Below are 42,739 nucleotides of genomic sequence, written 5' to 3' on the forward strand. Positions count from 1 at the left end.
AGGGATGAAACTGGCGGAAGAGCTGATTTGTGAAGGAGAGTCGCACAGCGCCGAGTGGTATGAGACGCGCGGTCTGGTGGACAAAGTCTTCCAGCCGGGGGAGAGCTATCGCTGCACGCGCACCTTTATCGATACGCTGCGGCCGAAGCTGAACGGCGTGCGCGCCATGCTGAAAGCACGCCAGCGCGTGCTTCAGCTGTCGCGCGCCGAGCTGATGGATATCACTGAGGACTGGGTTGATTTCGCCTTTACGCTGGAACCGAAAGACATCGCCTATATGGAGCGTCTGGTGCAACTACAGAACCGACACAGCGCATCACTGCGTAAAGCCGGATAGTAAACCAGAACGCTAAACGCGGGCAGGATGCTTAGCCAGCCAATGCCCGAACTGTTCTGCGGGCATTGGTTTTGCATAAAAATAACCCTGACGCCCATCCACGCCGTTCTGGAGGACAAATTCTTCTTCGGCTTTGGTCTCGATGCCTTCGGCGATCACCTGCAACGCCAGCGCTTTAGCGACGGCGACGATGGCTCTGACCAGCGACTGCGAAACCGGTTGCTCGTTGATATTGCGAATAAAACTTTGATCAAGCTTGATGGCGTTAATGGGAACGCGCGCCAGCTGAGACAAAGAGGAGTATCCTGTGCCGAAATCGTCAAGATGCACCTGGGCGCCCAGCTCCTGAAACTGCTTCATCAGGGTCAGCGCCTGCGCTTCGTTTTCAATCAGACAGCTTTCGGTCAGCTCAATATCGACAGGGCACTCCGTCAGCCCGCTGTCCATCAGCGCCAGCTTGAGATCGCTGTAAATACTCTGGTCAATCAGCTGCCGCGCCGAAACGTTGACCGCCACGCGCAGGTTGATACCCTGTTCGCGCCAGACCAGAATCTGACGCAGTACCGTCAGCATTACCCAGCGTCCGAGCGGTACAATCAGGCCGGACTCTTCGGCATAGGGGATAAAATCGGCGGGCGACACCATGCCACGCTCCGGCGAGTTCCAGCGCACCAGCGCTTCCGCGCTGCGCACGCTGCCGTCGCTGTCTATTTTCGGCTGGTAGAACACCGTCAGGTGATCCTGCTCCAGCGCCTTGCGCAGGTTGGTGTCGAGCCAGAGATATTCAAACACGCGCTGATTCATTTCGGCGGCGAAGACGCAAAACTTACCGCGTCCGTTTTCTTTCGCGTGGTACATCGCCGTATCGGCGTTGCGTATCAGGCTTTCGCGGTCGTCGCCGTGCAGCGGGGCCAGCGCGATACCCACGGAACAGCCGCTGTAAACCTCAATCAGCCCAATGCGGAAGGGCTGGCGCAGGCGCTCCAGAATGCGCGACGCCATCGCCTCCAGCTCCGCCTGGCTGGTATGCTCCGCCAGCACGACAAACTCATCGCCGCCGAGGCGCGCCAGCGTCTGGTCTTTACCCAGGCAGCTCAGGATAGCCAGCGACACCGCCTGCAACAGCTGATCGCCGAACATATGGCCATAGGCGTCGTTAACTTTCTTGAAATTATCCAGATCGAGATAGACCACGCCAGTCTCATCGCCTTTCGCCAGCTCCAGCGCCAGGCTGATCTGCTGATGAATTGCGTTACGATTAGGCAAACCGGTGACGGTATCGGTATTAGCCATCACGCGCAGACGCTCCTGAGCGCGTCGCTCCTCGGTTATGTCCGTTCCTGAACAGATGAGGAAAATTTCATTTTTCCCGCTGCCGCTGTGCACGAACTTATTACGAAACAGAAAGAGTCGCTGGCCCTTACGCGTCTTGACCCAGCGTTCCACCTCATAGGAGTTGCCGTCACGGAAGAAACCGGCAATGTTGCGACGCGAGGCGGCCGCCTCCTGTTTGGTCATAAACAGCTGAAAAACGTTACGACCAATCACTTCATGCTCATTCAGGCCGGTGTACTCTTCGCTGAGACGGTTGAATCGCTGAATATTGCCGCGCTGGTCAAGGATGACGATAACGGAGTTGGCTTCAGACACGACCTGCTCGGCAAAAGAGAGACCCTGCGTCAGGTCGCGCGCCACGGCGGAGGTGTCGCCCCATGCCGATGCCGTGCCCGCCCAGCTCTGCTGATTGACTTTACGTCCGACAAAGTGCATCGGGACCGGCGTGCCGTGCAGCGACAGCGTCAGGTTGACGCTGGAAGTGATGACGGGCATCGCGCGTAGCAGACTGGCCTGCGCAGGCGTCAGCGCCACGGCGATATTCGTATGCGCATTCTCGTCTTCGGCAAAATGCAAAGCATCGCTGTCGGTAGTCAGCCGCCAGTGAGGGCTGGTAGTGCCAAACAAGGTATACAGCAACGTTTGCCCTTGCTCATCGGTCATTAAAGGTCCTCCGGGGGAGTGCTCTGCAAGAGTTATCTCATTATTTTATCAACAGTATTCGGCATCTCCCCTTAGCACAAGATGCCAGCCGAATATATTTTACAGTCTGAGAAAGAATGGCACAAAAAGGCCCCGCGTCGCGGGGCCGATTTTGTTGCTTAACAAGGACATTTCCCCAGCTTGCCTGCCTGACTGGGGAACCGCGCATCAAGGCAGTAACGGTGAAATTCCCGCTCGCTCATCGGCGTAACCGCCGGGTGGTGAAGCCGCATATGCTGAAGATAATTTTGATAATCCTGAACCCCGACCATCAGACGGAAGCTCTGCTTAAGGCCACGCCACAGCTGCCGCCAGTTAAATCCAGGCACGGGCGCGGCCAGCGGCTGGCAGCGGATAATCTGGCCCAGCAGCGCCGGGCGGGCGGAACGGCGAATAGCATCAGACACGATGAACCCCCTTACGCAGCGATACCTCAGCTTCACGGGTGGTCGGCTCGTTGCTTTGCAGCGCGCGGCGAATAACAAAGAACGCGGCCACCAGCATGGTGACAGCCACCAGCATAAAGAAACCACAGAGCACGGCATTGATTTGATTACTGAACACAATGGTCTGCATATCCGCCACGCTTTTCGCCGGCGCGATAATCACGCCTTCGTCAATGCCTTTGCGGAAGCGGTTGGCCTGCGCCAGGAAGCCAATGGCGGGTTTTTCATGGAAAATCTTCTGCCAGCCCGCCGTCATGGAGGTGATAAACAGCCAGATCGTCGGCAGAATGGTCACCCAGGCATAGCGCTGCTTTTTCATTTTGAACAGCACCACGGTGCCCAGGATCAGCGCCATAGAGGCAAGCATCTGGTTGCCGATGCCGAACAGCGGCCACAGGGTATTAATCCCGCCCAGCGGATCGACCACCCCCTGATATACAAAAAAGCCCCAGCCGGCGACCGCAACCGCAGTGCCCGCCATATTGCCCACCCAGGAGCGGTTATTCGCCAGCGAAGGAACCACGGTACCAACCAGGTCCTGCACCATGAAACGACAGGCGCGCGTGCCGGCGTCTACGGCGGTAAGAATAAACAGCGCTTCGAACAGAATGGCGAAGTGATACCAGAACGCCATCATCGCGCGGCTGTTAAACACGTCAGTGATAATATGCGCCATCCCCACGGCAAAGGTCGGCGCACCGCCGGCGCGCGACAGCACCGAAGCTTCGCCGACGTCACGCGCGATGCCACTCAGCATTTCGGGCGTGACCACAAAGCCCCAGCCGTTAATCACCTGCGAGGCGTTTTCCACCGTGGTGCCAATCAGCGCCGCAGGGGCGTTCATGGCGAAGTAAACGCCGGGCTCGATCACGGATGCGCAAATAAGCGCCATAATAGCGACGAAAGACTCCATCAGCATCGCGCCATAGCCGATAAAGCGAATATGGCTTTCGCGCTCGACCAGCTTCGGCGTGGTGCCGCTGGAGACCAGCGCGTGAAAGCCGGAGATCGCGCCGCAGGCGATAGTGATAAACAGGAACGGGAACAGCTGGCCGGAGAACACCGGGCCGCTGCCGTCGATAAAGCGCGTCACGGCGGGCATCTTCATCTCCGGCATGGCAAACACAATGCCGATCGCCAGACCGACGATGACGCCGATTTTTAAAAAGGTCGAGAGATAGTCGCGCGGCGCCAGCAGCAGCCAGACAGGCAGCACAGAGGCGACAAAGCCGTAAATCACCAGCACCCAGGTGAGCGAGGTGCCTTTGAGGGTAAAGAAGGGACCCCAAAACGGATCCTGCGCCACGTTGCCGCCGTAGATAATCGCCGCCATCATCAGCACAAAGCCAATCAGCGACACCTCCGCGATTTTACCCGGACGGATAAAGCGCATATAGACGCCCATCAGCAGCGCAATCGGAATGGTCGCGGCGATGGTAAACAGACCCCAGGGCGAATTTGCCAGCGCCTTCACCACCACCAGCGCCAGCGCGGAGAGAATAATGATCATCACGCCGAGGGCGCCAAGCATGGTGATTACCCCGGCAAACGCGCCCAGCTCCTGACGCGCCATTTCGCCCAGCGAGCGGCCGTCGCGTCGGGTCGAGATAAACAGCACCAGAAAGTCCTGCACCGCGCCCGCCAGCATTACCCCTACCAGAATCCAGATAGTGCCGGGCAGAAAACCCATCTGCGCTGCCAGAATTGGTCCTACCAGCGGTCCTGCGCCGGCGATGGCGGCAAAATGGTGGCCAAACAGCACCCACTTATTGGTCGGGACATAATCCAGGCCATCGTTATAGCGTTCGGCTGGCGTGCGTCGACGATCGTCAAGCTCGAAGATATTGCGGGCAATAAACAGGCTGTAAAAACGGTAGGCGATGCTATAGCAGGCGACAGCGGCCACCACCAGCCAGACCGCGTTAACGTGCTCGCCGCGATTTAATGCCAGCATGGCGAATGCGCCCGCGCCAACCAACGCCACGGCTAACCAGATAAGGCTGGTTTTGACGTTTTTCATGACCTTACTCCTTGATATGAACCGAAAGGGACGTTCAAAGACAACGAGTTAAAGGTAATGTAATGGAATGTAAGTGAAAGTTAATCAGTCAAGAAGTGTGAAGCGGGGAACAAATTTAACATTTGTCTAAAGGCAGGGAAAAAAGTGCGGGATAACAGAGGTTATCCCGCGGCTTTTCATGCTCAGGCCGCCGGGCGAGCCACGACGCTGCGCGTTTCCATGCGGACTTCGGCAATGGTCACGTCAATAACGTCGGTCACGCGCCAGACAATCTCGCCTTTGATCTGCACGGTGCCGTTCTCCTGGCTGCACACCAGTTCGTCACGCACAGCGTGGATAAAGGGCGCGGGAATAAAGGCCACCGCGCCGTTCTCCAGCAGACGCACGCGCATACCGCCGCGTGAGACGTCGATAATCTCGGCGCTGAACTTACGATCGGTTCCGGCGTGCGGAGCCAGCCAGCGGGCATAGAGCCAGTCGCCGACATCGCGCTCCGCCATACGGTTAAGGCGACGACGCTCGCTCATAATAGTGGTCAGCGCGTCATCCGGGCGAGCGGCCTGTTCGCCACGAATAATGGCTTTCAGCAGGCGATGGTTAATCATATCGCCCGATTTACGAATCGGCGACGTCCAGGTGGCGTAGGCTTCCAGACCCAGGCCGAAGTGCGGACCCGGCTCGGTGCTGATTTCCGCGAAGGACTGAAAACGACGAATGCGGCTGTCGAGGAACTGCGTCGGCTGGGCGTCCAGCTCGCGGCGCAGCTGGCGGAAGCCTTCCAGCGTGGTGATGGCATTCGCGTCGACGGCGACGCCGTGGTTCGCCAGCACCGCCGCAGCCTGTTCGGCATTGGTGGCGTCGAAGCCGGTATGCACGTTGTACACGCCAAAGCCCAGCTTTTCGCGCAGCACCTTACCGGCGCAGATGTTGGCGAGGATCATCGCCTCTTCGACCATGCGGTTAGCGATACGGCGCGGCTCGGCGATAATATCCAGCACTTCGCCTTTTTCGCCGAGAACAAAGCGGTAGTCCGGACGATCTTTAAACACCAGCGCATGCTGCTGACGCCATTCGCTGCGCGCCAGACAGATACGGTGCAGCAAGCGGATTTGCTGCGCAATGGCGTCGCTCTGCGGCTGCCATTCGCCAGTGTTTTCCAGCCAGTCAGAGACCTCATCGTAAACCAGTTTGGCTTTCGATTCGATCCAGGCGGCGGCGAAGTGGACGTCGTTGCTGAGCGAGCCGTCCTGCGCAACGTCGACGCGGCAGATCAGCGCGGGGCGACGCACGTTGGGGCGCAGCGAACAGACGTCGTCTGACAGCTCGCGCGGCAGCATCGGGATATTAAAGCCCGGCAGATAGTTGGTGAAGGCGCGCTGCGCGGCCAGCTTGTCCAGCTCGCTGCCTTCAGGAACATAAGCGGTAGGATCGGCGATAGCAATCGTCAGGCGAAGCGTGCCGTCGGCGTTCTCTTCGACAAAGAGCGCATCGTCCATATCTTCGGTGCTGGCGCTGTCGATGGTGACGAAGTCGAGCGCGGTAAGGTCTTCACGCGTCAGCTGTTCGTCCTGCATCTCGCCAAAGCTTACCTGTGGCGCTTCGCGCTCCAGGTTATGGCGCGACAGCGTGACCCACCACGGGGCCAGATGGTCGTCGGCCTTAACGATAAATTCAGTCAGTTCGGCATAGAAACCGCGATCGCCTTTCAGCGGATGGCGACGCATTTCCGCCACGGCCCAGTCGCCTGCCTGAAAATCATGGCTCAGACCACGTACCGGACGGCAGGGGATGGCGTCTTTTAACAGCGGATGGTCCGGGACAATAGAGAGACGATCGTCTTTCTTCTGCACGCGGCCGACAAAACGGCTGAGAAAAGGCTCGATCAGCGTTTCAGGTTCGGCGCTTTCACGATCTTTATCGCTGTGGATAATGGCGGAGATGCGATCGCCATGCATCACTTTCTTCATCTGCGGCGGCGGAATGAAATAGCTTTTCTGCGCATCGACTTCAAGAAAGCCGAAACCTTTTTCGGTGCCTTTGACAACACCTTCAGCGCGAGGAGTCTGCGCGTGAAGCTTTTCTTTAAGCTGCGCGAGCAGCGGATTATCCTGGAACATAATTTGTATAGTTTCGTGGCCTAAGAGCGGCTGCTAGTTTTACGCGAATCAGGGGCGCGCGGCAAGGCTAAAAGGGGGAAAAAAGCCGGATTAACCGGCTTTTAGCAGTAGAAGGTTTGACCTTATGCGATACGCTGCGTAGGCAGAGAAACCGACAGCTCCAGCTTAACCGGAACGGATTTCGAGGTCGGCGTGCCGCTGCCGTCGCCGAAGCTGTTGAGCGGAACCAGCGGGTTGGTTTCCGGATAATAGGCCGCGAGGTTGCCGCGCGGAATATTATAGGGCACCAGCTTGAACCCGCTGACGCGACGCGAAATGCCGTCGTTCCACAGGGTCTCAATGTCTACCTGCTGACCTTCGGTAAAGCCGAGCGCCTGCATGTCTTCCGGGTTGATAAACACCACTTCGCGCTGACCGTAAACGCCGCGATAGCGGTCATCAAGGCCGTAAATCGTGGTGTTGTACTGGTCGTGCGAACGCAGGGTTTGCAGCGTGAACGGCACCTCCGCCACGTCCTGCGGGAACAGGGAAACCGGCAGCGCCGCGCTGCTGAACTCCGCTTTCTGCGACGGGGTATTGAAGCGCAGCTCTGCTGCGGCATTACCGAGGTAGAATCCGCCCGGTTCGTCGCACTTGCGGTTGAAATCCGCAAAGCCTGGAATAGTTGCGGCGATATGGTTGCGGATCAGATTATAGTCGGCAGCCAGATCCAGCCACTGCACCTTCTTATCGCCCAGCACGGCATGCGCGATACCGGCCACGATGGCGGTTTCAGAGCGCTGGGTATCCGCCAGCGGGATGCCGATGCCTTCTGAGGCATGCACCATGCTGAAGGAGTCTTCCACAGTGATGAACTGGTTGCCGCTTGCCTGGAGGTCGCGCTCGGTACGACCCAGGGTCGGCAGGATCAGGCTTTCCGCGCCCGGCACCAGATGGCTGCGGTTCAGTTTGGTGCTGATATGCACGGTCAGACCGCAGCGCTGCAATGCCTCTTCGGTGCGCGGTGAGTCCGGCGCCGCGGCGGCCAGGTTGCCGCCCAGCGCGATCAGCACTTTGATTTCGTCGCGCAGCATGGCGTTCAGGGCTTCAACGGTGTTATGGCCGTGCTCGCGCGGCGGCTCGAAGCCGAAGTGGCTGCCCAGCGCGTCAAGAAACGCCTTGCTGGGTTTCTCGTCGATACCCATGGTGCGGTTGCCCTGCACGTTACTGTGGCCGCGCACCGGACAGAGACCCGCGCCTTTTTTGCCCAGCTGACCAAACAGCAGTTGCAGGTTAACAATCTCACGAACCGTATCCACCGAGTGCTTATGCTGCGTAATGCCCATCGCCCAGGTGATAATCACGCGGTCGGCGCTCTGATAGATCGCCGCCGCTTCGCGGATTTGCGCTTCGCTCAGACCAGACTGCTGCACAATCTGCATCCAGTCGGTGCTGTCTACCGCATCCAGGTAGGCTTCGATGCCATGCGTGGTCGCGTTGATAAAGGCTTCGTCAAAAAGACCTTTCTCACCAGCGGCAAGGCGCGCGCGGTGGGTTTCCAGCAGCGCTTTCACCATGCCGCGCACCGCCGCCATATCGCCGCCGAGATTCGGCTGGTAATAGGCGGAGCTGATGGTGCCTGCCATCGAGGTAACGACTTCCAGCGGCTTCTGCGGGTCGGCAAAGCGTTCAAGCCCGCGCTCGCGCAGGGTATTAAAGGAGACGATTTTCGCGCCGTGGTCGGCAGCGTGGCGCAGGCTGTGCAGCATACGCGGATGGTTGGTGCCGGGGTTCTGACCGAAAACAAAAATGGCGTCGGCATGGTCGAAGTCGTCGAGGCGAATGGTGCCTTTGCCGACGCCGATGCTGCGCTTCAGGCCGGTGCCGCTCGCTTCATGACACATATTCGAGCAGTCAGGGAAGTTATTGGTGCCCACCAGGCGTCCGAACAGCTGATAAAGCCATGAGGCTTCGTTGCTGGCGCGGCCGGAGGTGTAAAGCTCCATCTGATTCGGGTTATCCATCGCCTTAATATGCTGAGCGATCAGGGCAAAGGCGTCGTCCCAGCTCACCGGCTCATAGTGATCGGTTTCGGCGTTATAGCGCAGCGGATGGGTAAGGCGGCCCTGGTATTCGAGGAAATAGTCGCTCTGGGCGTACAGCTTAGTGACGCTGTGCTGGGCGAAGAAGTCAGTATCCACTACGCGGCGGGTGGCTTCCCAGGTAACCGCTTTAGCGCCGTTTTCACAGAAACTAAAAGTACTTTTGTTATCGTCGCCCCAGGCGCAGCCGGGACAGTCGAAGCCGCGAGCTTTGTTCATGCGCATCAGATTGCGCATATTTTTTAGCGCGGCTTTGCTGTCGAAGACGAAACGGGTTGTGGCTTCCAGCGAACCCCAGCCGCCCGCAGCAGCGCGGTAAGGCTTAATTTTACGTTTGAATTTCATGGTGAGTGCAGGCTTATGTTTTTGTAGGAAGTTTGTTATCAGGATATATCCTGACGGTGAGAGAAGTGTGCGACTGCAATCATAAGTTGTCTAATTGATTGACTTAATGGTGCGATAGCTGGCGTTTATCGCGCTGATGGCAAAATTGTGATGCTGTTCAAAATTTACTCGTTATTAACCTGGCGATAACGGGAGTTACGGGCGCAACGGGTCAATACTTGCTCATTCTTCACTGAAAGGGCGCACACCATGAAACAGCTCACCAGCCAGATCCATGCGTTTGGTAAAGCCTTAATGATGCCGATCTCGGTTATTGCGGCGGCAGGGATTTTTCTCGGACTGGCTGCCGCCATGCAGAACCCGGCGATTACCGGCGAGGCGTTCGCCCAGATGCAGGTGCCGCAGCTGATTATCGGTTTCATTCGTAAAGTGGCTGGCGCGCTGTTCGCCAATCTGCCGGTGTTTTTCGCTGTCGCCAGCGCGATTGGTCTGGCTAAGGCGGAAAAGCCCACTGCAGCCTTTGCCGCCGTGATCGGCTATATCGGCATGAATGTCGGCATCAGCGCCACGCTGGCGGCAAAAGGTCTGACGGCAGCGACCACAACGCCGGAGGCATTGCAGCAGGCGGGTCTGGATCAGACAGCCGCCATGATGACGTCAGCGGAATACATCGAGATGCTGGGCATCTTTACCTACAATATGAGCGTGCTGGGCGGGGTGATCGCCGGGCTGCTGACGGTAGTATTGCACAATCGCTTCTATACCCAACAGCTGCCGACCGCCATCAGCTTCTTTGGCGGACGTCGCTTTGTGCCCATCGTCACCATTATCTTTTTGCCGCTGGTGGGCGTGCTGCTGGCGCTGATCTGGCCGACGCTAGGAGAGGGCATCGCCTGGGTAGGGCAGATGATTGGTAAAAGCGGGCAGTACGGCGCTTTTCTGCTCGGCACTGCGGAACGCATCCTGATCCCCACAGGGCTGCATCATATCCTTAATGAAACGGTGCGCTTTACGCCCATTGGCGGCATTGCCACCGTGGACGGACAGACGCTGGTGGGCGCGCTCAATATCTTCAACGCCTCGCTGACGCACCCCGGCTCGGTGCCGGACGAGGTGCTGCGCAACGCCACCCAGTTCCTGGCGCAGGGTAAAATCCCGGTGATGATGTTTGGCCTGCCCGCCGCCGCGCTGGCGATCTACCATACTGCGCGGCCTGAGCATAAACAGCGCGTGAAGGCGCTGATGATGGCGGGCGCGCTCACGTCCTTTACTACCGGCATTACCGAACCGCTGGAGTTCTGCTTTATCTTTGTTTCCCCGGTGCTCTATCTGCTGCACGCGCTGCTTACCGGTCTCTCTTTTATGCTGATGTCGATGCTGCACCTGATGATTGGCAACGTGCAGGGCGGCATTATCGATCTGGTGGTGTTCGGCGTTCTGGGCGGCAGCAAAACGCACTGGTGGTGGACGCTGGCGCTGGGCGCTATCTACGCGCCGCTCTACTACTATGCGTTTCGCTTCATCATCACCCGCATGGGCGTCGAGACGCCGGGGCGCGAATCGGAAGAGGAGAAGCCGCAGCAGGTGGCCGCCAGCGAGCGCACCAGCGTCATCATCAGCGGTCTCGGCGGACAGTCCAATATTGAAGATGTGGACTGCTGCTTTACCCGCCTGCGCGTGCGGGTAAAAGATATGAAGGAAGTAGTGGACCAGACGCTGCTCACCACTGGCGCGAACGGTGTAAATCGCGTCAGCGAACATGATATTCAGGTGATTTACGGGCCGCAGGTCGAAAAAATAGCCAGTGAGGTGAAAACCGCGCTCGGCGTAGCCTGAACAGTTTACGTCTACACTTACTACAACTGGAAGCGAACAAGGAGACGGAAATGTTTAAACATAAAACCAATGAAGAACGTAAACAGGAAGGGGACGTGAGCAAGAGCGCCCCAGAGAGCACGCCACACGTCCATAATGCCTATGAGGAGGACGATCATCCGGCGACCGACGCACCCGCTGAGCATGGCGAGATTCCGCGTACCCGCGACGATCATAATGACGACAAAAAGGATCCCTACGAAGATCGGGAAAAGAAATAGCAGAACGGCGCGTTCCCGCCTTACGCATCCGGTAAGGTGGGAATCAGGCAGTTATCCCTGAAGGGAGAATTGCCAGGAACCCATTGCTTTACGTTCCAGCACCATAATCTTTTCTTTGCCGTCAATCACCACGAAATATTGTTCCCTGACCTTCAGACGCTTAGGAAAGTTTTCATTGCCCTGATAGCGAACCGTGATTTTATTTCCAGACATCTCTACGTCTGCGCTGACATCGAACTGCGGAAGATAAATTTTGTTTTTCACTTGCTTTTTCCTCTTACAATCAGTCTCATACTCTTAGCCTGGTTCAAAACGTCGTAAAGAGTGTAACAGCAAACCTGAACAGAGGCTGCGGCAAAACTTTTTGCGCTCCGTTTACTTCTTTGCTTTCTTATTCAGTAACCTGAAAAAGTTATAACAATATTCTCTTTTACTCTCTTGCAATTGCGGCTCATGCATGCGTTAATGAATTCCCGGTCTGATAAGCAGACAACCTCATCTTTCGTTCCTGTTGTATCTCTCATTTACGTAAGTGCCGCTCTTAAGCCTTCCTCTTTGAGTTTTATCTTAATTGTACTGATGTGTCTCTCCATTCAGCTACTATTGTTAACAGGCTTAAAGCAAAGGGAACCTATGCCTAATAAAATATTCGGCATGGTTAAAGGGGTTAACGCCTAAAGAGGCTTCGGCTTTATTTCTCCCGAAGATGGCAGTAAAGATGTGTTTGTGCACTTCTCTGCGATTAAGGGCAACGATTTCTGCTCTCTCGATGAGGGGCAGAAAGTAGAATTTACTGCGCAGGGTGAGCCAAAAGGCCGTTCAGCTGCAAACGTCACAGGACGCTAAAAATTATCTCAGTCATTATGTTTCTCCGCTGCCCGCACTGTCAGGGCTCGCAATATCGCCGCTCTGTTTTTGACGTTAATGTCAAAAACCCGCTTGGCGCAAAATGTATTTTTTGTAAATCGGCTATGATTCAAATAAATCCACAATCTATCGCTGCCTGATTTTATTTTTTCATCCGGTTACTACTCTTATTCAAGGCCACCTTTGGGTGGCCTTTTCGCCTTTTAACCGGGTAACCTGCCTGCCGCTCTAAAAGCGGGAGGGCGGGCGAAGGGTATAAACAACCTCTGCCCGCAACGTTGCAAAGTGGACGTGATCTGCCTGGCAAAGTAGAAGGCAAGGGGACAGACGTTGCAGGTACATGGTTAATGGGGTCTGGTAAAGATTTGGGAGTGCCAGTACCCACCCGAATCGCTGAAAAATTGGTTGGAAGAGAGTTTCGAAACTATAAAGCGTTCCGAAATGCTTTCTGGAAAGAAGTCGTGGCCGATCCAGAACTGGCAAACCAGTTCAAAAAAAGGAATAAGACGCGAATGAAGCAAGGCTTGTCACCAGCAGTGCCAAAAGACGAAGAAGTTGGTGAACGTATTTCTTTTGAAATTCATCATATTGAACTTATCTCTGAGGGCGGCGAGGTATACGATATTGATAATCTTCGTATCGTGACACCAAAGCGCCATATCGAAATTCATTCAAAAAAATAGGATAAGAGTATGGAAGTTAAACAGAAGTTTGAAGATTATACGGAAGCCGAGTTTATCCAGCTTGTAAGTGAAATCTGTAGCGCTGAGGGAGGCGAAGCTTATCAGGATAAACTGGTGGCTAATTTCAATTTAGTAAGTGAGCATCCAAAAGGCTCAGACCTAATCTTTTACGACGACGACGAGGACGCAACTCCCGAGGAGATTGTCGCCACTGTTAAAGCATGGCGCGAAGCTAACGGTAAAAGTGGCTTTAAGTCATAAATGAAAAGCCTCCTTAGGGAGGCTTTTTAATGGAGTGGATATGCCAGACACCTACCGCATCACAGTAACAACAAAATCAGGTGAAACGCATGTAGGCCTGATGAACCGGTCACAGCCTGAGATTGTAAATGACTTCATCGGAGTGGCGAAAGAAGACGGCGCCTGGATATACCTTGCGCCGGATGACGTGCTGAAGATGGAATATGTGCCTGAACCCGACGTAGAAAAGCAAACGAGCAAAGAAAAAGCAGAGTATGGAAAAAATATGACGATATAAGATTGGTAGGCCCTCGAATCGGCCTACCAGGCTGGATTGCTTTGTCTCATTAGGCTATTCGATTTCCTGTCGTTGCTGGTAATGGAATAATCGCCTCCCGGAACGTTTTTTCCCGGGCAAACCCTGCCACTAGAGGTGGCATTTGTTGAGGTATTCATGAGCGGGGCAGGCAATATTTAGTAAGTGCATATCTGCAACGTGAGTTGTTGTTGCGTTGGAGATATTTCGAAAACAGGCGCGCTGGCAAACCTTTGATCCAGCTTTCTGAATGAATCAGCATCTGGTAAAGACAAGCATCCAAAGGCAGACTTCAATCTTGAAGGTTTCGTTGGGTAATCTCTCTGTCTAATCAACTCAAGTATTAGCTCCATTGGGTGTCCAGCATGGCTGGTCATGGGCAAGGCATCAATCAAATACTGCTTACCATGCCGAAAATAATCACCTGTAAGTAACGCTGACAGATTGGCAGCAAGGGTTTGTTATCGTCGACCGCAACGCCAGGATGAAGCCAGGCGACGAAGTTGCGTTTTAATACGATGGCTATCCAATGGTGGGTAAGCTGTTTGCTTCCGGCCTGATAACCCAGGATGGCGAAACAATCGACGGAGAAAGCCTGTAGGGCATTATCGTGCTGGGTAAAGTTACTGCCATCATTGTCGATGATAATGATGAGTCCAGACCGACAATCTGAGTGGAATGGCTTCCATTCTCATTTCAGGCTTCACGTTGACAAGCCGGCAGTGCTATCTGAAGATTCATAGCGAGTCAGAAGGGCATTTTTTTATTATGTACATCAATTAGTCCATAATTTTTAGAAGTGAATATAATCTCGGATTAAGTTATTGACAGGTAAAGAAAATAGACATTAAACAACTCATCTACCTTTGCAATCTCGAACGCGAGCGCCACTTTGGCCGCGCGGCGGAAGCCAGCTTTGTCAGCCAGCCGACGCTGTCGATGCGCCTGAAAAACCTTGAGCGCGAACTGGGCCTGTCACTGATCAACCGCAGCAACAACTTTGCTGGCTTTACCCCCGAAGGCGAACGCGTGCTGGCGTGGGCGCGCGAGATCGTCTCGGTTTATCAGGGGCTAAAGCTGGAGGTTGAGTCGCTGAAACACGGCGTTAACGGCACGCTGCGCATCGGCGTCATGCCGCAGTGCAGCGTCGCGCTGCCGCAGCTGTTGAAAAAGGTACAGCATCGCTATCCGCAGCTAAATTATCGCATCGCCGCCCTCAGCGCCGATCAGCTGCTGGAGGCGCTTAACAGCCATACCGTAGACGTCGGAATCGGCTTTTTTGAACTGGCGACGCTGCGCGAGCTGCATTTTCAGACGGCCTTTCTGCCTGAACGCGGCGTAGAGGCCATCTTTGATCCGCACCAGTTTCCTGAGCTGGTCAGCGATGAACCCTTTACGTTAAAAGAACTTGCCGCGCTGCCGCTCTGCCTTTCGGAGCCGACGCGCTATTTTCGCCGCTATCTGGATATGGCCTTTCGCGAGGCGTCGCTGACGCCGCAGGTGATGGTGGAGAGCGCCTCGATCCTCGAACTGGTGCAAAGCGCTCAGGTTGGGCTGGGGGTGCTGGTCTCGCCTGTTGGTCATCTGCTGCCGTCAATGCTGCACGGGATGGCGCAGCGGCCGATCGCCATCACCCATATGGCGCGCCAGGCGGCGCTGGTGATTGCCGAGCCGGGCCGCGCCACGCCGCTGTCTCAGCACTTCTTTGACGAGGCGCGCAGCCATCTTGAAAGCTACGGCGCTTCGCCCAGGGCGTAAAACAGTCGGCTGTTCCAGTTAGCGATGGCGACGGCCTGTATCAGGGCAAACAGGGTCTCTTGCTGCCAGCCTTCGGTTACCAGCGGCTGCAAATGCGCGGCGCTGAAGCGCTCCGGCGAACGGGTCAGCTGCGCCGCCAGCGCCACGATGCGTCCCTGAGTGGTCGCGCGATCGGCCACGTCATCGACCGACTCCCGCAGCGCATCCTGTACCTCAACCGGGAAGAACTGAAAGGCCCAGCGGCTGCCCAGCACGCGCGCGCAGGTCGCTTCGGCCAGCGGCATAAAGTCGGCAGGCGCGATGCGCTGCCGCAGGGTTTGCCAGCCGTAAAGCGCGGCGGCATCGTGCGCCAGCAGCCATACCGCATCAGTCAGCTCCGGCCGCGGCTGGCAGAAGGTTACGGCGGCAAGCTGATCGGCGCTGGCGTAGCGTAGCTCCAGCGGCCGGATACCCGGCGTCCACGCTCGCTTATCGCCAAAGCCGTCGCGGCTGGCGTCTGGCGGGGGCGTCACGCCGGGCAGCCAGCGTACCGGCAGCGCCATCAGCGCCTGCAAACCGGCCACGATGCGCGCCTGGTAGCTGACGAAGCCGACGATTTGATTCAGCGTGACGATGTCCGGCTCGGTCAGGCCTACCGCATCCAGCGCCCGAAGCGCCGCCGCGCTGATCAGCTCCGGCTGCATCGCCAGCTGGCGCGCATACTGGGTCAGCTGCGTCAGGCGGTTGTTGCTCTCGCGCGATGAGTCGGGGCCGGGCAGGGGATTGAGGCGCGCCGAGTAGTGGTTGCATAGCCGCTGCACGCCTGCCACCTGCGCCACGGTCAGCGCGGTGCTGAGGCGGTCGTAAAGCGTCAGGGTATGCGTCAGGGTCGCCGTGACGCGGTCGGGAAACAGCAGCTGGCTCAGATCTCTGGATGCCAGCAGCATAGGCTGGCTGGCCTGAAGCAGGGGCTGAAGCGCGCTGGCCTCCTGCTGTAAGCCAAGCAGAAAGCGATCGGGGATAAGGGCTGCTTCGGGAACCAGCGGCTCAGCCTGAACGGCATGCGGGCTGGTCTGGCTTTCGTAAAACCAGTGGTTATGGCCGGGATAGCGGCGTTGTTCCATGGTTATTCCTTTTGCAAATAACTGGCACGTCGCACAGGGCGTGAATCCGAAACCAGGACGTGCGCCTGGGGGCTAACGTATCGTCGCCTGCCTGCCGTGAAGAGCAAAAGATTGATCGGTGATAATTAATAGCGCGAAGCTATAAGGCGGGGAAAGTGAGCAAAAAAAAAGGGCGAGCCAGGCTCGCCCTTAACGCTTATTTCAGTTCAAGTTCGTTCATTGCGGCGATGCTGAAGCCGCCGTCAACGTGAACCACCTCGCCGGTGATGCCGCCGGCCAGGTCAGAACAGAGGAACGCCGCTGAGTTGCCGACGTCTTCGATGGTAACGGTACGGCGAATCGGGGTAACCGCTTCGCAGTGCGCCAGCATCTTACGGAAATCTTTGATGCCTGAAGCCGCCAGAGTACGGATAGGACCGGCAGAAACGGCGTTAACGCGCACGCCTTCCGGACCCATTGCGTTCGCCATATAGCGCACGTTCGCTTCCAGCGACGCTTTAGCCAGACCCATCACGTTGTAGTTCGGGATGGCGCGCTCTGCGCCCAGGTAGGAGAGCGTCAGCAGGGCAGAGCCTGGGTTCAGCATCTCACGGCACTCTTTCGCCATTGCCACAAAGCTATAGGCGCTGATGTCGTGAGCGATTTTAAAGCCTTCGCGGGTAACGGCATTCACATAGTCGCCATCCAGCTGGTCGCCAGGGGCGAAGCCGATGGAGTGAACGAAACCGTCAAATTTTGGCCAGGTTTTTGCCAGCTCAGTAAACAGCGATTTGATGCTCTCGTCTTCGGCCACATCGCACGGCAGAACAATGTCTGAACCCAGTTCTTTAGCAAACTCTTCCACACGACCTTTCAGTTTGTCGTTCTGGTAGGTGAAAGCCAGTTCTGCGCCCTGCTTGTGCATCGCCTGCGCAATTCCGTAGGCAATAGAGAGTTTACTGGCAACGCCAGTAATCAGAATGCGCTTACCGGAAAGAAAACCCATAGCTGTAATCCTTATGGTCATTGTTGTTGGCGGTCGCATTGGTTAAAAAACAGGCGACCGACGTTAATCGACGTGCGGATTCTAGCACGTCTCAGGCAAATGGGGTAAACCAACCTGAATTAGCGTTCGCGCCGCCAGGCTTCCGCCGTCAGCGCTTCGCCAAAGTGGCTGGAAATCAGGCGCTTAGTCAGCTCATGCAGCGGTGAGGCCAGCACATCGGCGGTGCCGCCGCGCTCCACCACTTCCCCCTGGTGCATCACCAGCACCTGATCGCTGATGTGCTTCATCATGCCGAGATGCTGCGTCACATAAATATAGGTGATGCCGTGCTTCTCTTGCAGTTCCAGCAGCAGATTCACCAGCTGCGATCGCATCGTCATATCAAGCGAGGCGAGGGCTTCGTCGGCGACAATGACTTTCGGTTGCAGGATAAGGGCGCGCGCCAGGCCAAGACGCTGCTTCTGTCCCGGCGCCAGCATATGCGGATAGTAACCGGCGTGATCGCGCAGCAGTCCTACCTGACGCAACGTGGCGATAATACGCTTTTCGCGCGCCTCGGCGTCCAGGTCGCTGTTCAGCCGCAGCGGCAGGTCGAGAATTTGACTGACGCGCTGACGCGGATTAAGCGACGTCGACGGGTCCTGAAAGATCATGCGGATACGCTGGCTGCGATAGCCGTAATCGCCGAACTCCAGCGGATGGTCGTTGATCAGGATTTCGCCTTCGCTGGGCGCGACCATGCCGCTCAGCATTTTCGCCAGCGTCGATTTGCCGGAGCCGTTTTCGCCAATAATCGCCAGCGTTTGCTTTTCACGCAGGGTAAAGCTCACGGACTTTACCGCCTCGACGTGCTGACGACGAAACAGCCCGGTGCGATAGCGAAAGGTCTTGCTCAGATTGCGCACTTCCAGCAGCGTTTCCATTTACTGCTCCTTCATATTCAGGGGAAAGTGGCAGGCGAACTGGTGCGTTTTACTGCCGGTCAGGCGCGGCGTTTCCACACATTTGCGCTGAGCATAGGGGCAGCGCGGGCCAAGCCGACAGCCGATTGGCAGACTCTCCAGCGACGGAATGGCGCCGGACAGAGTATTAAGACGGCTTTTATGCGGCAGCGAACGGCCAAAGTCCGGCATCGCGCGGATTAGCGCCTGCGTATAGGGATGATGCGGCGTGGTCATCAGGTCGTCGCTGCTGGCCGTCTCCACCGTCTGACCGCAGTACATGACATTAATACGGTTCGCCCACTGGCTCATGGTGCGCAGATCGTGGCTGATCAGCAGGATGGTCGTATTGTTGTTCTGGTTGAGGCGGCTCAGCAGACGGAAAATTTGCGCCTGGGTGGTCGGCTCCATCGCGTTGGTGGGTTCATCCGCGATCAGCAGGCGCGGCTGGTTAGCCAGCGCGATCGCGATCATCACTTTCTGGCATTCGCCTTCGGTCAGCTCATAGGGGAAGCTGCGCATAATATCTTTGTGATCTTTAATCCCCACGCGGTGCAGCAGCTCAATGGCGCGCGTTTTCCGCCAGAACCAGAAGCGGCCCAGCCAGGGGCCTTTATAGGTCCAGCGCGGGATGGCCTGCATAAGCTGACGCCCGATGCGCTCCGAAGGATCGAGGCAGGACTGCGGCTCCTGAAAGATCATCGAAACATTGCGGCCGACAATGCGGCGACGCTCGCGCGGCGACAGGCGCAGCAGATCGACATCGTCGAACACCATGCGATCGGCGGTGACGCGCCAGTTATCTTTGGTTACGCCGCAGATGGCTTTCGCGACCAGGCTTTTGCCGGAGCCGGACTCGCCGACCAGTCCGCGTACTTCGCCTTCCATCAGCGTCAGGCTGACGCGATCGACGGCTTTCACCGGACCATCGGCGGTCATAAATTCAATGGTCAGATTACGAATATCAAGTAATGGCATTATTCTACTCCCGCCTCGACGGCGCGTCGGATGCCGTCGCCCAGCAGGTTGACAATCAGTACGCTGATCATTAGCGCAACCCCTGGTAGCATCACGGTCCAGGGCGCGACGTAGACCAGTTCCAGCGAATCACCCAGCATCGCGCCCCATTCCGGCGAGGGCAGCTGCGCGCCCAGATCGAGAAAGCCGAGCGCGGCAATATCCAGGATCGCCATCGACAGGGATCGCGTGATCTCGCTGATCAGCATCGGCAACACGTTCGGTAAAATCGCATGCCGTAAAATATCAATATTGCTCGCGCCGTCGAGGCGGGCGGCAATCACATACTCTTTTTCCAGCTCATCGTGCACCGCGCTGTAAATCGCGCGCACCAGCCGCGGCAACAGCGCCAGCCACACGGCCAGCAGGGCGTGCTCCAGACGCGGGCCGAGAAAAGCCACCACGATAATCGCCAGCAGCAGCGAGGGGATGGACAACAGCGTATCCAGCACGTGATTCATCACCGCCGAGCGCAGACCGTGCGTAATGCCCGCCAGCACGCCGAGAACCAGTCCGCACAGCGTAGCGAACAGCGTCACCAGAATGGCGGAGCCGACGGTCGGCGCTACGCCGCTCAGCAGACGGCTCAGCAGGTCGCGGCCCAAATCATCGGTGCCCAGAAAAAAGGAGACGTCGCCATAGCGCGACCACGACGGCGGCAGCAGCTGATAGCCGAGAAACTGTTGATCGATGCCGTAGGGGGCCAGCAACCCGCCAAACAGACAGAGGCACAGCAGCGCGGCGAAACCATATAGCCCGATCATGGCGGTGGTATTGCGATAGAAATGGTGCCAGCTGCGGCGAAATGCGCCAGGCAGGCGTTTCTCGGCGTAGACGTTATCGTAGGGCATAGGTAGTCGCTTGAGAGAGGGTTAAGATGGTTTGCCGTACCTTAAATTTTTCATTCATATCAAATCGTTGCTCAATTCTGTCCCTGTCGTAAATGTTCGCTGCGTAGCAGAGACAACCTGACAGCGGTGACTTACTCGCTGATGCTGTCTGAAGGGAGCCGACAGAGTGAAGAAGGCGCCAGACGAAAGCCTGCGCGCAGTTCGCTATTAAGGATTATCCGCCGATAACCCTCTTACAGGCAAGGGAAGGGCGGCAGCAATTTCAATTACCGATAACAGACGGTCAGGATTTGCGCCGCTATGCGGGATCGCCCAGCGCTCTCATCGCAGAACGTCCCCAGGCCAGCGCGGCAGCCTGAAATGTCCTCTGGTCTGCCCGGTCTCGACCGCTGCTATCCTTCTGGCGCGTTATCTGCCGTCTGGCATAACAGGCGTCGCCGGTCCGCTACACTCTTACCATCACGACTTAACGGAAAGGAGAAACCATGACCGAAAAAGAAAAAACCACGGACGCGCAGCCGACAGCTATCGCTCATCAACAGGTGTTGCAGAGCGGCACAGCCTGGAACGGCCAGCCGTATGAAGCTTATCCGGCTGGCAAACCGCAAATCACGGTGATGCGCATGTCACTGCCCGCCAACAGCGAGCTGCCCTGGCATACTCACCCTATGCCTAATACCGCCTATATCCTCTCCGGCCAGCTGACGATTGAGGACAAACAAAGCGGCGAAATTTACCAGGCGGGCGCGGGGCAGGCGCTAAATGAGACTATTAACAGCGCGCACCGGGGCTACACCACCGACCAGCCAGCGGAGCTGGTGATTTTTTATGCGGGCGTTGAAGGGCAGGAACTTTCACTTCCGCTGCCGGGTGAAGAGGCGGAGTTTTAGCCGACCGCCGCTGTTTACGGCGTAAGGTTGCAGGCGCTTTTGTTCACAGGGCAGCGCGCCCGGCTACAGCAGGCAGATGCCCTCTGTTCCGGCAATACAGTTGCGTCCCGCTTTCTTGGCCGCATAGAGCGCTCTATCGGCGGCCTGCTTCAGCGCATCAGGCTGGTCGCCGGGAAAGGAGGCGCTAATACCGGCGCTCAGGGTAACGATTTTTTCCGCCAGTTCGCTCGCCTCGTGGGGCAGCGCCGCGCGGCGAATCGCCTCCAGCGCCCGGTGAGCCACCTTTTCGGCGTCGCGGGCATGGGTGCCGGGCAGAATAATGGCGAACTCTTCGCCGCCATACCGGGTTACCCGGTCGGTGCTGCGCAGCGAAAGGTGTTTCAGCAGCGCCGCTACCTCCTGTAGGCAGCGGTCGCCGGCAATATGTCCATACTCATCGTTGTAGCGCTTAAAGTAATCCACATCGAACATGATCAGGGAAACGGGCAAGGCGGAGTCGCGCAGACTCTTTTCCAGATAAAAATCGAACTGGCGTCGGTTGCCCAGCCCCGTCAGACCATCCAGCATCGCCAGATCGCTGAGCGTGCCGTTAAGCCGCGTAAGCTCATCCTGCGATCGCATCAGCGCCTGGTGGCTGCGCTGGCTGGCGCGCAGCTGACGCAGCACCAGAAAGCCGAACAGCAGCACCAGCAGCCAGGTGAAAATATTCACGCTGATGCCGGTGATATTGCTCATCCACCAGGCCTGACGCATCGCCCGGGTTTCATAACCCACAGCGACGACCAGCGGATAGCGCTCAAGCCGGGCGTAGCCGAAAAGTCGCTCCTCGCCGTCAAGGCGACTGTGCCAGGTGGCGCTGCCAATGCGTGACTGGCTCAGCAGGTTAGTAAACAGCGGGCTGGAGGAGAGGCTGCGGTTAAGTACGCTGTCAGGAAAAGGGCGGGCATAGAGCAGAATGCCTCTGGTATTCATCAGCGCCAGCAGATCGCCCGCACTCTGTTCGTACCAGCCGTAGTACTGGCGGAAAAAGGCGACTTTGACCGAACCCAGCGCCACGCCGCGAAAATTGCCCTCGGCGTCATTGAGTCGCAGCGAGACCGGGATCACCAGCTCGCCGGTGCTGCGGCTGCGCACAACCTGTCCAATCCGCGCCCCCGCATCGGCGTGATCGCGGTGCCAGATAAAGGATTCGCGATCGGCATTGTTCATCTGCCTGAACGGCTGGTCACGCGACGTCGCCAGCCAGTTTCCCTCTTTATCGTAGACAAACAGCCCCGCCAATTGAGGCAGCGGAAGCGACAGCCCGGCCAGAATGCCGCTTCTGCCGCTGTAGGCTTCAGGGCGGCGAAACACCTCATCCGTCTGGCGGGCAATCTCATCCAGCGCGATGTTGACCTGAAGAAAGGTGTCCTGCGCCTGCCGGGAAAGGGAGAGAGCCTGGTTGCGCGCCCGCACCGAGACATCCTGAAGGCGGTCCTGCCACGACTGCCATAGCGCCCAGCTGCATGCCGTCACGATAAAAACGCTAATAAAAAGCAGAAACAGCAGCACTAAGCGTTCGGTTTTCCTGGTGCGAGCTAGAGGCAAATCTCTCTCCGGTAAAACAGCGGGTTATCAGTAAAAGGTAGCAGTAAAAATCGGACCTGGTGACCGGCGAGCATCCCCCAGGCAGAGGAAGAAGGGCGGGCGGGTCTGACAGCGGCGGCGTGGTCGCTGTCAGGCCCGCCGCAGGTTATTATCCCGCGTTAAAATCCTCCATGTTTTTTAACACTTCAACCGCCTGTGCTATATCTGGGGCCAGCCAGCGATCCTGCTGCCAGTTCGCCACCACCGCGCGTAAGCGGCGTAGCGCCTGACGAGTGCCTGAGGCAAGCGCCGCTTCGCCGTGAAAATCGAGCGCCTGCGCAGCCAGCAAATATTCGATGGCCAGGATATGCCAGACATTCTCCAGCAGCCTGAGCAGTTTGAGCGCTGCGCCGGTGCCGAGACTGAGATGGTCTTCCTGCAAACCGGAGGTGACATAGTTATCCAGCACCGCAGGCTGCGCCAGCTGGCGATTCTCCGCGCAGAGCGACGCCGCGACATACTGGGCGATCATCATGCCGGAGTTAACGCCTGGCTGCGCCACCAGAAAGGGCGGCAGGCCGCTGACCAGCGGATTGACCAGTCGGTCGAGCCGCCGCTCGGCGATGCTGCCGATTTCCGCCAGGGCAATCGCCAGCAGATCCGCCGCCATCGCCACCGACTCACCGTGCGGGTTAGCCTGCGACACCACGCGCCAGTCGCCCGGCGAGCCAAGTACCAGCGGGTTATCGGTGCAGGCGTTCAGTTCGGTCTCGATCTGGCGCGCGGCGTGGGCGAACTGATCGCGGCTGGCGCCGTGCACCTGCGGCATCGAGCGCAGGCTGAGGGCATCCTGGGTGCGTATTCCGACGCTGGCCGCCAGCAGCGGGCTGTCGCTCAGTAGCTGGCGCAGCCGCTGGCCGCTGATTTGCATGCCGGGACTCGCCTTTAGCGCCAGCACTTCGGTGTCAAACGCCGCCAGCTGGCCGCGCAGCGCCTCAAAGCTCATGGCTCCGGTGACGTCAGCCCGGTTAAGAAGACGCGCGGCGTCGTCCAGCGCCAGGCAGGCGAGGCCGGTCATGCAGGGCGTGCCGTTAACCAGACTGAGTCCCTCTTTAGCTCCCGGACGGTACGGGGTCAGGCCAGCCAGCGCCAGCGCCTGCGCGGCTGGCATACGCTGGTGTTGATATTCCACCTCGCCGACGCCAATCAGCGCCAGACCGATGTGCGCCATATGGCTCAGATAGCCGACCGATCCCTGCGACGGCACTTGCGGCGTAATCTGATGATTGAGCAGCGCCAGCATATGCTGCACCAGCGCCACCGATACGCCCGATTTTCCGTGGCTGTAGTTGGCGATCGCCGCGCAGAGAATGGCTCGCGCCTGTTCGCGCGTCAGTAGCGGACCGACGCCGCAGGCATGGCTCAGCAAGGTATTGCGCGACAGCTGGCTGAGCTGTTCGTCCGCCAGCGTGATATTGCACAGAGCGCCCAGGCCGGTGTTGATGCCGTAAGCGATCTGCCCGCTGACGACAATCTCATCGACAATGGCGCGCCCCTGAGCGATACGCTGCCAGGCACTCGTGCTCAGGCTTAACTCTGCATTATGCCGCGCCACCGCGACCAGTTCCTGCCACGTCAGCGGGCCGTCGCCCCATACCACGGTCATGACGGCTGCTCCGCGCCGTGGTGGCTGGAGATAAACTGTTTAAAGCGCGGCGACCCCTGCTGGCCGAACATCGCTTCCGGCTCGCCCTGGCAATCAATGGTGCCCTGATGCATAAACACCACACGGTTAGAGACATTGCGGGCGAAGCCCATTTCGTGCGTCACCACCAGCATGGTGCGTCCCTCTTCCGCCAGGCTGCGCATCACTTTCAGGACTTCGCCCACCAGTTCGGGGTCGAGCGCCGACGTCGGCTCATCGAACAGCATCACCTCTGGATCCATTGCCAGCGCACGGGCAATGGCTACCCGCTGCTGCTGGCCGCCGGAGAGCTGCGCCGGATAGAAATCTTTGCGATTAAGCAGGCCGACGCGATCCAGCAGCTGCTCGGCCTGGGCGATGCAGCTTTTCTTGTCGCGCTTCAGCACGTAGTGCGGACCCTCGATAACATTTTGCAGCACCGTCATGTGCGACCAGAGGTTAAAGCTCTGGAATACCATACCCAGGCGCGAACGCAGGCGCTCAATCTGCCGGGGATTGGCCGCCAGCTGGTGGCCGCGGGCATGACGCTTCATCTCAATGGTCTCGCCGCCGACGCTGACCACGCCCGCATCGGGCGTTTCCAGCAGGTTTATGCAGCGCAGCAGGGTGCTTTTTCCCGAGCCGCTGGCACCGAGAATCGAAATAACATCGCCTTTGTGCGCCTGAAGCGAAATGCCTTTCAGGACTTCCATTGCGCCAAAGGATTTATGAATATCCGTGGCGGATAAGGTGACGGGGGAAGTGGAATGCATATTATTCTCCGGCAAGCGGTTTAACGGCGGACAACGGCTTTTTTGCGATGCGATGCACCGGCGTCAGACGGCGTTCCAGCAGTGCGTATAGCTGGACGATTATAAAGTTGAGAAGCAGGTAGATAGTCGCGGCGCAGAGAAACACCTCCATCGTGCGATAGGTGCGCTGAATGATCTGCTGCGCGACGCCGGTCACGTCCCACACGGTAACAAGGCTGGCTAACGCCGTGGACTTCACCAGCAGAATGGCCTCGGTGGAGTAGGCGGGCAGCGCATAGCGCAGCATCACCGGCGCAATAATGCGGCGCAGCAGCAGCCAGCGTGACATGCCGCAGGCCAGCCCGGCCTCAACCTGTCCGGCAGGCACGGCGAGCAGCGCGCCGCGCAAAATTTCTGCGGTATAGGCTGCGGTGCAGAGCGACAGCGCCAGCACCGCGCAGATAAACGGTTCGCGCAGAAAAGGCCAGACGATGCTGTGACGGATCACGCCAAATTGCCCCAGCCCGTAATAGATAAGAAAGAGCTGAATCATTAGCGGCGAGCCGCGAAACACCAGAATATAGCCGCGCGCGAAGCCGCTCAGCAGCCGCCAGCGGCTCATGCGCAGCGACAGAATGCCGATCGCCAGAATACCGCCGCAGATAAACGCGCTGATAAACAGGCCGAGCGTCACCGGCAGCGCAGCGCTCAGTTTGAGAAAGGTGTCAGAGAGAAAGACGAAGTCAATCATGCTGCTACTCCTTAGTGCTGCGCCGCCGTGCGACTTTGCCACGCCCGCCCCAGGCGCAACTCCGCCCGACGAAACGCCTGATTTGAGAGCAGTGTCAGCAGCAGATAACAGACACCCCCGACCAGATAAAAAGTAAAATAGTCGCGCGTTGAACCTGCGGCGACCTGGCTGGCGCGCATCAGCTCGACAATGCCGGTCACCGAGACCAGCGCGGAATCCTTAAGGCTCATCTGCCAGACGTTCGACATGCCGGGCAATGCGTAGCGAACCACCTGGGGCAACAGAATGCGCTGCGCAATGCGCCAGCGGGGCATACCGATCGCCACGGCGGCTTCTATTTCGCCTTTTGCCAGCGCCAGACGCGCCGCACGATAGACTTCGCCCTGATAAGAGCCGGAGATAAGCCCGATAGCCAGCGCGCCAATTAAAAACGGCGGAGCTTCGATAAAGCCATCCGCGCCGAACAGCTGTCCCACCAGGGTAATCAGACCGGATCCGCCGAAGTAGAACAGGTAGATCACCAGCAGTTCCGGAATGCCGCGAAACACCACCGAATAGCTCTCGCCCAACCAGCGCAGCCAGCGCTGAGGGGAGAGCTTCGCGGCCGCCACGCCGGAGCCGACCACGGCCCCAATCATCAGCGCCGCCAGCGACAGCAGCAGTGTGGTGCAGGCGGCGCTCAGGATCAGTCGGCCCCAGCCCTCCGCGCCAAAACTCAGCAGGCTTATCATCTTTCACCTCACTTACGGGGTTACGTCTGTTTTAAACCACTTCGCACTGAGCTTTTTCACCGTGCCGTCGGCCAGCGCGGCCTGTATCGCCTCGTCGAGTCTGGCTTTCAGATCGTTATCCGCCATGCGTACGCCCATCGCTTCGCCTTCGCCCCAGACGGGGCCGCCCAGCTGAGGACCGCTGAAGCTCAGGTTGCTGTTCTCTTTACGCGCCAGCATAGACTGAGCGAAGGTCACATCATCAAATACCGCGTCGATCCGGCCCGACTGAAGGTCGAGAATGGCGTCCGCCGAAGACGTGTATTCCCGGACATCGGCATCGCCTTTGAAGTACTTATCAATAAACGGCGTGTAGACCGTGCCGGAGGCGATGCCAATGGTTTTGCCTTTTAGCGCGGCTTTGAGCGGCGCTATCGCCGCGTTAATCGCCTTCTCATCGTCATGCAGCTTGATAATGTTGCTATCGGCCGGCAGCAGCGGGTTATCTTTACTGGTAATAAAGGTGGCGGGCGTAGAGGCATAGGGCGTAGTAAAGTTGACGACTTTTTTACGATCCGGGGTAATAACGATCGCATCCATAATCACATCATATTTGCCGGCGTTCAGTCCGGCGATCATGCCGTCCCAGTTCTGTACCACCAGCTTGCACTGAATGCCCATGCGCTTGCAGAGATCCTCCATCAGTTCAGGTTCAAACCCGCCTAACTTGCCGCCCGGCAGCGTCAGGTTCCAGGGTTCATAGCTTCCTTCAGTAGCGATAGTGATCGATTTCCACTCTTTTGCCTGTACGGCCATACCGCTGAACATCAGCGTGACGAACAGGGCGGTGAGGCAAAAATGGCGAACTGGAACGCGTTGCGTCATGCGGCTTCTCCTGGTTAGTCGATGAATGACATCATCCTGCGTGAAAATTATGCAAATGACCTTTCATGTATATACAAGTAAATTTGCGTCGATACATCGCTGAAATACCCATTGTGTGAGCATGACAGGATAAAATTTTGTTAAAAAAGAGTCAGCGAACTTACTTGTACATACAAGTAGCAAGAGTTGTGCCAGCGAAAAGAGGTAAAAATCATTCAAAACAAGGAGGAATACTGGCACTGAAAGGTGGCGCTGCACAAAAAAAGGGCGTCGCTGGCTGAAAAGGGTGCGCAGAGAAGCCTGATGGGTTTCTGTCGGGTCGGTTAGTCATCGGCGCGATGCGCGGCTAAATACTGAAAAAGATCGGACGGGATTTATCAGAGTGGTCTCGTTTAATCTTTACCAGAACAGAAAGGCGTAACATTCCGGGAGAGCAATGGCGATCGGGTGGCGATGTCAGCTATGCGCCGGGCCAGTGGCTATCGCCACCGGCCGGCCTGCTCTGGCACAGTTAAACTTCGCTCGGTTTAATGTTCGCGACGGGCGACAGCACGTTCTCCGGCAGATCGCGCAGCGCAGCGCCCTGCGCCACCCGCGCCGGCCAGTCGTGGTTAGCCAGCGCCGCCTTACCGATGGCGACAAAGTCAGCACTCTTTTCAAGCTGAGCTTCAGCCAGCTCGCCGGTATCGAGACCGCCGTTAACAACGATCGCGGTGTCCGGCGCGGCCTCGCGCGCGATTTCAGCGAAGGTTTGCTCGCCGTCGCTGAAGGCGGGTTGCCAGGCCTGATACTCGGTGACGTGAATATAGTCGACGCCTGCCGCCTGGAGCTGCGCGAACACTTTTACCGCGCCCGCTTTTCCCTCTTTCCATTTATGATGGAAGTCGTTGACCTTGCCCTGCGAAATGCGCACGCCCACAATCGTTTCAGGACCGACTTTGGCTCTTACCGCCGCAATCACCGCCAGCGTCAGGCGCAGGCGCGCCTCAATGTCGCCGCCCCAGCGGTCGTTACGCTGGTTGGTGTAGTCGGTAAGAAACTGATCGAGCAGATAACCATTGGCAGAATGGATCTCAACGCCATCAAAGCCCGCTCTGTTAACCGCGCGCTCAGCGCTGGCGGCAAAGGCGTCAATCGCCTGCTGAATCTGCCGATCGCTCATCGCTTCCGGCTGCGCATAGTCGCCCTGACCGTGGTAAAAGCTGAGCTGCTGGCCGACCGGTTTAACGGCGGAGGGCGCAGCGGTGGAGCGCCGATAGATATTCGCCTGCGACAGCGCGCCGCCGTGGATCAGCTGGGCGATAAATACCGCATCCTGCTCTTTCACCGCCTCAACCACGCCTCGCCAGCCAGCAACCTGTTCATCCGTCACGATGCCAGGCTGGAATGCGTAGGTCTGTGACCAGGCCTGATCGACGTAAATACCTTCGGAGATCACCGCGCCGAAACCGCCGCGCGCAAAGCTGGCGTAGTAGCGCTGCATCATCTCGCCCGGCACACCGGTTTCAGAAGCGGAAATACGCGTCATGGGTGCCACCATGGCGCGGTTTTTAACGGGGGTGCCATTAAGAGCTGCGGGCGTAAAAAGTCGGGAAGTCATTATCGAAGTTTCCTTGGTTATTATTTCATGTCGCTATTGTAATGCAGCTGTCACAGGCAAATAATCGCCTGATTCAACAAGCTGTATAACGAGATTCGTTACAATGGACCTGAGGAACGTCGAGATTTTTTGCGGCATCGCTGATACCGGCAACCTGACCGAGACAGCCAGGAGGCTGAATGCCACGGCGATGACGGTTTCCCGTCGGCTGGCCCAGCTGGAGAGCGAGCTGGGCGTTCGGCTGTTTCAGCGCACCACGCGCGCCGTGTCGCTGACCAGCGAAGGCGAGGAGTTTCTGCCCTATGCGCGAATGATGCTGGAGACCGAAGAGACAGCCAGAAGCCTGTTCAGCTCAGAGACGCAGGGCGCAAGCGGGCTATTGCGCGTCACCGCAGCGTCAGAGTTTGGCAAGCGTCATCTGCTGCCGCTGCTGCCTGCGCTAATGGAGGCGAATCCGGCGCTAAAGGTCGATCTCAACCTGACCGATAGCCTGGTTGATATTATCGGGCAAGGCTATGACATGGCGTTGCGGCTGGCGCCGCTGAAAGATTCGACCCTGATTGCCCATAAGCTTGCTGATAACCCCAGACTACTCTGCGCCGCGCCCGGCTATCTGGCGCGCCACGGTCAGCCTGCGTGCCTGAGCGACTTACCCCTGCATCGCTTACTGAAGATTTCCGCCGTAGCGCAGTGGATGTTTGAGCAGAACGGGCAGGTGGTTAACTGTCCGGTAACGGCCCATTTTAGCTGTAGCAGCGTCGAAGGCGTTCGGGCAATGTGCGTGGCGGGGGTTGGCATCGCGCAGCTTACGCTGCTGGATGTCCGGGATGAGCTACGGCGGGGCGAGCTGGTAGAGATAACGCTGTCAGATGTCGGCCGGCATCCGCTGGCGGTATGGGCGCTGCTGCCAACGCGGCAGTATATTCCCTGGCGGACAACCGTGCTTCTGAATGCGTTAAAACGCGCTTTGCAGGATGTGATTTAACGCTGACCTTAGTCTCTTTTAAGTACGGGCATATAATCAGGCGGTCAGCAAAAGGCCTGCGTTATTTATGAAACAGCGCCGCGCAAATTTGAATCACTCTTGCCACTCTTACTGTTCGAACCAGTCTGGATAATATCTGGTCTGGTCAGGCAGGCTATTTATTCCGTTAATTTGCGTTAAGTGAATCTGGCTGTCTTTATAAGTGGGGTATAAAAAGAGATTATTTTTTATTGCCCGGATAAGGAACTTTCCGATTGTTTCAGTGTTATTCTGCATCGCAGAGATTACAAAAAACTTACAAACAATTTATATAAAGCTTTCAGTGATGGTTAAAACAAGGATGTTACTGACGCTGTGCGTCAGCTTATTCATAACGCCGGGAATTGCGGCGCCGTTAAATCCCGCCGACCGCGATTACATTCAGAATCAACAGCAGCAGCGACTCGATCAGGATCAGCAGCAGCGCGATGCGTTATGGCGCGCCGCGTCGCCTGATCGCGCGCCCGCTGAGACGTTATCGCAAACGGGTCCCTGCTTTCCGATTCATGCCATTGCTATTCGCAATGCTTCGCTGCTTTCTCAGCGTCAGGGGGAAAATATTACCGCGCCCTATATTGATCGCTGCCTTAACTTAACGCAGATAAACGCGCTGGTACATACTCTTTCCGACTGGTATATGCAGCGTGGTTATATTACCAGCAGAGCCTTTTTAACTGAACAGGATTTATCGACTGGCGAGCTGGTTATTCCCGTGCTTGAGGGGAAGCTGGATGATATTCGTCTCGAAGGCAAGCATCCGCGCGCCCTGATGATGGCCTTTCCTGGCCTGAAAGGGAAGATCCTCAACCTGCGTGATATTGAGCAGGGTATGGAACAGATTAACCGGGTGCGCAGCATCCCGGTGCAGATTGAAATTCAGCCATCGCCCACGCCAGGTTATTCCGTGGTGAATCTGACCGCGCAACCTGAATTTCCGCTGAGCGCTTCCGTGGGATTTGATAACAGCGGCCAGAAAAGCACCGGCGTCGGTCAGCTTAATGCTTCGCTCACCGGCAATGATCTGCTGGGGCTGGCGGATCGCTGGTTTATCAGCGGCGGACGCAGCAGCGCCTTTAGCGACTGGCGCGATGCGCAGAACCTGCAGGCGGGCGTCAGCGTGCCCTATGGCTACGGCCTGCTCGACTACAGTTACAGCTGGAGCAGCTATCACAGCAGCTTCGTCAACAACGATTTTACCTGGCTGAGCAACGGCGACAACGTCGCGCATCGCCTTAACGGCTCCTGGGTGCTGTTTCGTAACGGCGACATCAAGTCCGGCGTGCAGCTCGGGCTAAACCACTATTCCAGCCACAATTATCTCAATAGTACGCTGCTCAACAGCAGCAGCCGTAAAATCACCAGCGTGCAGTTTGGTCTGAACCATACGCAAAAACTGTTCGGCGGCGTGGCGACGCTTAACCCAACCTTTAGCCGCGGAATGCCCTGGTTCGATGCCGAAAACGACGCAGGCAAAACCGGCGATCTACCTAAGGCGCAGTTCCGCAAATGGAGCTTCAGCGGCAGCTTTCAACGGCCGCTGATCAACGACCTCTGGTGGCTCAGCAGCGTTTATAGCCAGTGGTCGCCCGATCGGCTCTACGGCAGCGAGCGACTGACGCTCGGCGGCGAAAGCTCGGTGCGCGGCTTCAAAGAGCAGTATCTCTCCGGCGATATCGGGGGATACCTGCGTAACGAACTAAATTACAGTCTGTTTACGCTGCCGGTGATGGGCGAGGTGAGCGCGCTGGCCGCCGTCGACGGCGGCTGGCTGAAAAGCGACGCGCAGAACCGCGAGTCCACCGGCACGCTGTGGGGAGGCGCAGTCGGCCTCGGCACGCGAGGCCGTTATCTCTACAGCCAGTACACCCTCGGCATTCCCCTCAACTATCCCGGCTATCTGCAACCGGATCACGTCAGCATTTACGCCCGCGTCGGGCTGGTTTTCTAAAAGGTAAAGATTATGGACGATCGTCAGCCTGTTTCCCTTTCCCGCCGCGCGCTGAGCTATCTTATCTGCTGCCTGGTGGCGATGCAGCCAATGCTGCCCGCCGTGGCGGCGCAGATAACGCCGGTCACGCCCGGCACCCAGATGGATGCCGCCGCCAACGGCGTGCCGGTGGTTAATATCGCCACGCCTAATGCCGCAGGCGTCTCGCACAACCAGTACCAGCAGTACAATGTCGGGCAGGAGGGGCTGATCCTCAATAATGCCACCGGTCAGCTTAATCAGACGCAGCTGGGCGGTCTGATCCAGAACAACCCCCACCTGAAAGCCGGACATGAAGCGCAGGCGATCATTAATGAGGTCACCGGCGCGAACCGAACGCAGCTCCAGGGCTATACCGAGGTAGCGGGCAAAGCCGCCAGCGTAATGGTGGCGAACCCCTACGGTATTACCTGCAACGGCTGCGGCTTTATCAATACGCCGAACGTTACGCTTACTACCGGCAAGCCGCAGCTGGATGGGAACGGCAATCTTGCCGCGCTGGAGGTGAGCAAAGGCTCGGTAATTATCGAAGGGCAGGGTCTGGACGGCAGCCATGCTGACGCGGTGTCGATCGTCGCGCGCGCCACGGAAATCAATGCCGGGATCCATGCGAAAGATCTTTCAGTGACGGTGGGCGCAAATCGCATCGGCGCTGACGGCTCGGTCACGCCGATCGCGGGCGAGGGCGTCGCGCCGTCAGTGGCGGTGGATACCGGCGCGCTGGGCGGCATGTATGCTAACCGCATTCGCCTGATATCAGGCGAAAAGGGCGTGGGGGTAAACCTTGGCAATCTGGTGGCGAAGCAGGGCGACATCCAGCTTGATAGCCGTGGCCAGCTGACGCTGAACAACAGCCTGAGCAGCGGGACGCTGACGGCAAAAGGCACATCCGTCACCTTAAGCGGCGATAACAAAGCCGCCGGGCAAATCGCCGTCAGTGCGCAGCAGGATGTCGCCATCGGTGCGGGGACGCTGGTGAGCGATGCCGGGATCGCCGTAACCGCAAACGGCAGTCTGGCGGCAAAAGGCGCACAGTTAACGGCGGGGCGGGATATTCGTCTGAGCGGCAACACGCTGTCGGTAGATCAGGCCAGCAAGGGGAATGCGGGCGAGGCGATTCAGTTGCAGGCGAATACGCAACTCAGCAACGCCGGACACTTTACCTCCGGCAAAACGCTCAGTGTGGCCGCACAGCGGGTTGATAACAGCGGCTCCCTTGCATCGGCCACAACCACTGTCAACGCTGGGACGCTAAACAACGGCAGCGCAGCGTCCATTGCCGCCACCGGCAACCTTTCATTGCGCAGCGATCGTTTGATCAATCAGGGTTTACTCTCCGCGCCTGCGCTGACGCTCAACAGCGCGCAAACCGATAACAGCGGGCAGATACAGGGTTCGGATGCGCTCAGTTTTAGCGGAGACCGTTTCAGCAACCTGGCGAGCGGCGCGCTCAGCTCAAATAACGGCTTCAGTCTCAATTTCCAGAATCTCGATAACGACGGCGTTATCAGCAGCGGCGCGACGCTGACTCTGAGCGGCAAGGACCTGACCAATGCGGGTGAAATCAATGCCGCGAACCTGACGGCGCTCAACGAGCGCATCAATAACCGCTCAGGCGGCTCGCTGCTGGCTGAGCATCGGCTGCAGCTAAAAAACCACGAACTCAACAATGGCGGCAAGATCGCCGCCGAACAGCTAACGACTGGCGCTGGCGCAGTGAGCAACAGCGGCACGCTTCAGGCGAAACAGACGCTGGAGACGCAGGGCCAGCAGCTGACAAACAGTGGCACGATCCTGAGCGACGGCCAGCTGACGCTCATTGCCGACACGCTTAACAACGCAGGCACGCTCCAGGGCCAGCAGTTAGCTGTCAGCGCCACTGACGCGTTAAACAGCGGCAAGGTACTTAGCCTCGGCGACGCCTCAATAACCGCAGAGAGTCTGAACAACAGCGGCAATATTCTCGCTCAACAGGCGTTGCAGTTGAGTAGCCAGGAAACAGACAACAATGGGCTGATTCAGGGCACCCGGGCGCTCAGCGTAACGGGTAGTCGCCTGACGAATCTGGCTAATGGCACGGTGAGTTCAGAGAACAGCTTTGGGCTGAATCTGCCAGAGCTGAGTAACCTTGGGCTAATCACCAGCGGCGCAGGCCTGATTCTCGATGGAGCCAGCCTGACCAACGCGGGCGAAATCAACGCGGCGGACATTACGGCAAATAACACCAGCCTGACCAACCAGCAGGGCGCACTGCTGCTGGCGGATAACGCCCTGACGTTTAATACCGCTCAGCTGGCTAACGCCGGACAGATGGCTGCCAGTCAGCTGAGCATCGCCAGCGGCGCAGTGAATAACAGCGGCACTCTTCAGGGCAAACAGGCGCTGCTTGCGGCAGGCGAGCAGCTGACTAACAGCGGAACCTTACTGAGCGGCGGTCAGCTGAAACTGGAGGCTGACAGACTGGCAAACAGCGGCCTGATGCAGGGTCAGCAGCTTAACCTGACCGCTGGCGACTGGCAGAACAGCGGCAATGCCCTGAGCGTCGGCGATGCGCAGCTAAAGGCGGGCAGCCTGACCAACAGCGGCAAGATCCTCAGTCAGCAAAGTATGCTGGTAACGGCCGATAAAACGGATAACAGCGGCTGGCTGCTGGCGCAGGCGCTGACATTGCAAAGCGATCTCATTAACAGCGGGCTGATGCAGGGCACTGACGCGCTGGCGCTCCACGGGAGCAGGCTCAGCAACCAGGCGAAGGGAGAGCTGATAAGCGGCGGTACGCTTGCGGTACAGGGCGATAATCTGACCAATCAGGGCGACATGCAGGCCGATCGCCTCGATCTGCGGTTAACAAGCTGGCAGAACCCAGGCAGCGCGCGCGCCACTTCGCAGCTCAGCGCAGACGTCAGCGGCCTGCTGGATAACGGCGGCGCTCTGCTGAGTGAAAAACACCTTGATCTGAACAGCGGGGAGACCCGCAACGGCGGCACGCTGGCGGCGGATCAGGCTGACATTTCGACTGCGACCCTTACCAATGCTGGTCTGTTACAGGGGAACAGCGCACTGACCCTTAACAGCGCGGCTATCGTCAACGCCAGCGGGGGTCAGCTGATTAGCGGTTCGTCGCTGGCGCTTTCGCCGGTGACGCTGAACAATGCCGGCCGACTACAGGTGACGGGCGATTTCATCGTGAACGGGCGCGACTTTGATAACAGCGGGACGGTCACGGCGGACAACCTTCATACCACGCTGACCGGCACCCTGAGCAACGGCGGTGAAGGACTAATGCTGGCGCAGCAGCAGGCCAGCCTGCATGCCGCTACGCTGAACAATAGCGGCACGCTGGCCGCGCAGCAGCTGGCGACGTCGGGCGGGTCGTTAACGAATCAGGGAACGATGCAGGGCAATGCGGCGCTTTCGGCTGATTTCAATCAGTTTAACAACCTGAATGCAGGCGCTTTGCTGAGCAGCGACGATCTCCGGTTACAGGCGATCAGCGGCAACAATGCCGGGGTACTACAGGGCAACAACCTTAATTATCAGTTCGCTTCTCTGAGCAACAGCGGCACGGTAAACGGCATCGCGGCACTGACCGGCGTTACGACCGGGCTGCTGGATAACAGCGGTAATATGGTGACAAAGGGCAACGCCAGCCTGACGGCGGGCCGTATCGACAACCGCGGTAAGTTAATGGCGGACACTCTGGCGCTGCGCGGCGATGTGCTGAATAACAGCGGGCTGTGGCAGGGGAACACGTTGCTGGACGCGCAGGCGACGGACGCGATAACGCAGACGGCATCCGGCAAAGCGCTGAGCGGCGGCGCGCTGATGATCGGCGCGTCCCGCCTCAACACGGATGGCACATTACAGGGTAACGGGGCGCAGATTGATGCCGACAGCTGGCAACATCAGGGAACATTGCTGAGCAGCAGTGACCTGAAGGCATCCGTCGGCGGCGAGCTGCGCAACGACGGCGAGATTATGTCGCAGGGCGAGGCCGTGCTCACCGCGCAGAATATGAATAACAGCGGTTCGCTGCTGGCAGAAAAAGGGATGACGCTTCAGGGAGGCGAACTTAACAACAGCGGTACCGCTCAGGGCGAGACGCTGAGGATTACGCCTGCCAGCGTCACCAATCAGGGCAGCCTGATTGGTCTGCAATCGCTGACGTTCGGACCGGCTGCAACCCTTCACGGTTTGCGTCTGCTGGCAGTGCAGACTCAACCCACGCGCGTACTGATCAATAACCCAGGCGGCAAGTTACTGACGCAGGGGACGCTGAGCATTACCGGGGATAACGTCATCAATAACGGGACCTGGCAGGGGCAGCAGATTCTGCTGAACGCTGTCAGTCTCGCCAACGGCGGCGCGATTCAGAGCGCCGATGGGATGCAGCTCAATCTGAGCGACAGGCTCTCTTCTTCTGCTGGCAGTAAAATCACCGCGAACGGCACCGCCGCGCTCAGCGCCCTCAGCCTGACCAGTCAGGGGCAGTGGTTAGCAAAAAACCTGACGCTGAACGGATCAACATTAGATAACAGCGGTGAAATCTCAGGGGTAAACGGCCTGACAGTCCTTCTTGGCGATACGCTGACGCAACAGCAGAACGGCTCGTTACTGAGCGGCGGGCGGCTGGAGCTTCAGGCAGCCGCCGTCGACAATGCCGGGCGCGTGCAGGGCGACGATCTGGCTGTGACCACCGGCGGCGTCAATAACAGCGGGCGTTTGCAGGGGGGCAGCAACCTGCTGCTCAGCGCCAGCGGCCGCGTGACCAATGAAGCCAGCGGCACGCTGCTCAGCCAGAACGGCGTGACGCTGACCACGCCGGAGCTGTACAACTACGGCCTGGTTCAGAGCGCGAACAGCCGCCTCACCGCCAGCAATGCGGCTATCAATAGCGGCAGAGTGCTGTCATCCGGCGAGCTGACGCTGAACGCGCCGCAACTGACCAACAGCGGCTGGCTACAGGCGGCACAGTTGACGCTAAATGCGGCGAATGCCAGCAACAGCGGCACTCTGCTGGCAGATGGACAGGGGACGCTGACCGGTACGCAGTTGCAAAACCAGGGAACTGCGCAGGGCGGCAACCTGACGGTAAATTATGCGCAGCTTACCAATAGCGGAACGCTGCTCGGCGCGAATCAGCTCAACGTGAAGGCTGTGCAGGTGATCCAGCAGGCGACAGGCAGGCTGTTCAGCGGCGGCAACCTGCAACTGGAGAGCACCGGTTTCGATCAACTGGGCCAGGTGGTGGCGCTTGGCGACGCCACCCTGAACCTGATTAACGGGTTTACCGCACGCAACACGCTGGCGGCGGGTAATCGTCTCAGCATCAACAGCAACGGCGCGATTGATAATCAGGGCACCCTACAGGGCAAGGCGCTGACGCTAAGTGCGGGCGGCGATCTGACTAATAACGGGCAAATAACTACCGGCTCCGGCGACAGCAGCCTGAGCGGCAACGCCATCAGCATGAATGGCGCGGGGTCGTTGCAGGGCGGCGGCAACGTTGCGCTTAACAGCCGCAGCGACGTAACGCTGAACGGCTTTACCGGCACGCTCGGTAATCTCACCGTCAGTTCGCCAGGCAGCATTGTTAACACCGCGCTGCTCTATGCCGGGCAAAACCTTGCTCTGTACGCGAACAGCATCCGCAACCAGCAGGGAGAACTGCTGGCGGGCAACAGCCTGTGGATGCAGCGCGATGCGGCAGGAAATGCCAATGGCGAAGTGATTAACACGTCAGGGACCATTGAGTCGCAGAAGGGCGATATTACTGTTAACACCGGACATCTGGTGAATACGCGTGAGGGGCTAAGTAGCAGTGAGAAGATAACTCAGCTTTCTGTACCGGCCTGGTCGACAGGAAGCAATGTAAAAATCCCAATTTCATGGTTTTCACCAGATCAATATGGGCTTTTCGTCAGTAAAGCACAGCATTTTCACGGTCATGGCGATGACTGGGATGTCAACACAGGAAGCTATGCGCCCTATCCTGAAGCTGATATACAAAAAATTGCTTACCAGACCATTGACGTGACCGTTAATGCGACCGGTGGCGCGGGACGTATTGCGGCAGGCAGGGATATGAATATAACTGCTGCGCAGCTTGATAATTTTGCATCAAATATCATTGCCGGAAATAACATTGCCTTAACAGGTAATGAGCTTAATAACAAAAGCTGGACGGATGGCATCTCGACGGTCTATCAGGTTTATCATTATGGTCTCGGTTTAAACGTTGTGCCCAGACCCAGTAAAATCAAATACTCTTATAATTCGATTAGCTCAACGTCTATTCCCTACGAGCTGGAAAGCAGCCCTGTATATGAAACGACAGGAAGCGGGAATGTCTTTCGCGCTGTTGTTCAGGCAGGAAATAATGTCGATATAAACTTTAGCCAGAATATCAGTAACACCTCGGCCGATCCTCATGTAAGTGGACAAACTAATACACTTGCAGCGCCTGTATTAGCTACCCTTAGCCAGCAATCAATGACCGCTGGCGTCCAGAAACAGACAATGAGTTCACTCAGTAACGTGACGGTAAACTCACCTGTCTGGAAGAATGAAGTTCAGGATGCGCTGCAAAAAATAAACGGCGGTGGTTCGCTGGAAACAGCAGACCAGAATAGTATCGCTGTTTCTTCAGTAACTGCCGATAAGAAAGACAGTGCCAGTCTGGGTAATAGCAAAGCTCTCAATGATGCACGCTCTACTTTAAAGGTTAAGTCGCTTGAGCAATATCAGACCAATAGCGTTGATGTTAGTTCATATCCTGTACCTGTTAATGAAAATGGTTATTTTGTCGTCTCTGCTAATACTTCAAGTCCATACCTGATCACCCTTAACTCCAAACTTGATGGACTGGGGCAGTTAGATGGAAGCCTCTTTAAGGATCTCAATACCTTATTAGGTAAGCAGCCAGGTAGTGCGCCGCAAGAAAAGCGTGAGCAATATACTGATGTTAATAAATTTTTAGGATCATCCTATCTTTTGGATCGTCTTAATCTGAAACCGGAACGTGATTACCGCTTTCTTGGCGATGCAGCATTTGATACTCGCTATGTCAGTAACACGGTACTTAACCAGACTGGCAGTCTTTACCTGAGAGGAATAGGGTCAGATCTGGAGCAGATGCAGTATTTGATGGATAACGCTGCAAAAGCCCGGCAGTCGCTCAATTTACAGTTTGGCGTTTCACTTAATGCCGAACAGATTGCTTCTCTTGATCACAGTATAATATGGTGGGAGTCAGGCGCTATTAATGGTGAAACGGTAATGGTGCCTAAACTTTACCTTTCACCCGACGATGTTGTTATGAATAAAGGCAGTGTGATCGCCGCTAAAAATATTAATATAACAGGTGGTAATATCACCAATAGCGGCAGTTCATTGCTGGCAGAAAATTCGCTTGCTCTTGACAGTAAGAATAGCATTAACAATTTAAACGATGGCCTGGCCAAGGCCGGGAGCGATCTTAATCTCAGTGCTATTGGTGACATAAATAATGTAAGCAGTATTCTTCAGGGAAAAGCCGTCACGCTGGAAACGCTTGATGGAGACATTAATAACATTACGCTGGCTAACCCTCTTGCTATAAAATCCAGCGGAAAAGACATTAGCTCACTAAAAAATATACAGCAGGGCAGCATTGCTGATATATCTGCGGAACAGCAACTGACACTCATCTCAGGAAAAAACATTACCCTGAATGGGTCGACTCTCTCCGCTGGCAATGATTTGTTAATGAGCGCCTGGGGCGACATTGCCGTGAATGCCAATCAGATTGCCACCACATCCGGCAGTACGGGTTACCAACCCGTTCAAAACGACAAGGTTTCGTATCAGGGAAGTAAAGTCAGTGCGGCCGGCAACCTCCTTATTGAGGCTGGACATGATGTTGCGATCACTGCAAGTGATGTTTCTGCTAAAGGCAATGCCACCCTTAGCGCCGCAAATAATCTGGACCTTAACGCCGCGCAAACCAGTGAGAGCAGCAAGCTGGGCAAGGGGAATAAGGAAACGCACAGTTCTGGCTCCGCGCGATCTACCCTGTCCTCTGGTGGGAATCTGGTGCTCACGGCTGGTCAGGATCTTACCAGCAAGGCGGCAGCAATAGTCGCAGACGGCGACGTCGGGTTGCAGGCCGGACGTAATCTCAGCCTGAAGGCGGAAGAGAGCCGAACGGGCAACAGTGAGCGCGGCAGCAAAAAAACCATTATCAATGAAACCGTACGTCAGCAGGGCAGCGAGATTGTCAGTGGCGGCAGCGCGACGCTGCTGGCTGGAAACGATCTGACCAGTCAGGCAAGCACCCTGACCGCAAATAACGATCTGACACTACAGGCCGGACACGATGTTAACATCACGACCGCAACAGAGAGTGATTACGCCTACAGAGAAGAGACGAAAACCAAAAAAGGCCTTTTCAGCAAGAAGACCACCCACACTATCAGTGAGGAGAGCGCCACAGCTGAAAAAGGCTCACAGCTGAGCGGCGATCGCGTTTCAGTCATCGCGGGCAATGACCTGACGGTGAAAGGCTCTTCTGTAATTGGCGACGGCAATGTTGGCCTGAAGGCCGGCAACGATCTCACTATTGCGGCGGCTACCGACACTCAGACCAGCTATCGTCTGAGCGAAACCAAAAAGAGCGGCATGATTAGCAGCGGCGGTATCGGCGTCACCTTTGGCAGCGCCTCGTCGAAACAGCAGCTGAAGCAGGACGGCACTACCGAAAGCCAGAGCGCCAGCACGATAGGCAGCACCGGCGGCAGCGTGACGCTGGTGGCTAATCACGACGCGCGCGTGGCAGGGTCGGATGTAATTGCGAAGCAGGATATCAGCCTGGCAGGAGGTTCAGTTACTATCGATCCAGGCAATGATATGCTGACCCGCCGTCAGAGCTATGAGCAGAAGCAGAGCGGTCTGACGCTTCAGCTTACCAGCCCGATTACCGATGCGTTGCTCAGCCTGGGTTCACAGGCGAAAGAGGCCAGCCAGGCGGGAGACGATCGCCTCAAGGCGCTTGATGCGGTTAAAATGGTAGAGAGCGGCTGGGTGATGTCAGGCGCGGCCGGGAAGTCCGCTGCGGCGCTGGCAAATGGCAAATGGCAGGATAAGGATGCCGGCATTAAGATCGAGCTTAACGTCGGGTCCAGTAAGAGCAAATCCACCTCAGAATACAGCAGCAATACCGTCAGCGGCAGTTCGCTCAGCGGGGGCGGTAGCGTAGCGGTAGTCGCCACCGGCGCGAATGGCGCCAGCGGCGATCTCAAGCTGGCGGGCAGCGGTATCACCGGCAATGACGTTACGCTGGCCGCCGCGCACGATCTGATTCTGGTCGCCGCCAGCAACCAGACTCAGCAGAAAAGCAGTAATAGCTCTTCCGGCTGGAGCGCCGGGGTACACGTCGCTATTGGTCAGAAAACCGGCTTCGGCATACAGGCCAACGGATATATGGCCAGCGGCAGGGAGAACGGCGACAGCACCACCTGGGTTAACGGCCGCGTTAATGCAAAAGATGACCTGACGCTGAGCAGCGGCAACGACATGCTGCTCTCCGGAGCGCAGGCGCTGGGCGACAGCATCAGCGTCAACGTGGGTAACAATCTTACGCTGACCAGCCTTCAGGACACCGATAACTATCAGAGTAAGCAGCAGAGCGCCAGTGGCGGCTTCAGCCTGACCTGGGGCACGGGCGGCTCGATTGGGCTGAGCCTCAGCAGCAGTAAGGTGAACAGCGAGTACGCCAGCGTTGGTGACCAGAGCGGGCTGTTTGCGGGCGATGGCGGCTATGACGTCTTTGTCGGCAACCATACGCAGCTCAATGGCGCAGTGATTGCCTCTACCGCAGACGCGGCGAATAACCGCCTTTCTACCGGCACGCTGGGCTGGGACAGTATCGACAACCACGCCGAATATCACGCCAGCAGCGCCTCTTTTGGCTTCAGCGGCGGATATGACAACAGCTTAGCGCCGGGCCAGCGGTTTGCGGGCGGCGGACTGCCGACGCTGGTCAATATGAGCGACAGCGCTTCCGGCACCACGCGTTCTGCGATAGCCAAAGGCGCGATAACGGTGCGTGACGCTCAGCATCAGGCACAGGATGTCGCAGGACTCAGTCGCGACACTGAAAATGCTAACGGCCATATCGACAAGATTTTCGACAAGGAGAAGGTCGCAAACCAGATGGCGTTTGCGCAAGGCGCGGAGGAGCTGGCCGGGCGCGTGGTGGGCGACATTAAAGAACTTAAGCTGAAAGCGGCAGAAAAAGAGACGTCGGACCGCCTGCTCCTTGAACATCCTGAATATGCCCGCTATACGAAGGATCAGCTCAGCGCGTTAGCGCAGAGCGATCCGGGCTACAAAGCGGTAGCGGAGCAGTGGGGCACGGGCGGCACCTATACCATGGTGGCGACCGCCGTGGCCGGCGCGCTGGGCGGGCTGAGCGCTGGCAATCTGGGTGCCGCAGCGGGCGGAGCGATGGCGCCTTACATCGCTAACGCGATCAAGAAAGCCACGACAACGCACAACCCTGACGGCACGGAAAGCACCAACCTGGCGGCTAACACGATGGCGCACGCGGTAGCGGGCGCGGTACTGGCACAGATTGCTGGCGGCAGCGCGGCGGCGGGCGCAACGGGCGCC

At 57.4% G+C, this 42,739-nt stretch carries 30 protein-coding genes and 1 pseudogene (1 of these 31 only partly in view); 13 read left to right on the top strand and 18 right to left on the bottom strand.

Annotation, left to right across the window (positions count from 1 at the left end):
- Positions 1-337, top strand: the 3' end of a protein-coding gene (locus BBB56_RS07410; protein WP_123800278.1) for a crotonase/enoyl-CoA hydratase family protein. 530 nt of this gene lie to the left of the window's left edge; the window shows 337 of its 867 coding nt (coding positions 531-867); its start codon lies off the left edge, out of view; the stop codon is at positions 335-337.
- Positions 338-349: 12 nt separating this feature from the next.
- Here BBB56_RS07410 and pdeR read toward each other — a convergent pair whose 3' ends face one another.
- The 5 genes from pdeR to BBB56_RS07435 all read right to left on the bottom strand — a co-directional run bounded on the left by pdeR (position 350) and on the right by BBB56_RS07435 (position 9,383).
- Complete coding sequence (pdeR, locus tag BBB56_RS07415) at positions 350-2,335, bottom strand: cyclic di-GMP phosphodiesterase (protein WP_123800280.1); 1,986 nt, start codon at positions 2,333-2,335, stop codon at positions 350-352.
- A 158-nt stretch (positions 2,336-2,493) separates the two neighbouring features.
- A complete protein-coding gene (locus BBB56_RS07420) occupies positions 2,494-2,781 on the bottom strand; it encodes a YbdD/YjiX family protein (RefSeq protein WP_123800282.1) in 288 nt (95 codons plus the stop codon).
- On the bottom strand, positions 2,774-4,840 hold the full coding sequence (locus tag BBB56_RS07425) for a carbon starvation CstA family protein (protein ID WP_123800284.1): 2,067 nt from the start codon (positions 4,838-4,840) through the stop codon (positions 2,774-2,776). Before BBB56_RS07425 ends, BBB56_RS07420 begins: the two co-directional genes overlap by 8 nt.
- Positions 4,841-5,022: 182 nt before the next feature.
- Complete coding sequence (locus BBB56_RS07430) at positions 5,023-6,957, bottom strand: exoribonuclease II (protein WP_123800286.1); 1,935 nt, start codon at positions 6,955-6,957, stop codon at positions 5,023-5,025.
- 122 nt (positions 6,958-7,079) lie between these two features.
- Complete coding sequence (locus BBB56_RS07435) at positions 7,080-9,383, bottom strand: FdhF/YdeP family oxidoreductase (protein WP_123800288.1); 2,304 nt, start codon at positions 9,381-9,383, stop codon at positions 7,080-7,082.
- Positions 9,384-9,632: 249 nt separating this feature from the next.
- On the opposite strand from BBB56_RS07435, the gene BBB56_RS07440 reads away from it, so the two are divergent.
- Positions 9,633-11,219, top strand: coding sequence for a PTS transporter subunit EIIC (locus BBB56_RS07440; protein ID WP_123800290.1), 1,587 nt, complete (start codon positions 9,633-9,635; stop codon positions 11,217-11,219).
- Positions 11,220-11,269: 50 nt separating this feature from the next.
- Complete coding sequence (locus BBB56_RS07445) at positions 11,270-11,479, top strand: hypothetical protein (protein ID WP_123800292.1); 210 nt, start codon at positions 11,270-11,272, stop codon at positions 11,477-11,479.
- Between the two features lie 51 nt (positions 11,480-11,530).
- Here the strand turns inward: BBB56_RS07445 and BBB56_RS07450 are convergent, their stop codons facing one another.
- Positions 11,531-11,743 carry a hypothetical protein gene (locus BBB56_RS07450; protein WP_123800294.1) on the bottom strand — a complete coding sequence of 71 codons (213 nt, stop codon included), beginning with the start codon at positions 11,741-11,743 and terminating at the stop codon, positions 11,531-11,533.
- Positions 11,744-12,112: 369 nt separating this feature from the next.
- Here BBB56_RS07450 and BBB56_RS07455 point away from each other — a divergent pair.
- The 6 genes and pseudogenes from BBB56_RS07455 (at position 12,113) to BBB56_RS07475 (ending at position 15,343) form a co-directional block, all read left to right on the top strand.
- Positions 12,113-12,325 (top strand): annotated as a pseudogene (locus BBB56_RS07455) (cold shock domain-containing protein).
- 2 nt (positions 12,326-12,327) lie between these two features.
- Entirely contained in the window at positions 12,328-12,486 is a 159-nt protein-coding gene (gene ymcF, locus BBB56_RS23725) for a cold shock small protein YmcF (protein ID WP_370661854.1), read from the top strand.
- A gap of 138 nt (positions 12,487-12,624) precedes the next feature.
- Positions 12,625-13,029 (top strand): HNH endonuclease signature motif containing protein, encoded by a 405-nt coding sequence (locus BBB56_RS07460; protein ID WP_369409911.1) that lies wholly within the window; start codon positions 12,625-12,627, stop codon positions 13,027-13,029.
- Positions 13,030-13,038: 9 nt separating this feature from the next.
- Complete coding sequence (locus BBB56_RS07465; RefSeq protein ID WP_123800298.1) at positions 13,039-13,290, top strand: bacteriocin immunity protein; 252 nt, start codon at positions 13,039-13,041, stop codon at positions 13,288-13,290.
- 40 nt (positions 13,291-13,330) lie between these two features.
- Entirely contained in the window at positions 13,331-13,567 is a 237-nt protein-coding gene (locus tag BBB56_RS07470) for a hypothetical protein (RefSeq protein ID WP_123800300.1), read from the top strand.
- A gap of 858 nt (positions 13,568-14,425) precedes the next feature.
- Complete coding sequence (locus tag BBB56_RS07475; protein WP_123800302.1) at positions 14,426-15,343, top strand: LysR family transcriptional regulator; 918 nt, start codon at positions 14,426-14,428, stop codon at positions 15,341-15,343.
- Here BBB56_RS07475 and BBB56_RS07480 read toward each other — a convergent pair.
- The 5 genes from BBB56_RS07480 to sapC form a co-directional block, all read right to left on the bottom strand.
- A complete protein-coding gene (locus BBB56_RS07480) occupies positions 15,319-16,446 on the bottom strand; it encodes a CMD domain-containing protein (RefSeq protein WP_123800304.1) in 1,128 nt (375 codons plus the stop codon). The genes BBB56_RS07475 and BBB56_RS07480 overlap by 25 nt on opposite strands.
- A gap of 196 nt (positions 16,447-16,642) precedes the next feature.
- Entirely contained in the window at positions 16,643-17,431 is a 789-nt protein-coding gene (gene fabI, locus BBB56_RS07485) for an enoyl-ACP reductase FabI (protein WP_123800306.1), read from the bottom strand.
- A gap of 119 nt (positions 17,432-17,550) precedes the next feature.
- Positions 17,551-18,354, bottom strand: coding sequence for a putrescine export ABC transporter ATP-binding protein SapF (sapF, locus tag BBB56_RS07490; protein ID WP_123800308.1), 804 nt, complete (start codon positions 18,352-18,354; stop codon positions 17,551-17,553).
- Positions 18,355-19,350, bottom strand: coding sequence for a putrescine export ABC transporter ATP-binding protein SapD (gene sapD, locus BBB56_RS07495; RefSeq protein ID WP_123800310.1), 996 nt, complete (start codon positions 19,348-19,350; stop codon positions 18,355-18,357).
- Positions 19,350-20,240, bottom strand: coding sequence for a putrescine export ABC transporter permease SapC (gene sapC, locus BBB56_RS07500; protein ID WP_123800312.1), 891 nt, complete (start codon positions 20,238-20,240; stop codon positions 19,350-19,352). The genes sapD and sapC overlap by 1 nt, the downstream gene beginning before the upstream one ends.
- A gap of 485 nt (positions 20,241-20,725) precedes the next feature.
- Here sapC and BBB56_RS07505 point away from each other — a divergent pair, with 485 nt between their 5' ends.
- Positions 20,726-21,130 carry a cupin domain-containing protein gene (locus BBB56_RS07505; RefSeq protein ID WP_123800314.1) on the top strand — a complete coding sequence of 135 codons (405 nt, stop codon included), beginning with the start codon at positions 20,726-20,728 and terminating at the stop codon, positions 21,128-21,130.
- 63 nt (positions 21,131-21,193) lie between these two features.
- Here the strand turns inward: BBB56_RS07505 and BBB56_RS07510 are convergent, their stop codons facing one another.
- The 7 genes from BBB56_RS07510 to BBB56_RS07540 all read right to left on the bottom strand — a co-directional run bounded on the left by BBB56_RS07510 (position 21,194) and on the right by BBB56_RS07540 (position 29,078).
- Positions 21,194-22,717: a sensor domain-containing diguanylate cyclase gene (locus tag BBB56_RS07510; RefSeq protein WP_123800316.1), complete on the bottom strand. Its 1,524-nt coding sequence runs from the start codon at positions 22,715-22,717 to the stop codon at positions 21,194-21,196.
- A gap of 148 nt (positions 22,718-22,865) precedes the next feature.
- Entirely contained in the window at positions 22,866-24,362 is a 1,497-nt protein-coding gene (locus tag BBB56_RS07515; RefSeq protein WP_123800318.1) for an HAL/PAL/TAL family ammonia-lyase, read from the bottom strand.
- Complete coding sequence (locus tag BBB56_RS07520; RefSeq protein ID WP_123800320.1) at positions 24,359-25,153, bottom strand: ABC transporter ATP-binding protein; 795 nt, start codon at positions 25,151-25,153, stop codon at positions 24,359-24,361. The genes BBB56_RS07515 and BBB56_RS07520 overlap by 4 nt, the downstream gene beginning before the upstream one ends.
- Before the next feature lies 1 nt (position 25,154).
- Positions 25,155-25,883, bottom strand: a complete 729-nt coding sequence (locus tag BBB56_RS07525; protein WP_123800322.1) for an ABC transporter permease — start codon at positions 25,881-25,883, stop codon at positions 25,155-25,157.
- An 11-nt stretch (positions 25,884-25,894) separates the two neighbouring features.
- Complete coding sequence (locus BBB56_RS07530; RefSeq protein ID WP_123800324.1) at positions 25,895-26,614, bottom strand: ABC transporter permease; 720 nt, start codon at positions 26,612-26,614, stop codon at positions 25,895-25,897.
- A 12-nt stretch (positions 26,615-26,626) separates the two neighbouring features.
- Positions 26,627-27,478, bottom strand: coding sequence for a transporter substrate-binding domain-containing protein (locus tag BBB56_RS07535; RefSeq protein ID WP_123800326.1), 852 nt, complete (start codon positions 27,476-27,478; stop codon positions 26,627-26,629).
- Between the two features lie 511 nt (positions 27,479-27,989).
- The gene (locus tag BBB56_RS07540) at positions 27,990-29,078 is read right to left on the bottom strand and encodes an oxidoreductase (protein ID WP_123800327.1); all 1,089 of its coding nucleotides are present in this window, start codon (positions 29,076-29,078) and stop codon (positions 27,990-27,992) included.
- 103 nt (positions 29,079-29,181) lie between these two features.
- On the opposite strand from BBB56_RS07540, the gene BBB56_RS07545 reads away from it, so the two are divergent.
- The 3 genes from BBB56_RS07545 to BBB56_RS07555 all read left to right on the top strand — a co-directional run.
- On the top strand, positions 29,182-30,063 hold the full coding sequence (locus BBB56_RS07545; protein ID WP_123800329.1) for a LysR family transcriptional regulator: 882 nt from the start codon (positions 29,182-29,184) through the stop codon (positions 30,061-30,063).
- A 340-nt stretch (positions 30,064-30,403) separates the two neighbouring features.
- Entirely contained in the window at positions 30,404-32,050 is a 1,647-nt protein-coding gene (locus BBB56_RS07550) for a ShlB/FhaC/HecB family hemolysin secretion/activation protein (protein ID WP_199756211.1), read from the top strand.
- Between the two features lie 12 nt (positions 32,051-32,062).
- Positions 32,063-42,739, top strand: a 10,677-nt coding sequence (locus BBB56_RS07555) for a hemagglutinin repeat-containing protein (RefSeq protein ID WP_123800333.1), incomplete at its 3' end; no start/stop codon positions are given.

The sequence above is a fragment of the Candidatus Pantoea deserta genome, assembly GCF_003813865.1.
In the GTDB taxonomy this organism is placed as follows: Bacteria; Pseudomonadota; Gammaproteobacteria; order Enterobacterales; family Enterobacteriaceae; genus Pantoea; species Pantoea deserta.

What these genes read in the sequence shown, in the direction of transcription:
- sapD (WP_123800310.1), bottom strand. Translation starts at nt 19,350, where the DNA reads ATGCCATTACTTGATATTCGTAATCTGACCATTGAATTTATGACCGCC.
- pdeR (WP_123800280.1), bottom strand. Translation starts at nt 2,335, where the DNA reads ATGACCGATGAGCAAGGGCAAACGTTGCTGTATACCTTGTTTGGCACT.
- fabI (WP_123800306.1), bottom strand. Translation starts at nt 17,431, where the DNA reads ATGGGTTTTCTTTCCGGTAAGCGCATTCTGATTACTGGCGTTGCCAGT.
- BBB56_RS07440 (WP_123800290.1), top strand. Translation starts at nt 9,633, where the DNA reads ATGAAACAGCTCACCAGCCAGATCCATGCGTTTGGTAAAGCCTTAATG.
- BBB56_RS07505 (WP_123800314.1), top strand. Translation starts at nt 20,726, where the DNA reads ATGACCGAAAAAGAAAAAACCACGGACGCGCAGCCGACAGCTATCGCT.
- BBB56_RS07435 (WP_123800288.1), bottom strand. Translation starts at nt 9,383, where the DNA reads ATGAAATTCAAACGTAAAATTAAGCCTTACCGCGCTGCTGCGGGCGGC.
- BBB56_RS07550 (WP_199756211.1), top strand. Translation starts at nt 30,404, where the DNA reads ATGTTACTGACGCTGTGCGTCAGCTTATTCATAACGCCGGGAATTGCG.
- BBB56_RS07530 (WP_123800324.1), bottom strand. Translation starts at nt 26,614, where the DNA reads ATGATAAGCCTGCTGAGTTTTGGCGCGGAGGGCTGGGGCCGACTGATC.
- BBB56_RS07525 (WP_123800322.1), bottom strand. Translation starts at nt 25,883, where the DNA reads ATGATTGACTTCGTCTTTCTCTCTGACACCTTTCTCAAACTGAGCGCT.
- BBB56_RS07520 (WP_123800320.1), bottom strand. Translation starts at nt 25,153, where the DNA reads ATGCATTCCACTTCCCCCGTCACCTTATCCGCCACGGATATTCATAAA.
- sapF (WP_123800308.1), bottom strand. Translation starts at nt 18,354, where the DNA reads ATGGAAACGCTGCTGGAAGTGCGCAATCTGAGCAAGACCTTTCGCTAT.
- BBB56_RS07535 (WP_123800326.1), bottom strand. Translation starts at nt 27,478, where the DNA reads ATGACGCAACGCGTTCCAGTTCGCCATTTTTGCCTCACCGCCCTGTTC.
- BBB56_RS07545 (WP_123800329.1), top strand. Translation starts at nt 29,182, where the DNA reads ATGGACCTGAGGAACGTCGAGATTTTTTGCGGCATCGCTGATACCGGC.
- BBB56_RS07515 (WP_123800318.1), bottom strand. Translation starts at nt 24,362, where the DNA reads ATGACCGTGGTATGGGGCGACGGCCCGCTGACGTGGCAGGAACTGGTC.
- BBB56_RS07470 (WP_123800300.1), top strand. Translation starts at nt 13,331, where the DNA reads ATGCCAGACACCTACCGCATCACAGTAACAACAAAATCAGGTGAAACG.
- BBB56_RS07425 (WP_123800284.1), bottom strand. Translation starts at nt 4,840, where the DNA reads ATGAAAAACGTCAAAACCAGCCTTATCTGGTTAGCCGTGGCGTTGGTT.
- BBB56_RS07430 (WP_123800286.1), bottom strand. Translation starts at nt 6,957, where the DNA reads ATGTTCCAGGATAATCCGCTGCTCGCGCAGCTTAAAGAAAAGCTTCAC.
- BBB56_RS07465 (WP_123800298.1), top strand. Translation starts at nt 13,039, where the DNA reads ATGGAAGTTAAACAGAAGTTTGAAGATTATACGGAAGCCGAGTTTATC.
- BBB56_RS07540 (WP_123800327.1), bottom strand. Translation starts at nt 29,078, where the DNA reads ATGACTTCCCGACTTTTTACGCCCGCAGCTCTTAATGGCACCCCCGTT.
- sapC (WP_123800312.1), bottom strand. Translation starts at nt 20,240, where the DNA reads ATGCCCTACGATAACGTCTACGCCGAGAAACGCCTGCCTGGCGCATTT.
- BBB56_RS07445 (WP_123800292.1), top strand. Translation starts at nt 11,270, where the DNA reads ATGTTTAAACATAAAACCAATGAAGAACGTAAACAGGAAGGGGACGTG.
- BBB56_RS07480 (WP_123800304.1), bottom strand. Translation starts at nt 16,446, where the DNA reads ATGGAACAACGCCGCTATCCCGGCCATAACCACTGGTTTTACGAAAGC.